At 63.0% G+C, this 56654-nt stretch carries 50 protein-coding genes (2 of these 50 running past the window's edge); 22 read left to right on the plus strand and 28 right to left on the minus strand.

Going from position 1 to position 56654, the window contains the following annotated elements:
• On the minus strand, positions 1-1759 hold the 5' portion of the coding sequence (locus ACIOJF_RS09920) for a CocE/NonD family hydrolase (protein ID WP_402741594.1). It extends 56 nt beyond the left edge of the window; the window shows 1759 of its 1815 coding nt (coding positions 1-1759); it begins with the start codon at positions 1757-1759; the stop codon falls past the left edge of the window.
• A gap of 201 nt (positions 1760-1960) precedes the next feature.
• Here ACIOJF_RS09920 and ACIOJF_RS09925 point away from each other — a divergent pair, with 201 nt between their 5' ends.
• Positions 1961-3049: a DUF5937 family protein gene (locus tag ACIOJF_RS09925; protein WP_402741595.1), complete on the plus strand. Its 1089-nt coding sequence runs from the start codon at positions 1961-1963 to the stop codon at positions 3047-3049.
• A gap of 169 nt (positions 3050-3218) precedes the next feature.
• Positions 3219-4769 carry an AbgT family transporter gene (locus ACIOJF_RS09930; protein WP_402741596.1) on the plus strand — a complete coding sequence of 517 codons (1551 nt, stop codon included), beginning with the start codon at positions 3219-3221 and terminating at the stop codon, positions 4767-4769.
• A 141-nt stretch (positions 4770-4910) separates the two neighbouring features.
• Here ACIOJF_RS09930 and purB read toward each other — a convergent pair whose 3' ends face one another.
• Positions 4911-6320 carry an adenylosuccinate lyase gene (gene purB / locus ACIOJF_RS09935; protein WP_402741597.1) on the minus strand — a complete coding sequence of 470 codons (1410 nt, stop codon included), beginning with the start codon at positions 6318-6320 and terminating at the stop codon, positions 4911-4913.
• On the opposite strand from purB, the gene ACIOJF_RS09940 reads away from it, so the two are divergent.
• Together ACIOJF_RS09940 and ACIOJF_RS09945 are read left to right on the plus strand one after the other, a co-directional pair.
• Positions 6301-6732, plus strand: coding sequence for a hypothetical protein (locus ACIOJF_RS09940; protein WP_133834095.1), 432 nt, complete (start codon positions 6301-6303; stop codon positions 6730-6732). The genes purB and ACIOJF_RS09940 overlap by 20 nt on opposite strands.
• Before the next feature lie 2 nt (positions 6733-6734).
• Positions 6735-8084, plus strand: a complete 1350-nt coding sequence (locus tag ACIOJF_RS09945; protein ID WP_332489308.1) for a hypothetical protein — start codon at positions 6735-6737, stop codon at positions 8082-8084.
• A gap of 182 nt (positions 8085-8266) precedes the next feature.
• Here the strand turns inward: ACIOJF_RS09945 and ACIOJF_RS09950 are convergent, their stop codons facing one another.
• On the minus strand, positions 8267-8653 hold the full coding sequence (locus ACIOJF_RS09950; RefSeq protein WP_105656214.1) for a phage holin family protein: 387 nt from the start codon (positions 8651-8653) through the stop codon (positions 8267-8269).
• A gap of 82 nt (positions 8654-8735) precedes the next feature.
• On the opposite strand from ACIOJF_RS09950, the gene ACIOJF_RS09955 reads away from it, so the two are divergent.
• The 8 genes from ACIOJF_RS09955 (at position 8736) to ACIOJF_RS09990 (ending at position 19174) form a co-directional block, all read left to right on the plus strand.
• Entirely contained in the window at positions 8736-9845 is a 1110-nt protein-coding gene (locus ACIOJF_RS09955; protein WP_332489307.1) for a histidinol-phosphate transaminase, read from the plus strand.
• Between the two features lie 127 nt (positions 9846-9972).
• A complete protein-coding gene (gene pdhA / locus ACIOJF_RS09960) occupies positions 9973-11115 on the plus strand; it encodes a pyruvate dehydrogenase (acetyl-transferring) E1 component subunit alpha (RefSeq protein ID WP_105656216.1) in 1143 nt (380 codons plus the stop codon).
• Entirely contained in the window at positions 11116-12093 is a 978-nt protein-coding gene (locus tag ACIOJF_RS09965) for an alpha-ketoacid dehydrogenase subunit beta (protein WP_133834092.1), read from the plus strand. It abuts the gene before it with no gap.
• Between the two features lie 20 nt (positions 12094-12113).
• Positions 12114-13529 (plus strand): dihydrolipoamide acetyltransferase family protein, encoded by a 1416-nt coding sequence (locus ACIOJF_RS09970; RefSeq protein ID WP_332731564.1) that lies wholly within the window; start codon positions 12114-12116, stop codon positions 13527-13529.
• Positions 13530-13663: 134 nt separating this feature from the next.
• Positions 13664-14101, plus strand: coding sequence for a carboxymuconolactone decarboxylase family protein (locus ACIOJF_RS09975; RefSeq protein ID WP_402741598.1), 438 nt, complete (start codon positions 13664-13666; stop codon positions 14099-14101).
• Between the two features lie 32 nt (positions 14102-14133).
• Positions 14134-15030 (plus strand): sigma-70 family RNA polymerase sigma factor, encoded by an 897-nt coding sequence (locus tag ACIOJF_RS09980; protein ID WP_402741599.1) that lies wholly within the window; start codon positions 14134-14136, stop codon positions 15028-15030.
• Positions 15031-15089: 59 nt separating this feature from the next.
• The gene (locus ACIOJF_RS09985) at positions 15090-16598 is read left to right on the plus strand and encodes a hypothetical protein (protein WP_402741600.1); all 1509 of its coding nucleotides are present in this window, start codon (positions 15090-15092) and stop codon (positions 16596-16598) included.
• A complete protein-coding gene (locus ACIOJF_RS09990; RefSeq protein ID WP_402741601.1) occupies positions 16598-19174 on the plus strand; it encodes a hypothetical protein in 2577 nt (858 codons plus the stop codon). Before ACIOJF_RS09985 ends, ACIOJF_RS09990 begins: the two co-directional genes overlap by 1 nt.
• Before the next feature lie 31 nt (positions 19175-19205).
• Here ACIOJF_RS09990 and ACIOJF_RS09995 read toward each other — a convergent pair whose 3' ends face one another.
• Positions 19206-21263, minus strand: coding sequence for a S9 family peptidase (locus tag ACIOJF_RS09995; RefSeq protein WP_402741602.1), 2058 nt, complete (start codon positions 21261-21263; stop codon positions 19206-19208).
• A 205-nt stretch (positions 21264-21468) separates the two neighbouring features.
• On the opposite strand from ACIOJF_RS09995, the gene ACIOJF_RS10000 reads away from it, so the two are divergent.
• A complete protein-coding gene (locus ACIOJF_RS10000) occupies positions 21469-22245 on the plus strand; it encodes a hypothetical protein (protein ID WP_402741603.1) in 777 nt (258 codons plus the stop codon).
• Positions 22246-22320: 75 nt separating this feature from the next.
• Here ACIOJF_RS10000 and ACIOJF_RS10005 read toward each other — a convergent pair whose 3' ends face one another.
• From ACIOJF_RS10005 to ACIOJF_RS10040, 8 genes are all read right to left on the minus strand, one after another.
• A complete protein-coding gene (locus tag ACIOJF_RS10005; RefSeq protein ID WP_105656223.1) occupies positions 22321-23799 on the minus strand; it encodes an amino acid permease in 1479 nt (492 codons plus the stop codon).
• A gap of 14 nt (positions 23800-23813) precedes the next feature.
• Entirely contained in the window at positions 23814-25229 is a 1416-nt protein-coding gene (locus ACIOJF_RS10010) for an aspartate ammonia-lyase (RefSeq protein WP_402741604.1), read from the minus strand.
• Positions 25230-25276: 47 nt separating this feature from the next.
• On the minus strand, positions 25277-26272 hold the full coding sequence (locus ACIOJF_RS10015; protein ID WP_286134627.1) for an asparaginase: 996 nt from the start codon (positions 26270-26272) through the stop codon (positions 25277-25279).
• A complete protein-coding gene (locus ACIOJF_RS10020) occupies positions 26269-26973 on the minus strand; it encodes a FadR/GntR family transcriptional regulator (protein WP_105656225.1) in 705 nt (234 codons plus the stop codon). Before ACIOJF_RS10020 ends, ACIOJF_RS10015 begins: the two co-directional genes overlap by 4 nt.
• Before the next feature lie 136 nt (positions 26974-27109).
• Complete coding sequence (locus ACIOJF_RS10025; protein ID WP_402473600.1) at positions 27110-27547, minus strand: SRPBCC family protein; 438 nt, start codon at positions 27545-27547, stop codon at positions 27110-27112.
• Between the two features lie 9 nt (positions 27548-27556).
• Positions 27557-28537 carry a TIGR03086 family metal-binding protein gene (locus ACIOJF_RS10030; protein WP_402473599.1) on the minus strand — a complete coding sequence of 327 codons (981 nt, stop codon included), beginning with the start codon at positions 28535-28537 and terminating at the stop codon, positions 27557-27559.
• On the minus strand, positions 28534-28872 hold the full coding sequence (locus ACIOJF_RS10035) for a helix-turn-helix transcriptional regulator (RefSeq protein ID WP_105656228.1): 339 nt from the start codon (positions 28870-28872) through the stop codon (positions 28534-28536). The genes ACIOJF_RS10030 and ACIOJF_RS10035 overlap by 4 nt, the downstream gene beginning before the upstream one ends.
• Before the next feature lie 137 nt (positions 28873-29009).
• Positions 29010-29960 (minus strand): beta-ketoacyl-ACP synthase III, encoded by a 951-nt coding sequence (locus ACIOJF_RS10040; RefSeq protein ID WP_105656229.1) that lies wholly within the window; start codon positions 29958-29960, stop codon positions 29010-29012.
• 248 nt (positions 29961-30208) lie between these two features.
• Here ACIOJF_RS10040 and ACIOJF_RS10045 point away from each other — a divergent pair, with 248 nt between their 5' ends.
• Together ACIOJF_RS10045 and ACIOJF_RS10050 are read left to right on the plus strand one after the other, a co-directional pair.
• Positions 30209-31039: a metallophosphoesterase family protein gene (locus tag ACIOJF_RS10045; RefSeq protein WP_402473598.1), complete on the plus strand. Its 831-nt coding sequence runs from the start codon at positions 30209-30211 to the stop codon at positions 31037-31039.
• A 64-nt stretch (positions 31040-31103) separates the two neighbouring features.
• Positions 31104-31664 (plus strand): histidine phosphatase family protein, encoded by a 561-nt coding sequence (locus tag ACIOJF_RS10050; RefSeq protein ID WP_402741605.1) that lies wholly within the window; start codon positions 31104-31106, stop codon positions 31662-31664.
• Between the two features lie 98 nt (positions 31665-31762).
• Here ACIOJF_RS10050 and ACIOJF_RS10055 read toward each other — a convergent pair whose 3' ends face one another.
• From ACIOJF_RS10055 to ACIOJF_RS10075, 5 genes are all read right to left on the minus strand, one after another.
• The gene (locus tag ACIOJF_RS10055) at positions 31763-34285 is read right to left on the minus strand and encodes a hypothetical protein (RefSeq protein ID WP_402741606.1); all 2523 of its coding nucleotides are present in this window, start codon (positions 34283-34285) and stop codon (positions 31763-31765) included.
• Between the two features lie 238 nt (positions 34286-34523).
• Positions 34524-35693: an acetyl-CoA C-acyltransferase gene (locus tag ACIOJF_RS10060; protein WP_332498838.1), complete on the minus strand. Its 1170-nt coding sequence runs from the start codon at positions 35691-35693 to the stop codon at positions 34524-34526.
• Complete coding sequence (locus ACIOJF_RS10065; protein WP_105656234.1) at positions 35690-36340, minus strand: CoA transferase subunit B; 651 nt, start codon at positions 36338-36340, stop codon at positions 35690-35692. The genes ACIOJF_RS10060 and ACIOJF_RS10065 overlap by 4 nt, the downstream gene beginning before the upstream one ends.
• A gap of 2 nt (positions 36341-36342) precedes the next feature.
• Positions 36343-37047 carry a CoA transferase subunit A gene (locus tag ACIOJF_RS10070; RefSeq protein ID WP_332498840.1) on the minus strand — a complete coding sequence of 235 codons (705 nt, stop codon included), beginning with the start codon at positions 37045-37047 and terminating at the stop codon, positions 36343-36345.
• 162 nt (positions 37048-37209) lie between these two features.
• Positions 37210-37665 (minus strand): VOC family protein, encoded by a 456-nt coding sequence (locus ACIOJF_RS10075; protein WP_402741607.1) that lies wholly within the window; start codon positions 37663-37665, stop codon positions 37210-37212.
• 102 nt (positions 37666-37767) lie between these two features.
• Here ACIOJF_RS10075 and ACIOJF_RS10080 point away from each other — a divergent pair, with 102 nt between their 5' ends.
• Together ACIOJF_RS10080 and ACIOJF_RS10085 are read left to right on the plus strand one after the other, a co-directional pair.
• Positions 37768-38556: an IclR family transcriptional regulator gene (locus ACIOJF_RS10080; protein ID WP_402741608.1), complete on the plus strand. Its 789-nt coding sequence runs from the start codon at positions 37768-37770 to the stop codon at positions 38554-38556.
• 107 nt (positions 38557-38663) lie between these two features.
• On the plus strand, positions 38664-39764 hold the full coding sequence (locus ACIOJF_RS10085; protein WP_332488865.1) for an alanine racemase: 1101 nt from the start codon (positions 38664-38666) through the stop codon (positions 39762-39764).
• A gap of 9 nt (positions 39765-39773) precedes the next feature.
• Here ACIOJF_RS10085 and ACIOJF_RS10090 read toward each other — a convergent pair whose 3' ends face one another.
• A complete protein-coding gene (locus ACIOJF_RS10090; RefSeq protein WP_133834069.1) occupies positions 39774-40772 on the minus strand; it encodes a DNA topoisomerase IB in 999 nt (332 codons plus the stop codon).
• 207 nt (positions 40773-40979) lie between these two features.
• Between ACIOJF_RS10090 and ACIOJF_RS10095 the strand changes: the two genes are divergently transcribed.
• Positions 40980-42668: a long-chain-fatty-acid--CoA ligase gene (locus ACIOJF_RS10095; protein WP_133834068.1), complete on the plus strand. Its 1689-nt coding sequence runs from the start codon at positions 40980-40982 to the stop codon at positions 42666-42668.
• On the opposite strand, the gene ACIOJF_RS10100 is transcribed toward ACIOJF_RS10095, so the two are convergent.
• The 5 genes from ACIOJF_RS10100 to ACIOJF_RS10120 all read right to left on the minus strand — a co-directional run bounded on the left by ACIOJF_RS10100 (position 42665) and on the right by ACIOJF_RS10120 (position 48393).
• Complete coding sequence (locus ACIOJF_RS10100; protein ID WP_402741609.1) at positions 42665-44260, minus strand: dipeptide ABC transporter ATP-binding protein; 1596 nt, start codon at positions 44258-44260, stop codon at positions 42665-42667. The genes ACIOJF_RS10095 and ACIOJF_RS10100 overlap by 4 nt on opposite strands.
• Positions 44257-45054, minus strand: coding sequence for an ABC transporter permease (locus ACIOJF_RS10105; protein WP_402741610.1), 798 nt, complete (start codon positions 45052-45054; stop codon positions 44257-44259). Before ACIOJF_RS10105 ends, ACIOJF_RS10100 begins: the two co-directional genes overlap by 4 nt.
• Positions 45051-45983 carry an ABC transporter permease gene (locus tag ACIOJF_RS10110; RefSeq protein ID WP_402741611.1) on the minus strand — a complete coding sequence of 311 codons (933 nt, stop codon included), beginning with the start codon at positions 45981-45983 and terminating at the stop codon, positions 45051-45053. The genes ACIOJF_RS10105 and ACIOJF_RS10110 overlap by 4 nt, the downstream gene beginning before the upstream one ends.
• 6 nt (positions 45984-45989) lie before the next feature.
• Entirely contained in the window at positions 45990-47654 is a 1665-nt protein-coding gene (locus ACIOJF_RS10115) for an ABC transporter substrate-binding protein (RefSeq protein WP_332488875.1), read from the minus strand.
• A 130-nt stretch (positions 47655-47784) separates the two neighbouring features.
• Entirely contained in the window at positions 47785-48393 is a 609-nt protein-coding gene (locus ACIOJF_RS10120) for an NAD(P)H-binding protein (RefSeq protein WP_332488877.1), read from the minus strand.
• An 83-nt stretch (positions 48394-48476) separates the two neighbouring features.
• On the opposite strand from ACIOJF_RS10120, the gene ACIOJF_RS10125 reads away from it, so the two are divergent.
• Entirely contained in the window at positions 48477-48845 is a 369-nt protein-coding gene (locus tag ACIOJF_RS10125; RefSeq protein ID WP_105656244.1) for a helix-turn-helix domain-containing protein, read from the plus strand.
• Here the strand turns inward: ACIOJF_RS10125 and ACIOJF_RS10130 are convergent.
• On the minus strand, positions 48842-49351 hold the full coding sequence (locus ACIOJF_RS10130; protein WP_332504326.1) for a GNAT family N-acetyltransferase: 510 nt from the start codon (positions 49349-49351) through the stop codon (positions 48842-48844). The two genes, ACIOJF_RS10125 and ACIOJF_RS10130, sit on opposite strands and share 4 nt — an antisense overlap.
• 118 nt (positions 49352-49469) lie before the next feature.
• Between ACIOJF_RS10130 and ACIOJF_RS10135 the strand changes: the two genes are divergently transcribed.
• Positions 49470-50606, plus strand: a complete 1137-nt coding sequence (locus tag ACIOJF_RS10135; RefSeq protein ID WP_332488881.1) for an acyl-CoA dehydrogenase family protein — start codon at positions 49470-49472, stop codon at positions 50604-50606.
• Between the two features lie 10 nt (positions 50607-50616).
• On the opposite strand, the gene ACIOJF_RS10140 is transcribed toward ACIOJF_RS10135, so the two are convergent.
• Positions 50617-51321, minus strand: coding sequence for an NUDIX domain-containing protein (locus ACIOJF_RS10140; RefSeq protein WP_332730912.1), 705 nt, complete (start codon positions 51319-51321; stop codon positions 50617-50619).
• 247 nt (positions 51322-51568) lie between these two features.
• On the opposite strand from ACIOJF_RS10140, the gene ACIOJF_RS10145 reads away from it, so the two are divergent.
• Positions 51569-52339 carry a 3-hydroxybutyrate dehydrogenase gene (locus ACIOJF_RS10145; RefSeq protein ID WP_332498844.1) on the plus strand — a complete coding sequence of 257 codons (771 nt, stop codon included), beginning with the start codon at positions 51569-51571 and terminating at the stop codon, positions 52337-52339.
• Positions 52340-52367: 28 nt separating this feature from the next.
• Here ACIOJF_RS10145 and ACIOJF_RS10150 read toward each other — a convergent pair whose 3' ends face one another.
• The gene (locus ACIOJF_RS10150; protein ID WP_332727528.1) at positions 52368-53426 is read right to left on the minus strand and encodes a putative sulfate exporter family transporter; all 1059 of its coding nucleotides are present in this window, start codon (positions 53424-53426) and stop codon (positions 52368-52370) included.
• A gap of 72 nt (positions 53427-53498) precedes the next feature.
• On the opposite strand from ACIOJF_RS10150, the gene ACIOJF_RS10155 reads away from it, so the two are divergent.
• Positions 53499-54431, plus strand: a complete 933-nt coding sequence (locus ACIOJF_RS10155; protein ID WP_332594975.1) for a LysR family transcriptional regulator — start codon at positions 53499-53501, stop codon at positions 54429-54431.
• 127 nt (positions 54432-54558) lie between these two features.
• Here the strand turns inward: ACIOJF_RS10155 and ACIOJF_RS10160 are convergent, their stop codons facing one another.
• A complete protein-coding gene (locus ACIOJF_RS10160; protein WP_402741612.1) occupies positions 54559-55794 on the minus strand; it encodes a PLP-dependent aminotransferase family protein in 1236 nt (411 codons plus the stop codon).
• Between the two features lie 130 nt (positions 55795-55924).
• Positions 55925-56654, minus strand: partial view of a hypothetical protein gene (locus ACIOJF_RS10165; protein WP_402741613.1) — the 3' portion only. 149 nt of this gene lie beyond the right edge of the window; 730 of the gene's 879 nt are visible here — the last part of the coding sequence; its start codon lies off the right edge, out of view; its stop codon occupies positions 55925-55927.

Genomic DNA, 56654 nt, shown 5'->3' on the forward strand with positions numbered 1-56654 from the left:
GAACAGTGTTTTCAGCGATGAGCTTTTCACTATCGATGGCTGCGGAACCTCCAGTATTCGGATTGATGTCGAACCGGGGGAAATTGCTTGAAGAGACGTCTAACCGAATACGGTGGCCGGCGGCGAACAGGTTTGCTGTCGACGGCGCAGCGACCGTTACCCGGTAGACCTGTCCTTGCTGCATCAACTCCGGATCTTTGTACGAATCCCGGTAACGCACCCGCATGATTCCCTCGGTAAGATTCATGGCGAATCCGTTCGGAAAATCTGCGCTAGGCGGGTACTCATCGATCAGCTTGATGGTCAAGTCGGTATCAGGTGCAGATGACGACAGGTATATTTCGGCAGTGACGTCGCCCGCGATACTCACGGCAGTGTCGAGCACAGCCGATCGGAATACTAAGACATCGGCACGATCGGCCAGGCTGACGGGGACAGAGTCGCGCGCTCCTGCCGGTGCCACCTGGTCGTATGCTCCGCCTCGCATGAGCGGTTCGCCGCTGGTTACTTGGCCGCCCACGGTCGGTGCAGGATCACGGGGATCGAAAATCAGCGTTGAATGGGCCTGGCCCGAGAACGGGTCCGCTCGCATGTCACCGCCCGGGTGCAAGTACATGGTTGTCCTCGCCGAAGTCTCTGGCGGCCAGGTCGCTGCGTGCTTCCACTGTCCACCGTGCAACAGGCGGCCTTCGTCAGTTGCCGTCCCAGGACCGCCTCCCATCATGAAGTACGTGACCTTGTGGCGCGGAGTTGCATTCCTAGCCCGGCCGAGCACCGCATCCATCCAGTCGGCCCGGAAGTGCAGGTAAGACGGTGCGAGGTTACCGTCGAAGTAGCCCCCGGTTCCGAAATCCACGTCTCCGGCATAATTCTGGCACCGCTTGCCATGCGTCCAAGGGCCCAGGAGCAGATACGCTGGACTGCTTTTCAGGGAAGATAGCTGCTGGAAGTTCTCAATGGCTGAGGAAATATATGGATCGTACCAGCTGGAGATATGGAAGGACGGCACGTCGGGAAAGCGATCATAATACCCGCGAGCATAGATTGCCGGGTGGCTCCAGTACTCCCCGAATGACTCGCGGGACCACTGGTCAAGCAGGTAGCTTTCGTAACTGGGAGCCAGGCTCAGGGGGGACTTGCCAGGGCTCCAAGGGGTCTGTTCAAACCATTCAGCCAAATCCACCTTGGCCAGGCCCGCGGCGATCTCGGGGCTGCTGGCGGCCTCTGGACTTCTGGCCGCGTGGCGGAACGCCCAGGTAGCCTGTTTCAGTTCGAAGGCACCGCCCATCCTCATGCCCACTTCGTAGGCTGAAGAGAAGCCGCCAGAGTCCATGAACATGCCTGCAAGCGATTCGGGAGACAACGCCGCTACTGCCGTCTGCGCGTGGGCAGAATAGGAAACGCCATTCATGAGCACACGCCCATCGCACCATGGCTGGTCGCGTATCCAAGCGATGGTATCGAAACCATCGCGTCCCTCATTGAAGTACTTTACGAATTCGCCGCCTGAACGACCTCTGCCACGGCAATCCTGTCGGACTACAACGTAGCCCCGGCTAATGAAGAATTCGGCAATCTCTTCCGGCATGGGAACGGGGTTATGGCGAACAGACTGGTCGGAATCCCTTCTGGCTCGCTTACCGTAGGGTGTGCGTTCCAGAATCACGGGGAGCGGCCCTTCATGTTGGCTGTTCCGGTAAACATCCGTGGCCAACTGGACGCCATCGGCTAGAGCAACCATGTACTCCTGGACTTCCACGGCAACTTCTGGAATTGGTGTCATATCACCAGTTCGGATCGACAAGGCTCACTCTTTTCGCGTTCTATGCTGATCAAAATTGCGTGCTTGACCGGCGACTATTTATCTACAATCGAAGATATCCGTGGTCGAGGTAGTCCATGAGACAATTGGCGCAAGTTAGCCAAATGTTTGTTGTTCACAGGACGTGGGGAGGGAAGAATGTCTATTGCCTTGCAGTTTTCGGGCTTCAACCCCAGTAACCTCAAAGTGGCGAGTTCACCGCTGGCAGAGCTGATGGCGCTGCTGCATGTATGGGCGGAGCCCGATCACCATCTTGAATTCTCCGATGCTGTCCAGGCTCTCGCCAGCGGCGTGGATGAACCCTTGATCAGCGAGTTCCAGGCGCTTTCACCGTTGTGGGCACGATTCAGGGCTCGATTCTTTTTCCCGCTGAGTTTGCAGCCCGGTTCCCTGTTCGATCGCGAGCTGGCCGCTCTGGCAGCAATGCCGGTGAATGCCTTCGCAGGAATGGCAGCTGAGGCGCTGAAGGGGTTTAGTCAAGTGCAAGCTATGGCTATCGATGTGCTTGGCGATAGCCAGGCCCAGCGAGAATTTCTGGATTCCTGTCGGTCACGCTCTGCGAGCCGCTTTGAACTGGCGGAACAACTGGTGAACGATCCGCAAAAATTCAGGAGCCGGATTATTCGATTCTGCATAGAGTGCTGGAACTCTTTCTTCGCGGCGGAGTGGGAAAGCCTATACCAGGAGGCAAGTGGTTCCGCCGCTCAACTGACAATGAAGTTTAAGCGCTCTGAGCCGACTTCCGTGATTGCAGAAGTAGGCGCCACAGCGAAAGCTTTCCCTGGCGTTGCTGAGGTGCGTTTCGATAAACTCCAGCAACGCAGCGTGCCCCTGGCACACAGGGAACTCCTGATGATCCCGTCGAAATGGATAGGGAATCATCTTACGGTCAAGGATCACCCCGGCTACCCGGTAGTTGTCCACTTCCCTATGCAACGGGACAGGGATCCTATTCTCAAGATCACGCAGGTCCGCGAGCGGCTCCGAGCGTTGAGCGCCGATTCCCGGATGGAATTGTTCCGCCATATTTCGGCTGAACCAATGACGACGTCGGAACTTGCATCGCGCATGGGACAACCCGCGGCGCAGATCTCCCGTTCCTTGCGAGTTCTGCGCGAGGCTGACCTGGTCGTTTCGGAGCGCAAAGGGAAGCTTGTGTATCACCGGATAGATACCAAGACGGTCCTCAGCCTTGGGCCGGATCTCTTGTCCACACTGACCCGGTGACCGGTGGCCGGGCGGATTGCCATGGCTAAAGGGCGGCTAACGATTGTCTGAAATTGGTTAATCATCCTCACATAGCTCAACATCTGTAATAGAAATCACTAGTGGGCGATCCGCCCCATCGTTACCGAGCGCAATGGGAGCTTGGCACGGACCCGCTACTGGAGGAACCATGACTATCACTGAGTCCATAACCCGAAAAGAGCCGCTGGGAATCAGATTCCTGGCGCGACTCGAACGCGCGGGCAACGCCTTGCCGCATCCGTTTTGGCTGTTTTGGATCTTGTTCGCGGTTCTGGCGGTAGCCAGCTGGATTCTTTCTCGTACAGGGGTCGAAGTTGTTGACCCAGCAACAGGCGACACGGTAGGGGTCAACAGTGCGTTGTCGGTTGGTGCCATAAGGGATCTGCTAACTGGCGCTGAGGAATCGTTCGTCACCTTCGGTCCGCTGGGCACAGTGCTGATCGTGATGCTGGGTGTTGCTGTCGCCGACAGATCCGGGCTCTTCGAAGTGATGGCACGACGTGCATTGAGCAACGTGTCGCCGCGGTACGTCGTCTTCGCCGTGGCTTTAGGCGGCGCCCTATCCAAGTTCCTCTCGGACTCCGCTTATGTAGTACTGATTCCCTTGGGTGCGGTGGCCTTCAAAGCGGTGGGCCGCTCGCCGATGCTTGGCATGATCGTCGCATTCGTATCGATTAACGCAGCCGGCGACGCCAATCCGTTGATTGCTCCCGGCGACGTCGTATTCGCCAAAGTGGCGACGGAAGCCGCACAAATCATCGACCCGGCAACCACGGTTCGTGCGACGGATAATATGTACTTCACGACGGTTTCGGCGTTGGTCCTGGCGGTCACGGTCACCGTGGTTACGGAGCTGATTCTGAAACGGCGGGAAGGAACGCTTGTCGTCGAAGCTACCGAGGTGCCGCCAGGCGACAGCCGGGCAGCGGGACTGCGCCTGACCGATGTGGCCGAGCGTCGTGGCCTTCGCACCACTGGTGTGGTGGCATTGGTTTTCGTGGCCGTGCTGGCTGTGGCAGTAGCGATTCCGGCGTCACCGCTGCGAGGCGAGAACGGCGAGTTCCTTGAGTCGCCATTCTTGAACGGAATAGCATTCTTCCTGTCCTTGTTCTTCCTGGCCATCGGGACAGCTTTTGCCAAGAGCTCTGGTCAGCTGGCGTCCAATGCGGACATTCCCCAGTTCATGGCCGACGGAGTACGTGCCATCGCGCCATTGATTGTCCTGTTCTTCGCGGTGTCGCAATTCCTGGCCCTGTTCAAGTACACGAAAATCAGCACCGTGGTCGCAGTAATGGGCTCCGATACGATCAAGGGGCTGGGGATCAACACGGTCGGGCTGTTCCTGATCGTCGTGTTGGGCGTTGCGACCTTGAACCTGCTGATTACTTCAGGGCAAGCGTTGTGGGCACTGGTGGCACCGGTAATCGTCCCCATGATGATGCTATTGGGCACCAATCCGGCGACGACCATGGCGCTTTATCGGATTGCGGATTCCTGCACCAATTCCATTACTCCGATGAGTACCAGTTTCGTGCTCTGCGTTGGGTATCTGCAGACCTTGAACAAGAAGGCCGGCATAGGAACATTGATCTCCTTTACCCTGCCTTGCGCCGTGATCATGTTCGTGGTTTGGCTGGCACTTTTCTTGGCATGGTGGGCGCTGGGCATCCCGTTGGGCCCGGGTGCCCCCGTTCGCTAATACAGGGGCATGGAATTGCAGCGCTGAGAAGCAAATTCGAATTGAAGCTGCTACGGATGCCCAGTATTAAAAAGTTCCGCCCCGGATCGCTCCGGGGCGGAACTCGTTTAAGCCGTCGTTCGGGAAGCTTGCGCCACCGGATTACTTCTTCAAGTGGTCAACCAGCTGCGAAGCGATGCCATTGTAGCTGCCCGGGGTCAGCGACTGCAGGCGGGTTTCGGCTTCAGCCGACAGGCCCAGTTCGCCAACGAATTCCTTCAGGCGGGCCGCATCCACGCGGTGGCCGCGGGTCAGGTCCTTCAGGCGCTCGTACGGGTTATCCATGCCTTCGACACCGGCGATAGCCTCGGCGCGCATGACCATCTGGATGGCCTCTGCAAGGACCTCCCAGTTGTGGTCCAAGTCGTCAGCCAGCACGGCTTCGGCGACAGACAGTCGATCCAAGCCCTTGGCAACGTTGGAGATCGCCAAAACCGAGTGGCCGATAGCGGTACCGATGTTGCGCTGCGAAGAGGAGTCGGTCAGGTCGCGCTGCCAGCGGCTGGTGACCAGGGTGGAACCCAGGGTGTTCAGCAGGCCGTTGGAGATCTCCAGGTTAGCTTCAGCGTTCTCGAAGCGGATCGGGTTGACCTTGTGCGGCATGGTCGAGGATCCGGTGGCGCCGGCCACTGGGATCTGCGCGAAGTAGCCGATGGAGATGTAGCTCCAGACATCGGTGCACAGGTTGTGCAGAATGCTGTTGAAGCGTGCAATGTCTGCGTAGACCTCTGCCTGCCAGTCGTGGGATTCGATCTGGGTGGTCAGCGGGTTCCAGGTCAGGCCCAGGTGCTCAACGAAACCCTTGGAGATCTGCTGCCAGTCAGCGGTAGGGACCGAAGCGTAGTGGGCAGCATAGGTGCCGGTAGCGCCGTTGATCTTGCCCAGGTACTCGGTCTTCTCGACGCGGTCCAGCTGGCGGGTCAGGCGCCACGCCAGAACTGCCAGTTCCTTGCCCAAGGTAGTTGGGGTGGCTGGCTGCCCGTGGGTGCGCGAGAGCATCGGCACGTCGCGGGAGTCCTCGGCCATCTTGGCCAGCTGTGCCACCAGGTCGCGGGATGCCGGCAGCCATACCTGCTGCACGCCACCCTGGACGCCCAGAGCGTAGGACAGATTGTTGATGTCTTCAGAGGTGCAACCGAAATGCACCAGCGGCTTGAGGTTGCCAATGCCGATCGCTTCCAGGCGGTTAGCGATGTAGTACTCGACAGCCTTCACATCGTGAACGGTGACAGCTTCGATCTCTGCCAGTTCCTTCACGGAATCAGCGTTGAAATCGGTGACGATCTTGCGCAGTGCTGCCTTCTGTTCCGCAGAAAGCGGGGAGGTGCCTGGAAGAACGGAGTTATCGGTCAGGTGGATCAGCCATTCAACTTCAACGTGAACGCGATCGCGGTTCAAAGCCGCTTCGGAAAGGTAGTCGACCAGCGGTGCCACGGCGCTGCGGTAGCGTCCGTCGAGGGCAGTCAAAGCCAGTGGTTCATTAGCAAGGGAAGTGCGCGCAATCTCAGCCATACTCATATTCTTCCATCCTCGGCGCTACATCACATCTTTTACTTCACTGCTGTTTCCACAACCGGTCGCCAAACGTGCTGGTGCCCCATTGTTGCTGTCCATGATGGTGGACAAATTCTCAAGGATGCGGAGCAAGGAAATGATGTTTCAAGCGACGCTGCTGACGGTGGCAAGTCAGCTCGATGACGCCCAGAAAACCACTAAGTTTGCCATCGCACAGTTGGGTTCAATCCGGGCATTGACTTGGAATTCAAAGGCTGGCAAGGCGTTTCTAGACAATGTTGAGGAGCTGAGCCAGCGACTGGAAATGCTCAATGGCGAGCTGAACAACGCTGAAGAGTACTTGGGGGTTGCCATGCGTGAGATCCAAAACCTCGAAGCGCAAATCATGAACCAGAGAATGGCTTCGTAGCCATGGGATATGAAGTCAATTACAACGAGCCGGATTACGCCCAGGCAGGGGAAATCTGCCAGCGGGTTGCTCGCGACATCAATGGCATATCCGACGCTTTACTCAGGGCCGCGCAGGCTGCGGACAGTTGCCAGGGGGACCTGAATCTGCAGTGCATGGCGGCAGGCATTGAAGCCAGGGGCTATGGCATCGGGCATCTAGGCGATTTGATCAGAGACAGCTATCAGCAGGCCAGGGAAGGCGAAATCACAGCGTTCGAACTTACCGGAAAGGTCTCTGCGGCCATGCGGAATTATGAGGTTGCCGAAGCCGCAGTTGAACGGATGATGCTCGTAAGCACCAGCGCAGTACTGGTCGGGGACTTCATATCCAAGACCCGCGATAACGGCTGGCGTCCGCCGAGGGAAAGCATGGAGACCTTTTTGCGCTTGCTGATGTCCTACATCCCGCACTGGCCCTTGGCGCCGAATATGACCTTGACCGAGCAAATCGAAGGTACCGCCAAGTCGCTGTCGCGGATTATGCGGCTGCTGGGGTCAAACCGGAATACCGAAATAGAGCTCGCAGGGCAAGATCCAGCTCAGACGGTTGAACTGGATGGCAAGATGAGAAGCTATTTCCAGCTGCACGAAAAGCTGGAGGGCGAAGGCACGGAGAACAACGGAAAGATCATGATCGTCGAAGCTGACGATGATACTTATATCGCGCTCTTTCCGGGGACGCAGGATGACGCCGAAGTTCCTTCGCCTTTTGGCCCGGAAGGCATCGCTGACGGCTTCGGGGTGGAATCCGAGAATTTTGTGGAACCGCTCGATGAAGCATTAAGGCTCAGCGGAGCGAAAGAGGGCGATGAAGTAATCCTCTCCGGCTACTCGCAAGGAGGCATTCACGTAGCCCAGCTGACGAAGAACAAGTTCTTGAAGCGCAAGTACAAGCTGAACAAGGTGCTGACCCTTGGTTCTCCCATCGGCACTATTGATCTGCCAGAGGATATCCGCAGCCTATCCGTAGAAGACCGAAAAGATATGGTGCCCGGCACCGATGGCGGACCCAATCCCCGCAAGGGCGAGCATTACACCACCACTTTCCCAGGTCCGCGCGAGCACATGCAGGACATCTTGCCCGAAGACGGGCTCTTTGGCCCGTCGCATCATCTCAAGAATTACGGTGACCACCTCCTGGAACTCGATGAGGACCCGAAACTGGAAATCAGAGAGCATCTGAAGCAGTTCTACCTTCCCGAATCCCCGCTGAAAATCCGCATGTTCAAGCTGGAGCGCAAGCAAAAAGAACGTCCGCCCTTGAAGGAAGAAGACAAGGAGCGGCTCAAGCACATGGCACCACGCCACTAAAGCGCTCAAGAACTGCAACCAGCCGGCCGGATCAGCATCACCGGGTATCACCGTGCTGATGAATGGTGCTGTGGATCAGGGCAGAAGATGGGACGCTGATCGGGGGCGGCGAATCGGATATTAACGAAAGAGGACGGCACCTGTCGGATGCCGTCCTCTTCTTGTACTGCGTCGAATACCGCTTACTCGTTCTCGCTCTTGACGAACAATCCGAGGACCGCAGAGACGATGGAGATGATAATCGTACCGGCGATGGCATCCCACCAGAACTGCTCGATGACCAGTTCAATCGGGGTGAAGGTCGTCAGCCATGAAGTCAGCAGGAGCATCAGGGCGTTAATCACGATAGTGAACAAGCCCAAGGTGAGGCAGGTGATTGGCAAGGAGAACAGCTTGACGATCGGACGGACCAAGGCGTTGACCAATCCGAAGATTGCGCCAACCGCCAAATAGGCGATGACCGTGCTTACTGCACCTTCGCCGGCCGCGACGATCTTGAGGCCGGGCACAATCCAGACGGCGGCGGCGAGGGCAAGCGCATTGACGATGACTCGAATCAGAAAGCTCATGCCTTAACTTTGGCATAGAAATCTGGGATTAGGATGAACCGGAGATATCGCTAAACCCTTAGTGAGGGCTAGGCTTTGAGGTATGACTGAGAACCCGGTGACCCAAGATCAGGTGCAGCCACGCTCTGTAGTTGCACGTTTGCCCAAATACGCTGCGGGCAAGCCGCCTGCCCCTATTGAAGGCGCGAGAGCTTACAAGCTGTCATCGAATGAAATTCCCTTCGGTCCCTTGGACGCTGTGCATCGGGCGGTCGTGGAGCAGTCCAGCCTGAATCGCTACCCTGATCCGCTATCGACCAAGCTGCGCGAAGCACTTTCCGAGTACTTGGACGTTCCTGCGGAAGACATCGTGACCGGGGCCGGTTCCCTTGGCGCGTTGGTGCAGATCCTGAACGCTTTCGCGGGCCAGAACGAAGACGGCATCCAGGATGAAGTCATCTATGCGTGGCGTTCCTTCGAGGCCTACCCAATCCTCGTGCAGACTGCCGGTGCGCTGCCCGTTGAAATCCCGTTGCTGGAAGACGGGCGCCACGATCTGGAATCCATGATCGCAGCGGTGAACGAGAATACTTCAGTCATCTTGCTGTGCACACCGAATAACCCCACCGGTCCGGTACTCAGCCAGGCCGAAGTCGATGACTTCCTGGCACGGGTTCCGAAGAACGTGCTGGTTGTCCTGGATGAGGCCTACACCGAGTTCGTCCGCGACGAGAAATCGGTGGATGGCATCCATACCTACAACGAGAACGAAAATGTGGTTCTCCTGCGCACTTTCTCGAAGGCTCACGGCCTGGCGAATCTCAGGGTGGGCTACTCGGTGGCTCACCCGGAGATCACCGATAACATCCGCGTAGTGGCCACCCCGTTTGCCGTCTCCAGCGTGGCCGAGGATGCCGCGGTCGCTTCGCTGGCCCACATCGACCAGGTGCTTGAGCGCGTTGAGGGCTTGGTCATGGAACGCGAACGAGTTGCCTCGGCCCTGTCCGGGCAGGGCTGGAAGATTCCTTCCACCCAGGCGAACTTCGTGTGGCTTCCGCTGGGCGAAAATACCGATGAGTTCGTCGAGCGGGCAAACGCCGTGGCGCTGTCGGTGCGCGGCTTCTCGAACGAAGGAGTGCGCGTCTCCATCGGCGAAGTTGAAGCAAACGATCGTTTTATTGAACTGTGCAAGGAATCACTAGACCTGGCATAGGGGCAACTGGTGCTGATTTCTCGCGTTTTAGCGGTCAGTGCCTATAGGCTTAGAAATTAGACAAGCCGTATATGTCCCATGCGGATTGTATTCCGTGTGGGGCATATTTATGACCGAAGGATGATAAATGACGCGTGCTGCGACCGAGGCGACGGAGCCGGATCTGATTCAGATCCTGACTCCGGACGGCCAGCGTCAGTCCCATGGAACGTACGATGCGTATCTGGGTGACGTTGATGATGACATGCTTCGCGGCTTCTACCGCGACATGGCATTGACCCGTCGATTCGACCAAGAGGCCACAGCATTGCAGCGCCAGGGCCAGTTGTGCCTCTGGGTTCCGCTGCGCGGGCAGGAAGCGGCGCAGATCGGTTCCGGCCGTGCCACCCGCCGAAGCGACTACATCTTCCCCACCTACCGCGAGCACGGTGTGGCACTGACCCGCGATGTCTCCTTCTCCGAAATGCTGCGCCTGTTCCGCGGCATCTCCGGAGGCGGCTGGGATCCCCGGGAAAACAACTTCCACATGTACACCATGGTGCTTGCCGCGCAGATGCCGCATGCCGCCGGTTATGCAATGGCTTTGAACATGGAACAGCGCGGCTGGGATGAAGCCCGTCGCGCCAAGGAGGGCAACGCCGTAGTCGCCTACTTCGGCGATGGCTCCTCCACCGAGGGCGAAACCCATGAGTCCATGGTCTTCGCCAGCTCCTTCAACGCACCGGTGGTCTACTTCTGCCAGAACAACCAGTGGGCGATCTCCGTTCCTTTCGAGGTCCAGTCCAAGGTGCCGCTGGTCAACCGCGCCGCAGGCTACGGCATGCCGGGAGTGCGCGTGGATGGCAACGACGTGCTGGCCGTTCTGGCAGTCACCCGCTGGGCGCTGGAACACGCACGCAGCGGCAAGGGCCCGGTCCTCATCGAGGCCGTCACCTACCGCCTCGGCGCGCATACCACCGCCGATGATCCAACCAAATACCGCATGAGCGAAGAAGAGGCCCAGTGGGCCCCGAAGGACCCGCTGATCCGCCTGGAAACCTACCTGCGCGAGAACAACCTGGTTGACGACGCCTACTTCGAGCAGCTGGCCGCCGACGCTGATGCGATGGCTGCCAAGGTCCGCGAAGACGCCATGGCCTTCCCTGTCCCGCCGCTGGCCAAGTCCTTCGAGCAGGTCTACGCCGAAGCGCATCCACTGATCCAGGAAGAACTGGCCTGGCATCTGGAATACGAAGCAGGATTCGCCGATGCGGCTGAGGGAGAGCACTAAATGACCACCACAATGACCCTGGCCAAGGCCATTACCAGCGGCCTGGACAAGGTGCTGGAGTCCAATGGCAAGTCCCTGCTGATGGGCGAGGACATCGGGCGCCTCGGTGGCGTCTACCGCATCACCGACGGGCTGATCGACAAGTATGGCGAGCACCGCGTCATCGACTCGCCGCTGGGCGAGGCCGGCATCGTCGGCACCGCCGTGGGCATGGCCCTGCGCGGCTTCAGCCCGCTGGTGGAAATCCAGTTCGACGGCTTCGTCTTCCCGGCTTTCAGCCAGATCACCACCCAGCTGGCCAAGATGCACGCCCGCTCCGAGGGGCGTCTGACCACGCCTGTAGTCATCCGCATCCCTTACGGCGGCGGCATCGGCTCCATCGAGCACCACTCCGAATCCCCTGAGGCGCTGTTCGCCCACACCGCGGGCCTGCGCATCATCACCCCGTCCAACGCGCATGACGCCTACTGGATGATCCAGCAGGCAGCCAGCTGCCAGGACCCGGTGATCTTCTTCGAGCCCAAGCGCCGCTACTGGCTCAAGGGCGAGGTCGATACCGAAACCCCGGCGCTGGATGCCTTCAAGGCGCAGGTGGTCCGCCCGGGCACCGACGCGACCATCGTCGCCTACGGCCCGCTGGTGCCGATCGCCCTGGCTGCCGCCGATGCCGCGCTGGAAGATGGCCGGTCCATCGAGGTCATCGACCTGCGCTCGCTGTCGCCGATCGATTTCGACACCATTACCGAATCGGTGCAGAAGACCGGCCGGCTGATTGTCACCCACGAAGCGCCGACCTTCGGCGGCCTGGGCGGCGAAATCGCGGCCCGCATCACCGAGCGCGCCTTCCTCTCGCTGGAAGCCCCAGTGCTGCGCGTGGGCGGATTCCACATGCCTTACCCGATTTCCAAGGTGGAGTCCCAGTACCTGCCGGACATCGACAAGTTGCTTGAAGCCCTCGACCGGTCCTTCGCTTACTAAGCGGAATCCAAGGAGTAGTAATGACAGTCTTTAATCTCCCCGATGTGGGCGAAGGCCTGACCGAAGCGGATATCGCCTCCTGGAAAGTCAAGGTGGGCGACACCGTCGAGGTCAACCAGATTTTCGTGGAAATCGAAACCGCGAAGTCGCTGGTCGAGCTGCCCTGCCCCTTCGCCGGGGTGGTCACCGCATTGCACGCGGCCGAGGGCGATACCGTACTCGTGGACAACCCGCTGATCACCATCGATGAAGAAGGCAACGCGGCACCTCCAACCGGCGTGCCCGAAGCAGCCGAAGCCCTGAGCACCGCCGCACCGCAGGCCTCGGAGGAACCCGGCCCGCTGGTCGGATCGGGCCCCACCGCTGATGCCTCGGTGCGCCGGGCACGCACCACCCGCCCCGCTCCTTCGACGGCCGGTGCGCGAACCGCAGCGGTGCGCGCCTCCGGCTCCGCCTTGGCCGAGACCATCTCGCGCCGCGCGCAGTCCCTGGGTACCGCGGTGACCCGCGAAGTCGACCGCCGCAAGCCTGCGGTGGCGAGCTTCGTGGACCGCGTGCTGGCCAAGCCGCCGGTACGCCGGCTGGCCAAGGAGCTGGGCATCGACATCAACGACGTGGTGGGCACCGGCAACCAGGGCGAGATCACCCGCGAAGACGTCAATAGCTACCAGGCCCAGCGCGAAGCCGAGCATGCAGCGGCGCCAACCTATTGGGCCCACGGCCAGCTGGCCGATGCCCGCGTGGAACGCACCCCGGTGCGCGGCGTGCGCAAAGCCACCGCCAAGGCCATGGTCGACTCGGCCTTCACCGCACCGCATGTCTCGATCTTCGTGGATGTGGATGCCAGCCGAACCATGGAATACGTGCAGCGCCTGAAGAAGTCCCGCGACTTCGAGGGCATCAAAGTCTCGCCGCTGCTGGTGCTGGCCCGTGCCGTGATCTGGGCGGCGGCCCGCAACCCTTCGGTGAACGCCAGCTGGGTGGAAACCGCAAACGGCGCCGAGATCCACCAGAAGCGCTTCATGAACCTGGGCATCGCCGCAGCCACCCCGCGCGGCCTGCTGGTGCCGAATATCAAGGACGCCCAGAACCTGAACATGAAGGAACTGGCCATCGCCCTGAACGATCTGGCCACCACCGCGCGTGCCGGCAAGACCCGTCCCGAGGACATGCGCGATGGCTCGCTGAGCATCACCAACATCGGCGCGCTGGGCATCGACACCGGCACCCCGATCATCAACCCGGGCGAAGTAGCCATCGTTGCCTTCGGCACGATCCGCCAGAAGCCATGGGTCATCGACGGCGAAGTGGTCCCGCGCTGGATCACCACCCTGGGCGGCTCCTTCGACCACCGCGTGGTGGATGGCGACCTCTCGGCCCGCTTCATGGCCGACGTGGCGTCGATCCTTCAGGAACCGGCAATGCTGCTGGACTAAGCAGCGGCGGACGGCACCCCGGAGAAGACTTCTGAAAAAGTTTTCTCCGGGGTGTCACAGTTTAACCCCCGGTTTCGACGTACTTTTGACGGGCAGGAACCTGCCTGGAAAACCAAAAGGACAGGAGCCGGGAGATGCGAATGAATTTGGGCAAAACCCACAAGAAGGGGTACGCGGCCGTACTGGGATTGGAAGCCTACGCCAGCCAATCGCTGCCCAAGGAACTCTACGAACTGGTCAAGCTGCGCGCTTCGATCCTCAATGGCTGCTCCTTCTGCACCGACATGCACTCCCACGATGCGATGGAGATGGGGATATCTGCCGCGAAGCTCTTTGCCGTGGCGGCCTACAATGATTCGCCGCTGTTCAGCGATGCCGAACGTGCCGCACTGCGGTTGACCGACGCGGTCACCCGGCTGGACCCGCAGCACGGGGTGAGTGACGAGGTGTGGAACAGCGCCGCTGAAGAATTCAGCGAAGAAGAGGTGGGCAACCTGATCCTGGCCATCGCCACGATCAATGTCTGGAACCGCATCGCTATCACCACCCAGCTCGAACCCCCGGTGCGCTGATAGTGCCAGGACCCGCAGGTAGAATCAGGCGCGTGGAAGAACCAAGGGAATCTGCCGCACTCGGGCAGTGGAACTCGCAGCGGCGCCGGCTGACGGTCCTGGCCTACAACATGCTCGGAGCCTGGGCGCAGGCCGAAGACGTCGTCAGCGAAGTGGGCGAGAATCTGCTCAAGCTCGATCCAGCGGCCGCGCAGCAGGTGCGCAATTGGCCGGCGTACCTCACCACGCTGACCACGCGCCGGGCCATTGACGTCCTCCGCTCGGCGCAGCACCAGAGGACAGAGTATGTCGGATCTTGGCTGCCCGAGCCGGTAGGCCACCTGGCACTTCCAGAGGATGCGGCCATTAGCGGTTCCATGCTGCGGCTCGGCGTACTCTTCCTCCTCGAAGAACTCTCGCCCCAGTCGCGGGCAGCCTATGTCTTGCACCATGCCCTGGGCTACACCGCGGCAAGCATTGCCGAGGTTCTGGAAACCTCGCCTGCGGCGGTCAGGCAGCTGCTGAGCCGGGCCAGCAGGAAACTTGGGCAAGCCGAGGCACCAAGTAGGGAAGCAGGCGAAATATCACCGTTGCTGTCGAAAGTTGTTGCTGCCATACGCCACGGTAAGGCCGAGGAACTGGTCAGGCTGCTGGCCAAGGATGCAGTTCTCTTCTCCGACGGCGGCGGAAAGGTCAGGGCCGCCTTGAACCCGGTGATTGGCGCGCAGCGCATAGCACGCTTCCTGGTTGGCGTCGAGCGGAAAAACCCCGGGCGAAGCTTCTTCCTGGGCCATGTCAATGGAGAGCCCGCGCTGCTGTTCAAACTGGCGGGCCGGCAGGATATTGTCGCGATCGAAGTGGCCGCAGGATCCATTCAAACCATCCTGCAGGTTTCCAATCCGGATAAGCTCTCCCGTGCAAGCGCGAGGTGGACTGAGCTGCGCGGGTAGCGGCGTGCTGTTCCACGTGAAGCGAAGGTGGCCAAACCCCTGTTGATACAGTAGTTTCCATGAATCGCACCCGCAGCTTCGGACCTCCGGTACCTGGCAGGATCCTATGCGCATGCCTGCTGGCCAGTGCGGTCGTGCTCGGCCTCGGAGTAGCCAACGTTCCAGCCCAGGCGGCCCCAGCAGCCACGGAGTCCGAAGCACCGGCTCCGGTCTACCCGTCGGCGACGCCCAATGAGAACTCCGCAGATGACGGCACTGTCCTGATCCCGTCGGTGACCTCCCAGGAAGGCAACTTCTACCTGGCGGTCACCGACGCGGCACTCGATGAGGTGGATTCGGAAAGCATCATGGACCAGGTCCGGCAGGCCGTGGGCGAACAAGATGCGAAGATCCTGCTCGGGGTGGACCAAGAACCCAACAACCTCAAGGGAGCCGGGCAACTGGTGCGCGGGATGCTGATGTTCGGCGACAGCGACGCGCTGAGCGATGACTGGCTGGAGAACGGAAAGACCCTGGGCTATGTCGGGGAAGGCTGGATCGCCATCGGGGTGATGCTTCCCCAGAAGGCCGGGGATCCGGTGGAAATCGCCGTGGATCCCGGGCGCGACGTGCACGAAAGCGCACCGGGAAGCCGGGAGCTGATTCTGGAGGCAGGACACAGCGAGTTCGCCGCCGGGGATTACACTGGGGGGATCACCGCCGTCGCGCTGGCCACCACGCAGCAGCTGCAGGCGCCGCCTGACCGGACGCTGTCCAAGGTAATCGCCTTGGGCGCGCTCGCCGCGGCCATTGCCTTCCTGCTCGCCTGGGCCTGGCGTGCCAAGCGCCGCAAGGCCGGGCAGGCAGCCGCCGCCGACCGCATAAGGCAGGCCGAGCTGCTTGAATCACGGATCCAGCAAGCAAGCAATTACCTGGGCCGCAAGCCCGTGCCTGACCTCGGCCTGCCGGGGGAGAGCCGCTTGGCACAGGTGATGGCAGAACTGGAAAGGCAGCGGGCCGGCTCCCAGCTAGGCGCCCGGCGCGCAATGGACACGGACCCGGGTTCCCAGCAGCAGGTACAGGTCTCCGAAGCCCAGTTGGACCAGCTGCGCAACCGCGAGCACGAGCTCTCGCTGCTGCGCGGCGCGGTTCAGCTGGCCCACGCCTTCGCGGCTCGGCCGCGGGATGCGCGCGAGGCCTGGGACCGGATTTTCGAGTACCACCGTGCACGGCTGGAGGACCTGGCGCTGTTCCTCGATCTTCCCGGTGCCGGGCAACTGGCTTGCGCGCAGGCCGCGCGCACCGTGATCATCACGCATACCGATGAGCTGCAGCTGCTGCACACCCGACTGAGCCGCAGGAGTAGCGGCGCGGATACGGCCCCGGGGATCCTGGACAGGCTGTGGGAACTGCGCGACGAACTCGATGGCGTCTTGCACGATGCACTGGCCCAAGCCGGCCAGGCGAGGCTGAAGATTCCCCACGGCCTGGGCGAGTCGATGGAAAGCGCGCAGCGGAAAACCGATCCGATGGAGGACGATCCCATCGCGGTGCTCCGGAATTTCGCGCCAGGAAGCGGGACCCGCTGATGCCGGCCCGCTTGATGCACGATTCCACCGGGCGGCGGTTGCACCGCCCCTTCCATTGGACTGCCATCGCCGCCATCATCATGGCGCTGGTGACCACCGCGCTGGGCGTGCGCGCGGTGCTGGCCGTGCAGGCAGCCAACGTCCCGGACCCCTACGAGGTCCAGGTGGTGGTCCGCGGCGATAACGGCTTCAACATCACCCAGCAGGCGGTGGACGCCGAGCTGGCCCGGCACCCGGTGCGTGCCACGGCCCCGCTGGAGCTGGTCATCACCGACCGCTGGCTCACGGGTGATGAACTGCTGCGCGGGCAGGTGCCGGAAAACCAGATCATCGTCTCGACCAGGATGGAGAACAGGGATCCCGGGCTAAGCGACGCTGAACAGCGCTTCGCCGGGGTGGGCCTGGACCGCAGCCTTGCAGCATCCGACGACGCGCATACCGACCTGCGCTTCGACATCGAGCACGCCTTCACCAAGAACGTTTCGGTAGGCCATGGGCCCAAGGCGGCGGTGGCCGCCGCGCATACTGCCGCCGTGCTGCTGGACGATTCGCCCAGCAGCTCGGCGATCTTCTGGTTCGCGGCCGTGGGTGCGAGCGCCATGCTCACCGCCGCGTTCCTGGCCAGCGCCCTTCGCTTCCGCTCCCGGTGGGCATCCCGGCACCGGCGGCTGGCCGCGGCGCAGCGCAAGCTGGCCCGCGTGGTCCTGGATCTCGAAGCGCTGGAAGCCACCTACCAAGCCACCGACCCATCGCGCCGCCCAGCCGGATTCACCAAGGCGTGGCGGCAGCTCGAATCCCTGTCCCTGGAGGCCGCCCGCCGAGAAGAGCCCTTGGTGCACTCGCTGTTCACGCGCGCAGAGTGCCTGGAAAAGAGCACCGGGCAGCAACTGGCCGCTTTCGAGGCCGACGCGCGCAAGCTGACGGAACTGGCCGACTCGCTGATGGGTGCCGGCTCGGTGCATGCGCGCCTGGCCGGCACCGGGTCCGCCTTCGACAAGCTCAGCTCTCCGATCAACGATGCTGCCACGGCGCTGCTGATCCGGCTGGAAACGGCTCCCGGCACCATGGTGGCCGGCGGGGATCTGGAGAACTTCCGCAGCGCCCTGGGCGAACTGCTCAACACCGCCCATGGCGACACCGGCCAGCGCACGGCCATCGAGCGCTGGTCCGAGGCCGAAAAGCGGCTGGCCAAGCTTGCCGGGAAAATCGCCACCCGGCTGCGCCGCTATCCGCGGGGCCTGAAGCAGGACGTGCCACAGATCGGCAGCCAGCACAATGAGCTGCGCGCCAGCCTGGGGCTCCCGCCGGCAACCAAGCAGGGTGCGCTGCAGCAGATCGCCATGGCGAATGCGCTGGCCCGCGGGGTGCTCGGTGACACGATGCAGACCGACCAGGTCGCCGGAGGGACGCTGGGCAAACGAGCAGCCTGGCAGCGCATGCTGGCCCGCTTCGCCGGCACCCGCAAGGCAGCTGGCGATGAACCGTCCAAGCGGCGCCGGGTCTTGACCGCCGGACTGCTCGCGGCCCTGCTGGTGGCCAGCCTGATCGCCTCGGGGCTCATCGTCTCCTCTATATCCAACGAGCCCGAACGCACCTATGAGGGGTCCGGCCGGGGGATGGAACTTGAAATCGATGACCAGGGGCAGCTGGTAGATGAGGCAGAGATCCGCCGGTACATGGAAGAGGACTTCGACACCCCGCAGCAGATCCTGGTCGCGGTGCGCGATGCGGAGGCCTACTTGGATATCAAGGAGGTCGAAGGCTATGACTTCCGCGAGTCGACACCTGAGAGCGTGCGCTCGGCGATCTTGCGGATCAAGGACGAATACTCTGATCGCGCGGATCCTTCCAACGGCGAGCTGGCCGAGGACCTGACGATCATCCCGCTGCTGATCACGGATGCCGGCAAGGGCATCATGCCCGGGTTGATTTCCGGAGCGGTCATCAGCGGAACCGCCTCCTGGGGAACGACCGGCGGGTGGGATCATGGAAGCATCTACGAGTCGAGCTATCCTGCCATGGAAGTTGCCGGCACGGCCGAGGACTTCGCCGTGGTGCTCAAGCGGGCCGGCTATGAGCAGCCGGACTACAACACCACGTTGCTGTACTGGATGCTCGTGTTCATGCTGTTCTTCACGGTGATCAATGTGGTCCAGGTGATCCAGTACCTGCTCGGGGCGAGCACGCAGCTGACCAGGTTCTCCCGCGGCTCGCGATCGGTCCAGCAATCGCGCCGGCAGCTGGAGGAGCTGGCCATGGGCTTGGAGGATTCGCAGATCAATGCGGTGGCCGTGCTCGGCGCGACCGCGGACGGGACCGCCGACGAGGCCGGGCAGCGATTGTTCGAGCGTGCCCTGATGATGGCGTGGCGCGAGGCCCAGGAATTGTCCTCGATGACCCTGGGCCAGCGGCTTGCCGCCGGCTATGCCCAGCGCGCTGCGCATCTGGCCCGGCTGGTAGCGCTGCTGGGCGAACGCGATGCCGACGTGGCGCGACGGGCCAAAGCCCTGGTGCTGGCCAGCCGCGGTGCCGGGGGAGATGCTCCAGCGCCAGTGGAACTGCCGGGGCAGAAATGACTCCGCCCCGGCAGTCCGGCACTGCGCGGTTCTAGCCCAGCAGCTCGGGCAGTTCCTGCGGCGCGTTGCCCAGCACCTTCTGGGAGAGGAACTCGGTGACTACCTGGTACCAGATCTTGGCGTGCTGCGGGGACAGCACCCAGTGGTTCTCATCCGGGAAGTACAGGAACTGGTGCTCGGTGCTGCCGTCTTCCTTCTGGGGCAGCCCCGAATCGGCCAGCAGCTCGTACCACAGGCGCAGGCCCTCGCCGATGGGCACCCGGTAGTCCTTGTCGCCATGGATGACCAGCATCGGGGTGACGATGCTGCCCACCGAATGATGCGGCGAGTTCTGCTCGCGCATTTCGGGGCTCATCTCGCGGGTCCAGTAGAACGCGGCGTCGGTGGTCTTGCCGAAGCCTTCCAGCGCCCACAGGCTGGCATGGGTGACGATGGCCTTGAAGCGGTCGGTGTGCCCAGCCACCCAGTTGGCCATGTAGCCGCCGAAGGAGCCGCCCATGGCGGCGGTGCGGGTTTCATCGATGTCCGGCAGCGCCTCGGCGGCATCGGTGATGGCCAGCAGGTCCGTGTACGGTTCCTGGCCCCAGCGGCCCCAGCCGCGCTGGATGAACTCCTGGCCGTAGCCGGTGGACAGGGCCGGATCCGGCAGTAGCACGGCATAGCCCTGGGCCACCAGCAGCCATGGGCTCCAGCGCCAGCTCCAGGCATTCCACGAGCCCAGCGGCCCGCCATGGATCCACAGCAGCAGCGGCGCCTTGTCGGCGGCAGAAGCGGTGGCGGGCAGGGCCAGCCAGGCGCGGATGCTCGACCCGTCATCGGCGGTGGCTGACACCTCGGTGAGCGTTCCGGGCAGGGCCGGGCGGGAGACCGGGGAACGCAGCTCGGTCAAGGCAGCGAATTCGCCCGGCTCCAGGTCGCCGGTGTGCGCCAGGTCGATGGCTACCGGTTCGGCCGGGTGCAGGTAGCTGGAGCGCAGCGCGTAGGCGGTACGCGAGTCGCTGCTGATGGCCAGATCGGTGTACGCGCCGTCATCGGTGAGCCGGGTGATCTTGTCGTTGTACAGGCTCAGATGGAAGACCGGTGCGTGGCCGTTGTCATCGGCGGTCAGCAGCAGCGAGCGCCCGTTGGGAACCCACTGCAGGTCATTGACCCAGCGGTCCCAGCCGGCGGCGATCCGGTGGGTGGCGCCGTCGGCCAGATCCATCAGCCACAACTCGAAGACCGGGGCGGTATCGGCGGTGGAACGCTCCCAGCGGGCGTAGGCCAGCTGGGTTGAATCCGGGCTGATCTTGCCCAGCGTATATTCGTACGTGTCGTCGGGGGCCAGCAGCATTTCGTGGGCGCCGGTGTGCAGGTCGATGCGCATCACTCCCGGGGCTGAGGAAGCCCGGCCTTCGGGAACCTGCCATTCGGTGACCAGGAAACTGCCATTGGAAGCAACGTCGTAGGAGGTATCCTCCAGATTCGCGCCGATGCCCGGGGTGAGGTCGGTGAGCTGGGTACTGGTGGCGTCCTGCAGGCCCGGCAGGGACCCGGTGTAGTAGTGCGGGGTGGATGGGCCCAGATCTTCGTCCCAGTAGCGGACCGGGTAGCCCGTGTGCAGGATCGCCGAGACCTTCTTGTCCTTGCGGCCGGTGCGCAGTGCCGCTTCGGCGTCCAGGTCCTTGGCGCGGGAGAAGGCCGAGGCGCGCAGCACGATGGTCTGCGGGGACTGCTGGCAGATCCGCAAGGACTGCACCCCGGCAGGGTGGGAAATCACCGAGCGGGCTTCGCCTCCTGCTACCGGCAGGATCCAGCCTTCGGCGTTGGCGTCTTCCTTCGACGAGCGCTTGGCCACGAAGAGCAGGTCGCCGTTGGCGGTGAACTGCGGTTGCGATTCGCCGTGCTCGCCGAACGTCAGCCTGCGTGCTGGTTCTTCGCCTTTGGGATCCAGCGACCAAAGGGCGCTTTCGTATTTCGTCCCGTCCTCGGAAAGCTCACTGAGGGTGGTGACGAGCTTGGTGCCGTCGGGGGAGAGCGCCAGGCCGCCGAGGCGGCCCAGGCCGATAAATGAATCTAAATTATGAAATGAATGCTTAGAGTGTTCCACTTCACATATCTTGCCACTGTTCGCGGCTGGGCACTACCGGAAATCGAAAATTACCTGGCCTCGGGAGCACGACCGGGACAACTTGCAACTAAGGCGTGATGCCGCCGCTATTGGAAAAACCTGCAATTGAGTGGAGGATGAATTCAATGGGGGAGCTCGCGATGTCAGCTGCATGACCGGATCATGGATCAAGGAGTTGGAAAAGATGAACCGTGCCAGAACCCGTCTCGGCGCGCTCCCGATGATGTGCGCAGCAGCCCTGATGCTGGCTGCCTGCCAGGGAGCCCAGCCGGACTCGACACCCAGTCAGGAACCTGCGCCAAGCGGCACATCGCCATCGGCAAGTGCCAGCGCGCCGGAGGCTTCGAGCCCCGAATCCAGCCCATCGCCAAGCGCCGAAAGCCCGGATGCGCCAAGCACGGCGGCGCCCGAGCTGAGCCAAGAGCATGAAGTGCATGGCATCCAGTTCATGATCCCGGAGCAGTGGACCGCCATCGGGGATGACTGCGAGGGTGAATGCACCGAATGGGATGAATGGGAGATCAAGGACGCGCAGGGCAAGCATGTGCTCACGCTGATCCCCACCACGGCAACCTCGCCGGATGGGGACAGGTCGCTGTACGAGCGGGAGCTACTGGACCGCGAAGAGCTGCCGGACCCCGGAGCTGGCACCGGCTTCCATCCCGCCAGCCTCATTGCCGAGTTCTGGGAATCGACCAGCCAGGAAGATGGCGAGAAGGATTCCGGGTTCGATATTGCCCTGGTCGATGACCAAGTGCTCGCCCAGCGCAATGAGAACCCGGATCTGAACTTCTTCAAGGTCGGCGAGCAGTCGCCGATGATGTGGGTCGAAGAGGACTATCTGGAAGACCACGGCGTCCCGGATGACCCGGTGAAGCAGCAGGCGCAGCAGTTCCTGGATACCCAGGAATACGCATTGGTGCGCGAAATCCTGCTCAGCGTGCAGCCGGTCAAGGGCTAGGCCAAGCCCGGAACGCAAGAAAAGACCGGCCCGGAAGCAGCGCGGGGCTGCTTCCGGGCCGGTCCCGGGATCCTGCTACCGCTGGTTGGCCGGCTGCTCGTTGTGCAGCCGCGCCTTGGCGATCTCGTTGATCCGTCCGCGGCACAAGTACCAGCCGCCGATGATCAACGGGATGATGACCACCAGCGAGGCAATGGTCCAGGTGCCGATGGGATTATCGAAGGCCATCATCACCAGCACCAGGGCCAGGAAGCCCAGGGTGACCCAGCCGGAGACCGGAGCCAGCGGCATCCGGAAGCCGGGGCGCTGCTGCTCGCCGCGCTTGGCGGACTTCACCAGCGCCATCTGGCACAGCACGATCATCCCCCAGGAGGCAATGATGCCGATGGCCGCGAAGTTCAGCACGATCTCGAAGGCCTTGGCCGGGACCACGGCGTTGAGCACCACGCCGAACACGGCCACCACAGCGGTGATCACGATGCCGCCGTAGGGAACCCCGGCCTTGTTCATCCGCCCGGCGAATTTCGGCGCCGAGCCGTTCAATGACATGGAGCGCATGATGCGCCCGGTGGAGTAGAGCCCGGCGTTCAGCGAGGACAGCGCCGCGGTGAGCACCACCAGGTTCATCACCACGTCCATGCCCTGCACGCCGATGGATCCGAAGAAGGTCACGAACGGCGATTCCCCGGCGCTGTACGCGGTGTAGGGCAGCAGCAGCGAGAGCAGCACCAGCGAGCCGACGTAGAATACGGCGATGCGGATGATCACGGTGTTGATCGCCTTGGGCATGACCTTTTCCGGATTCTCCGTTTCGCCCGCGGCGGTGCCGATCAGCTCGATGGAAGCATAGGAGAAGACCACGCCCTGCATCAGCACCAGCACCGGCAGCAGGCCATTGGGCAGCAGCCCGCCATTGGAGCTGAGCAGCGAGAAGCCGACCTCATGTCCTGCCAGCGGCGTGCCGAAGATGACGAAGTAGCAGCCAATGATCAGGAAGGCCACCAGGGCCACGACCTTGACCAGTGCGAACCAGAATTCCATCTCGCCGAAGGCCTTGACCGAGATCAGGTTCATGGCCAGCACCACGGCCAGCGCCAGCAGCGCCCAGAGCCACTGGGGCACCGAGCTGATCCACCCCACGTACTTGCCGAAGAAGCCCATGTACAGGGCCACCGCGGTGATGTCGACGATGGCGGTCATTACCCAGTTCAGCCAGTACAGCCAGCCGGTGGCGAAGGCCGCCTTCTCGCCGTAGAACTCGCGGGCGTAGGACACGAAGGAACCGGTGGACGGGCGGTGCATGACCAGTTCGCCCAGCGCCCGCAGGATCAGGAAGGCGAAGAAGCCGCAGACTGCGTAGCTGATGACAATGCCCGGTCCGGCTTCGGCCAACCGGCCGCCGGCACCCATGAACAGCCCGGTGCCGATGGCGCCGCCAATGGCGATCATCTGCATCTGCCGGGAGGACAGGCCCTTGTGGTAATCGTTGTCGCCGGCCGTCAGCGCGGCATCGGGGACGTGCGCCGCGGTGGCGTGCGGAGTGGAATTATCCATATGATTCCTCGGATCTAGTCGGTGAGGTTGGCGAGGCGCTCGGGGGAGAGCAACTCATTGAGGTCTTCGGCCGAGAGCAGGCCGCGTTCGAGCACCAGCTCGGCCACGCCGCGTCCGGTGTGCAGCGCTTCGAGGGCCACCGAGGTGGATGCCGCGTAGCCCAGCCTCGGGTTCAGCGCGGTGACCAGGCCGATGGAGTTCTCCACCTCGCGGCGCAGCGCCTGCTCGTCCACGGTGATCCCGTCGATGCACTTGTGCGCCAGGGTCAGGCAGCCGTTGGCCAGGTGCTTCAGGGAGAGCCCGATGGAGTGCACGATCACCGGCTCGAAGGCGTTCAGCTGCAGCTGCCCGCCCTCGGCGGCCATGGTCACGGTCAAGTCGTGGCCCACCACCTGGTAGGCGATCTGGCTGACCACTTCCGGGATCACCGGGTTGACCTTGCCGGGCATGATCGAGGAGCCGGACTGCACGGCCGGCAGCTGCAGGTCGTTCAGGCCCGCGCGCGGACCGGAGGAGAGCAGGCGCAGGTCGTTACAGATCTTGGAGATCTTCAGCGCCACGCGCTTGAGCACGCCCGAGAGGTGCACGAAGGCGCCCACATCCGAAGTGGCTTCGATCAGGTCCGGGCTGGTGGTCAGCGGGAGGCCGGTCAGCTCGCGCAGGTGGCGGCAGGCGGCCTCGGCATAGCCGGCCGGGGCGTTCAGCCCGGTGCCGATGGCGGTGGCGCCGAGGTTGATCTCGGTGACCAGGCACAGCGATTCCTCCAGCCGCGCCCGGTCCTCGCCCAGGGTCACGGCCCAGCCGCGGAACTCCTGGCCCACGGTCATCGGCACGGCGTCCTGCAGCTGGGTGCGGCCCATCTTCACCACGGTGCGGAACTCGGCGGCCTTGGCGATGCACGAATCCTGCAGCAGCTCGATGGCTGCCAGCAGCGGCTGGGTGGCGAAGTGCGTGGCGATGTTCACCGCGGTCGGGTAGGCGTCGTTGGTGGACTGCGAGAGGTTCACATGGTCGTTGGGGTGCAAGAAGGAGTACTCGCCCTTGGCATGGCCCATGATTTCCAGCGCCAGGTTGGCGATGACCTCGTTGGCGTTCATGTTCGTGCTGGTGCCGGCCCCGCCCTGGATCGGGTCGATGATGAATTGCTCATGCAGCGCCCCGCCGGCGATGGCCTCGCAGGCCTGGTCGATGGCGTTCGCGCGCTGGGCGTCCAGCAGCCCCAGCTCGCGGTTGGCACGCGCCGCGGCCTGCTTCACGCGCGCCAATGCGCGGATCAGGTGCGGGTTGCCGGACAGCTCGGTGCCGGTGATGTCGAAGTTCTCCTTGGCGCGCAGCGTGTGCACGCCCCAGTAGGCATCCGCCGGGATATCGCGGTCGCCGATCAGGTCATGCTCGCTGCGGGTCTGGCCGCTGAGCAAGGTTTCAGGCATGGTGGATTCTTCTCCAGGATTCGTTGAAATGGTTGGAACGGAAAAAACTACAGTGCGGCCAGCAGGCCCACGGGCGCACCGCCGCCGAAGGCCGGGCTGGTAGCCAGCGGTTCAAGGGCGATCGCGGCCTCGGAGCCCAGGTGCTCGGCGAGCAGCTTGGCGGTGATCGGCATCCGGGCGCGGTCCGAGCCGTCGGCGATCTTCACGGCCAGCGCGCTGCCATCGGGCAGGCCCACGGCCTGGATGCCCTCGAAACCGTCCTTGGCCACGGAGCCGGGCACCGCGCGCATCAGGGCGGTGACATCGCGGCCAACGCCGGCTACCAGTTCCGGGTAGCCGGCCATTGCCGCGGCCACGCGTGCCTCGGCGGTGCCTTGCGCGGCGCTGGCCAGCTTGCCGAAGGCGCGGGCCAATCCGGCCAGGGTCATCCGGTAGACCGGGGTGCCGCAGCCGTCGGTGCTCACCCCGGAGATCTGTTCGCCCGAAAGATCCTCCACGGTGTCCTGCAGCAGCTGCAGGAGGCGCTCGTCGTGCAGGTAGTTGGCGGTGTCCCAGCCCTTGAGCTCGCACAGGGCCGCCAGTGCGGCGTGCTTGCCCGAGCAGTTCTGCGCGAGCGCGGTGGCCTTGCCGCCAGCGGCCAGGTAGTCCTGGCGCTCGGCAACGCCGTAGGGCAGGTCGGTGGAATTGCGCAGCGCTGTGTGGTCCAGGCCGGCGGCGGCCAGCGTGGATTCGGCGACCTGCAGGTGGCGCGGGCTCCCGGAGTGGCTGGCCGAGGCCAAGGCCAGCTGCTGGTCGTCGAGCTGCAGTCCGGCGCGCAGCATGCCCACGGCGAACAGCGGCTTGAGCGCCGAGCGCGGGTAGAACGCGGCCTGGGCATCGCCGCGGCTGGCGGCGATGGAGCCGGCGGGATCCAGCAGCACGGCCGAGCCGTAGTGGATGGACTCCACGGCCTCGCCGCGGGTGGCGATGACCAGCGGTTCGTGCTGCGGCAGTGCCTCAACGACCAGCGAAGCGCGCAGGGTCTGGGGATCGGCGGGGGTCACTTCTTGCTCCTGACTATGGTGGATACTGCTTGCTGCACCGCATTGAGGTGCTTGGCCATCGCATTGTTGGCCGCTTGCGGGTCCTGGGCGGCGATGGCCTGGTAGATTTCCTGGTGCTCCGAGTTCGACGGCGACCGGCGGCCGGCAACCAGGTTCACGGTCTCGGACTGGCGGGCCATGGCCTCGCGGATGTCCGCGACGACCTTGGAGAACACCGAGTTGCCGCTGGCCTGGGCGATCGCGGCATGGAAGGCGGCGTCCAGCTCGACCCAGGCTGCCGGGTCGTCTTCCTGCTCCATCGCCTCGATCAGCCCGCTGATCCGCTCCAGGTCCTCGGCGGTGCGCCGGGTGGCGGCGAGGGTGGCAGCCGGGATCTCGATATGCGGACGGGCTTCGTGCAGGTCGTCGGAGGAGAACGTGCCCAGTTTCAGCTCGCGGGTGGGCCGGTGGGAGACCACGAAGGTGCCGCGCCCGGTTTCGGTGCGGGTCAGGCCCAGGGCCGCGCAGGAGCGCAGCGCTTCGCGGATGACCGAGCGGCTCACGCCGTAGTCGGCCGCGAGGGCAGCTTCGGATCCCAGTTTCGCGCCGATGGCGATTTCCTGGGCTTCAATGGCTAGGCGGAGTGCATGGAAGACGCCTTCGGCAGCGGATCGTCGTTCGATCGGTTGCTGTCCGGGTGTCCAGCTGTCAGACAGGTTCACGTGTACCAGTCTGGGGTGTGATCCACTTAACGTCAAGTCGGGAACTGGAGCAATCGGGAATGCTCAGGTCAGTGACGCGCGAACACCGCGGACGCGATGCCGGAGGCAAGGTATCCGCGGTGTTCGCCGCTGGTCCTCAGTCTTTCTCCAGGATGCTTTTCAGCGCCCGGAGATCAGCCATATTGGCTCGCCGCATCATCATTTCCCTCAGCGGGCCGGCCAGTTTGCCGAAGCCAGTTGGCTCGCCGTCATTGCGCAGGTGGACCCGGGTCGCCGTTGGCCCTATCGCTTCGAAGCGATAGGTGGTGCGCATGGGAAACGGGCCCTGCGCGGTGGCCATGACCAGTTCCTCGTTCTCCGCGAACCTGGTGACTTCGTAGGTGTAGGAAAGCTTCCGTCCAAGGAACCTAGCTTCGAAGGCGGTGCATGATCCGAGGCCGAAGCCATGGGGATCCAGCCGGCGCACCGAGTGGATATTCCGGTACCACGCGGGAGCGTTCAGCGGGTTCATCGCGTAGCCGGCCACCACCGAACGTGGCCGGTCGATAGCGATGCTCGTGGAGACATCAACCATGGGAGGTCCTCAGGCTCCTGCGGGAACGCGGCCGGTGAACGCAATCAGGCGATCCAGGCTGCTGGCGGATTCGGCGACCATGGTTTCTTCCGCGAAGGAACCGGAGATGCGCTGAGCCGGTCCCACAGTCTTGCGTGCCAAGCCCAGTACGTATTCCGCGTGGCCAGGATGGATCGCGAACTCCTGGCCGGTCGCCTGGGCGAAGTCCCACCCGTGAACCATCAGTTCCAGATTCAGGATCCCGGCAACCACTGAAGCCGGCATGACAGCGAATCCGAGATCAATCTCGCCGGCAACGCCGCGAGCGGCAAAAGCCTCCAGGGTCGGCTGCACCAGGTTGGCGATGCGTGCTTCCGGCGCCAGGGCCGGGTCATCGGATACCGCAGCGCCCAGGGCACCGCCGATCATCGAGACCGAACCCGCAAGGTGATCCAGCAGCTCGCCCACGGAGAACTCGGAGCAGGGAGTGGCTTTGGCCAGGTCCGCTGCGCAGATGTTGTTCAGGATGAACTGCAGGGCTGCCACGGAGCCCTCGGCGGAAACGATCGGGTTCTGCGGCTCGGGAACGGCGTTCCACTCGTCGATGGCTGCTTCGCCGGTTTCAGCAAACTCCTTCAGGCGGTCCAGGAAGTGGTTCCATCCCTCGGCGTGGCCCGAGGACTGCTCGGCGTCCAGCCCCTCATGGCGCAAGGTCAGGGCCGTGCCCTGATCCAGCGGTTCCAAGGTGATGAAAACCGTCGAATCGCCGGGCGGAACGGCATCCGAACCTTCCCAGCCCATGGTGAAGACCAGGCGCCTGCCGGGCTCGATTTCGGTGAAAGTGCCCGAAGCCTGGTGGCCCGGACCCATGGTGAAGCGGTAGCTGCCGCCGGTCTGCAGGTCGACGCGGTTGGCAACGGTTTGCCAGCGGCGAAGGCGCTCCGGGTTGGTGACCAGTGCAAAGGCGGTGTCGGCGTCAACGGGGAGGATGACTGTTCGTTCATAGCTCATGGCTTTTCTCCTGGTGGCTGGTGCGGTGGCCCATTGAACGACGCCAATTCGGCGGCCTCGGCAACGAGCAGGTCGAGTTCGGTATTCCAGAACGAGTCAAGGAGGGCCTTGAGCTTCGTGATGCCTGCAGGGTCCAGCGAGTAGTAGCGGCTGCGGCCATCCTTGCGGGCTTGCAGCAGTCCTACGTCAATCAACAGCAGCAGGTGTTGCGAGATGGCGGAGCGGCTGACGGCGAAGTTCGCGGCCAGTTCCGTCACCGTGCGTTCCCCGGAACCCAGCAACTGAATCAAGCGCCTGCGCGTTGGCTCGGAAGCGACTTCCAGTAGATCAAGCATGAAAAATACGTTAGCAGTCACTAACGCGTTGTTGCAAGGGATTCGGAGCAGCTTTTTAGGCTGATGCGGAAGGCGCCGTTAAAGCACTAGTGGGCGCCACGGCAAAATGCCGTAGCGCCCACTCATGGCGAAAATACTTAAGGGATCGTGATGATCTGGCCGGCGTAAGCCAGGCCGCCACCGAAGGCGAAGAGCAACGCCTTGGAACCCGAAGGCAATGGCTCATCCGAAGCCATCAACTTGGAAAGAGCCAGCGGAACCGAAGCGGCCGAAGTGTTGCCCGAGTACACCACATCGGTGGCCACGCGCGCGTTCGGTGCGCCGATCTTCTCTGCCAATGGCTCGATGATGCGCAGGTTGGCCTGGTGCAGGACAATGGCGTCCAGCTCCTCAGGCTTCATGCCGGCACGGTCGATGATTTTCGAAGCGATCTTCGGCAGCTGCGTGACGGTCCAGCGGTAAACGCTCTGGCCGTTCTGCGCAAACTTCATGTTGTTTTCTTCTTCGATGCGCACTGCATCGGACAGGGACGGAACCGAACCCCAGACCACCGGCGAGATGCCGTTGTCCTCCGATGCGGTGATCACGAAGGCGCCAGCGCCGTCCGCGGTCAGCACGCAGGTGGTGCGATCGGTGAAGTCGGTGTAGTCGGTGAGCATCTCCGAGCCGATAACCAGGGCATTCGTCGCCGAGCCAGCGGCAATGGCGCCCTGGGCCAGGCCAACTGCGTGGGCAAAGCCTGCGCAAGCCACGTTCACGTCCACCGCTGCCGGTCCTTGGTCCATGCCCAGGGCGTTAGCTACGCGTGCGGCCATGTTCGGCGAACGGTCCGTAGCGGTGCAGGTGGCGACGATGATCATGTCGATATCGGCTGCCTTGATGCCAGCGGCGTTGCCCAGCGCCATCTCTGCGGCCTTGATGGCCATGGAGTCTACGGTTTCAACACCGGTTCCCCAGCGGCGTTCTTCGATGCCGACACGTCGGGTGATCCATTCATCGCTGGTTTCCACCAACTTTTCCAGCTCGGTGTTAGGGACGATGCGCTCTGGCTGGAAGTGGCCAAAGGCGACGACTTTGCTGCCGGTCATGGATATAGCTCCTCGGTGGATTCAAATCTTCTCTTCTAAGATTAGTCGTTTTGGATGATACTCGCCGTTCATATGCGCCAGAAAGCATGTGTCAGCCAGTTTTACCTGCCTTCATTGGCCGATTTGTCCGATTATCGGCAAAACCCCGATTCTTCAGGACTTCATATGGCGTCGACACCCTGTTCACCTGCTGGCCAGAACCCCGGCGTTCAATGGGATGAAATGCAGCAGCCGTGAAGGAGGAAAAAATGGAACCTCTGACGATAATCCAATTGAGCGACACCCACCTGCGTCCCGAAGGGCAGCTGCTTCACGGATCCATTGATTCGTGGCAACGAACAGAACAGGCGCTGGAAGCAGCCGCTTGCCTGGATCCGGATGCCATTGTGGTGACCGGCGATATCGCAGACCGCGGTTCGGACATCCATGAGCGGGCCGCAGGGATCTTCAACCAGGCCCAGCGTGAACTGGATTGCCCGGTCATCACCGTTCCGGGCAACCATGATCCGTTGGGCGCGATTGGAGAATCCTTCAACACCAGGCGCCTGTCCACCGGTCCGCATCCAGCCGACACGGTGCACGAGATCCTGGGACTACGGATTATCGGATTGGACAGCGGGGGATTCCAGTTGGCCCGGGGACGCCTGGAACAGCGGCAGCTCGATTGGCTTGCCTCGCTGCTGGCGGTTCCGGCGCCGCGCGGATCCCTGCTGCTGCTGCACCATCCTCCGGTGGAAGCCGCCAATGAAGCCCGCGCCGGCCGCGGGCTGGAGAACCCGATGGAGCTGGCGGCCATCGCCGCCGGAAGCGATATCCGTGCAATCCTTAGCGGCCACTACCATCAAGCGTCCACCAGCCAGCTGTTGAGCACCCCGGTGTTCATGGCTCCCGCAGTGTCCTACAACATGAATCCATTTGCCCCGACGCAGATCGTTGACGAACCCGCAGCGGGATTCAACGTCATCAAGGTCGGAGCCAAATCGGTCGACGCGTTCGCTGCAACCAGCGGCCAGTACGCCGCGCTGCACGCCAGCACCCCGCTGCCAGCGCCGGTCAAGAGTTCGCAGACCGGCAACTGACTCCAAGAACGCTACTTCGCACCGGGCACCAGTTGCTTCGGTGCATGCCAGAAAGAAGAAGACGATGAGCGCAAAGAAACTGATCCTGATCCGCCACGGACAGACCGAATGGAACAAGGCAGGACGCCTGCATGGACGCAGCGACCTGCCACTGAACGATACCGGCATCCGCCAAGCCCAGCAGCTGGCCACCGAGCTGGCACCCGAAGGCACTTGGGACGCAGTGTATTCCTCCCCGTTGTTCCGTGCCCGCCAAACAGCGCAGATCCTCGCCAATAGCCTGGGCATCCGTGCCCTGCACGAAAACCAGGAACTGATGGAGCAGGACTTCGGCGATCTCGAAGGCACCCTGGTGGCCGATGGCGCCGACGAACAACGCCAACTGCTGGTTGGCACCGGAGAAACCGAAGAACATCTGGTGGGGCGTGCAGTGAACGCATTGTTCAAGATCTGCCATCAGCATCCCGGGCAGAACGTGATGGTCGTGAGCCACAGCGCCTTGATCTGCTCGGTAATCGCCGTGCTCACCGGCGAAAGCAATCCGCGCATGGCCAATGGAACCTATGTCGAGCTGGATGCGCAGCTACTGGTCAACCACGTCTCGCGCGAACCGCTGTGGCATTAGGAAGCAAAGAGCAAAGCCGCGTGCCGGCCATGGATCATGGCCGGCACGCGGCTTTGCGTTCTAGTCAGCGGCGGGCTAGCAACAGCTGAAGCAGCGGCTTACCACCAGGATGCGCCTTCGACGGTGACCTGGGGCTTCTCGCCGTACCAATCCACGCTGCCCGTGAAGCTGCGGGTGAGCTCTTCTTCGTCGTAATCAATGAACTCCGTGTCATTGAGCTTGTACTTGAAGACGATCTCGGAGCTTGAGAAACTGCCCGATTCCTCGATGGCCACGCTTTCAGCATGCGACTTCACAGAGAACGATGCGATGTCCTTGGACTGCAAGGTGCTCGGGCAACCGTCATCGAGGTTGGTTGGAACGGTCACGCAGGCAGTAGCGAACTTCTTGACCTCATCCAGAACCAGCTCGTCGAGCTTCTCGGTGGTGGTCGTAACCAGCGCCGCCTGTGCCGGCTGCGAATCAGGATGGTTGACGCGCAATTCCTGCGCTTCGCTCGTCAGGTATTCATTGCCAGGCGCTGAGACATCATAGATGCCCGGGTAGGCGGAGAAGCTGCCGGTGAAGGAACTTCCCTCGCCGTAGTAGTCCTCGCTTTCAAGCAGCTTGACCTTGGCCTTGCCGACAGTGACTTCCGAGCTCTTATCGGAGGTGATCTCCACCGGAACAATCAATGCTTCATTGAGCACCCAGGTATCGAGCAGGCCGAAGTCCTTGTCGCCCGCGTCGACATTGAAGGAGCGTTCGTGGCGCTCGCCGTTGATGGAGTAGATCGCTCGCACACGGGCCGAGTCCTTGCCCTTGGATTCCTCGATGACATCAACGAGTTCCAAGCGCTGCTTGGCGTTGCCCAGGATATCGTCGCTGAGCAGGACGCGCGAGGCGTTGTCGATCCCCGGGTCGACCATCTCGGTCGCCTTGCCGGCCTGGCCCTCGGCAAGCAGCGCGAGGTATTTCTCAACTTCAGCTTCGGGCTTGCGCTGCCCGTTCAGGTAGGCGATGGCACCGAAGCCCAGACCGGCAATGACTGCCAGCGCAAGAACCGAGAAGCCAACGGCCTTGGCCTTCTTCTTGGACTCTTCCGAGGCCGGGGCCAGCGCCGGAGCCGGTTCACCAGCCATCGGCTGGCCGTTGGCGGCCGCGGCAGGGGTGGATTGGGCTGCGGCGGCAACTGGAGCAGCCTGGCTGGGTGCGGCTGCAACCGGCGAAGCCGGAGCAACGGCGGGTGCCTGGCCGGAAATCCATCGCGCTGCGGCGTCCTTGCCGGCAATCACTGCCAGCAGGGATGGGGCGAAGCGGTAGACCTGCAAGGGCAGGACTTCTGCCAGCAGCGAGACAACTGCGGCCCCGAGTGCCAGGAAGATCACCGAGTACCAGGTGATGCCATAGGACATGCTGCCGCTCATGTTGCCCATCTCGTTGGCGGTGATGGCGCCACCCAGGGAGATGTTGGTCAGCCCGGCAAGAATCATCCACAGGACCAAAGCCGCCACTGGCAGCTGCCAAGCGCGCTGCAGGTTGAAACCAGTGGCCAGTCGACCACGGTGCACGCCAATACGGATAGCCGCCAGGAGTACCAGGAGGGCGCTCAGGACCAGGAGCCAAGCACCCTTGCCGTCGGCGATATCCCAGATGTGCAGGACGGATTCGGGCATGGCATCGGCGGTGTATTCGCCCAGGAAGCTGGCCATGCCGGAGACATTCGGAGCCAGCGCCCCGAGGAAGCCCAACGCTGCCACATATGAACCGATGGTTCCCAGCAGCGGGAGCAGGATCAGGCCCAAGCTCCAGGGCATGTCATCTGGACGCTGGGTGAATGCGGCAATGATGCCGACCAAGGCGAAAGCCGCCAAGGTCGAAACGGCCAGGGCCACGGCCTCGCGGACGCCGGTAATCAATGGGGATCCGGCGTTGGCGCGCTGGGGTGCGGTGGCAAGGAACTGCGAGAAGAAAACGGCCAAGGCAATCGTGAAGAAGACACCTGCATATCGCGGGGACACCGCGGCGGAGAAGAATTCGCCACCCTGGATGCTGAGCTTCCCGAAGAGCGCAATGACCAGGAAGACCAATGCCAGGACCAGCGCGTGCAGTCCGGAGGCCAATGCAGCGCTCTTCCAACCGCCGTTGCGTGCGCCACGACGCAGCTTGCGCACGATCAGGTAGTTCGCGGCGCAGATTGCCACGATGGAGGTGACCGAAACGAGGGCGAATGCGAGGCTGAGCTCGCCGAACATGCCGAATCCGCCTCCGGATCCGGTGATCTTCAGCCCGCCGCCCAGGACGGCACCGAAGACTATGATGAAGGCCTTGAAGGAATTGAGCTGGGACGCCACGTTGAATTCAGCGGAGCTGCCGCCACCGATCTCCTTGGCCATCGAGGTCAGGGGGATCAGGTAGCAAAGAGCCAGGACGATGCCAATGGCCGCAATGGCGCCGGCTTGGAATCCAAGAAGCTGCAGGCTGGCACGGGACTTCAGTTCCAGGACCGCGTTGGTGAATTTCCTGACCTGCCGGTTCTGCCCGGCATTCTGGAACGGGTTCGCCGGTGCCGCCGGCGCTGGCAATGGATCCGAAGGTGCCGGTGGCACCTTCGGATCATCAGGCAATTGCGTATTTTCCAAGGTGAGTCCTCACATGGTGCGATGATGGCGTCACATCCGTGCGTTCTTGGAAACTTAAAGTCGAACAATTGGAATATGACCTTCCAATTACATAACAAGTAAGTGGAAGAACAAAGTCCAGTTAAGAAACATGCGGCGGGTTAAGGAGCGAGTTCCGCCTTTCACTTCACCGGTAAAAGGAAAAGCCGGTGCGGTTGGATCCCGACAGACCCAACCGCACCGGCTAATCGGGCAGCGGCTACAGCGAACGCAGCACCATTGCGGTGCCCTGGCCGCCGCCACCGCAGATGCCGATGGCGCCCAGCGAGCCGGCCGGCATCTCGTGGAGCTGGCGGGCCAACGTGCCAATGATGCGTGCACCGGAAGCGCCGATCGGGTGGCCCAGGGCAATCGCGCCACCATGCGGATTCACGATGGAGGCATCGAGACCCAGTGCCTTGGTGGACTGCACCGAAACAGCGGCGAACGCCTCATTGATTTCGACGGCCTTCAGATCCTGGGCTTTGGCGCCGGCCTTCTCCAGGGCTGCGCTGATGGCATTGGATGGCTGCTCGTGCAGGGTGCGGTCCGGGCCGGCAACGAAAGCGTGCGAGAGAATTTCAGCCAGCGGCTCCAGGCCCAGGCGCTCAATGGCCGCATCGCTGGCCAGCACCACGGCTGCTGCGCCGTCAGTGATCTGCGAGGAGTTGCCTGCGGTAATGGTGCCTTCCTTGGCAAAGGCCGGACGCAGCTTGCCCAAGGATTCCACGGTGGTTGCTTCGCGGATGCCATCATCTTCGCTGATCGTGGTGTCGCCGCGACGGCTGGAAATGGTAAATGGCGCAATCTCGCCGGCTGCGAAATCTCGGGCCGCGGCAGCGCGCTGGTGGGATGCGGCCGAGACCGTATCCTGGGCCTCGCGGGTCATCGACAACTTGGCATTGTGCTCCTCGGTGGAAGCGCCCATCGAACGCTTCTCGGCAGCATCGGTCAGGCCGTCGTATTCCAGGGTGTCAATCAGTTCAATGGCACCGTATTTGGTTCCGGCACGGGCGCGCTGCACGTGCGGAGCCAGCGACATGGATTCCTGGCCGATAGCCAGGACAACGTCTGCCTCGCCGCTATTGATCAGGCGGGCTCCTGCCACAACGGCCTCGGCACCTGAGAGGCATACGGCATTCACGGCGATGGCCGGAACGTCCAGCGCAATACCGGCACCCACAGCGGATTGACGGGCCGGGTTCTGGCCGGCGCCACCTTGCAGCACCTGGCCGGCGATGACTTGCTGGACTTCGCTGGGATCAACTCCGGCACGTTCCAGCGCGGCCTTGCCGGCATGGGCGCCGAGCTCGGTGGCTGGAACAGCGGCGAAGGCGCCGTTGAATTTCACGAATGGGGTACGGGCGTAGCCCACAATCTTTGCGGTCATGCTTTCAGATCCTCCACAATATCCACGGCAAATTCTGCTGCCGTGATTTCCTTGATGGTTTCCACGCTTTCACCCGGGGCTACTGCACGCAGGGTCAAGGTCGAGTTTTCTATATCAAACACTGCTCGGTCGGTGATGATGCGGTTGACCACGCCGACTCCCGTAAGCGGCAGGTCGCATTTCTCCACAATCTTGGATGTCCCGTCCTTGGCCACGTGATCGGTCAGAACGATCACGCGCGGGGTGCCGGCGACCAGGTCCATGGCGCCGCCCATGCCCTTGACCAGCTTGCCCGGGATGGTCCAATTGGCCAGATCGCCATTGGCGGCCACTTGCAGGGCGCCGAGGATCGCGGTCTGGACGTGGCCGCCGCGGATCATGCCGAAGGAGGTCGCCGAATCGAAGAAGCTGCCGCCGGGCAGGATGGTCACGGTCTGCTTGCCTGCATTGATCAGATCCGCATCTTCTTCACCTTCATAGGGGAAGGGACCCATGCCCAGCAGGCCGTTTTCGCTTTGCAGCTTGACCGAAACGCCTTCCGGCAGGTTATTGGCCACCATCGTGGGGATTCCAATACCGAGATTCACATACTGGCCGTCGGTTAATTCGCTAGCGGCAATGGCCGCCATTTCATCGCGTGTCCACATGCTCAGGCCTCCTTTCGGCTGCGCACGGTGCGCTGTTCAATGTCCTTGACCGCATCGGCCTGCACCAGGGTCTGCACGAAGATGCCGGGGGTCTCCACCAGCGACGGATCCAGATAGCCCTCGACAATTTCCTCGGCTTCGGCGAAGGTATGGCGGCCGGACATGGCGGCCAGCGGGTTGAAGTTCTTCGAGGTCATCCGGTAGCGCAGGTTGCCTTCGGCGTCGGCCTGGTGCGCCTTGACCAGTGCGATATCGGCAAAGATGCCACGCTCGAGGATCGCTGGCTTGCCGTTGAATTCCATGACTTCCTTGCCTTCGGCGATCGGAGTTCCCACGCCGGTGGGGGTGAAGAAGGCGGGAATGCCCACCCCGCCAGCGCGCAAGCGCTCGGCCAAGGTGCCCTGCGGGCAGAATTCAACTTCCAGGTCCCCATCGAGGAACTGCTGTGCGAACAGCTTGTTCTCCCCGACGTAGGAGGCCAGGACCTTGGAGACCTGCTTATTTTCCAGCAGGATGCCCAGCCCCTTGCCGTCTACGCCCATGTTGTTTGACACGATGGTCAGGTTGGTTGCCTTCGAATCCCGCAGTGCGGTGATCAGGCGGTTGGGGATGCCGGAGAGGCCGAAACCGCCTACTGCGATGGTCATGCCATCCTTGACGACGGCAGCCAAGGCGGCGGCTGCGTCATCCCGAAACTTCGTTGTCATCGATTCCTCCATGTGTCCACTATGTGGAGCGCGGATGTGCTTATCCTCTAACGTACGTAGTCGCAGGTGAGCATGCAATAGACCCGGTGCATTGCCGGGTAACTGGTCGGATGGTGAGGAGGAATGGCCAAGCGGTCCATATTATGGACACATCTGAGAGGGCTAGACGATGTCGAACTCGTTACCTTCGATATCGAGCATGCAGATAGCGAAATGGCCCATCTCCGGCATGTCGTGAACGGTGCGGACTTTGGCCCCCAGGGCCACCAGGCGCTCTGCCTCGTCGGTGATGATTTTCCTGCGTTCCTCGAAGCGAACGCCGCGGCCGCCGCTGACCAGCAAGTCCAGATGCAGGCGATTCTTGATGCTCTTGGCCTCCGGTACCTGCTGGAACCAAATCCTTGGCCCACCACCTTGCGGATCGACCAGCGACTCCGGTTCATCACCGGTTCCGGGCGGCAATTCATCATCCGGCACGCCCATGGACTGCCAGTAGGCGCGCCACGTGGGATGCCCGTCCGGGGCGGGCTCGGGAACGTAGCGCAAGGCTTCGGCCCAGAACCGGACCATTGCTTGCGGGCGGGCGCAGTCGATGACGATTTGCCATGTATTTTCCATGTGCTGAATTATCCGCCGACCAGCTCGATAGCAACAGGGGTACGGCGACAAAGTATGAAGCGGGAATTATCCGGCCCGTAACCGATCGTCCATAATGTGGTCATGAGCAATTCCCCGGCTGGAACCCAAGTCGTAGGGCGGCTGGCTGCCGTGCTTCGCACCGTGAGCACAGCAATGCCCGAGGGCATCACCACGACGCAAACTGCCCGGAGCACCGGTTTGGCCCGGCCCACCGTGCATCGGCTGCTCAGCGCGTTGGCCACCGAAGGATTCTGCGACCACGATCATCGCACCGGCCGCTGGCTGCTTGGCCCCGAGCTCTACCTCATGGGCGCGGTGGCAGCCGAGCGCTACGACATCAGCGAACTGGCCCGCGAGCATGTCGCCGCGCTGGCCGAGGCGACCGGGGAAAGTGCGTTCCTCTCGGCGCGGCGAGGGGACGAAACCGTGTGCTTGCTGCGCCAGGATGGAGCCTTTCCCATCCGCTCGTTCGTGCTGTATGAAGGACGGCGCTTCCCGCTGGGAGTCGCTTCGGCCGGAATCGCGATCCTTGCTTTCCTGCCTGAACAGGGCATTGAGCGCTACCTGCGCGATGCCGATCTAGAGCCAGGATATGGGCCGGCGCATTCGCGCGAAGAGCTGCGCAAAAAGGTCGCCGAAACCCGCCAGCTGGGCTATTCGGTCAACCCCGGCTTGATCGTCGAGGGCAGCTGGGGCATGGGCGCTACGGTTTTCGACAACTCGGGACAGCCTGCCTGGGCACTGAGCCTGACCGGGATCCACACGCGCTTTGAAGCGGACCGCCGCGAAGAGCTGGGCAACCTGCTGCTGCACCACGCGCATGAGTTGTCCACCAAGCTGTCGGCCCGGTCAAGCACGCTGCCACGCTAGTTTTTCCTTCCCCTGTACAAAGCTTCCTGCGGTAATCTTTCAGATCGGCGGGAATGCCTATTTCCAGGATTCCCCGTGACGCAGCCAAGTGCAGAAGGACGGAAAATTTGGGCACTATCCCGGCCGGAATCAACACCCCGCAGGTCATCGTTGACGTAGCGAAGCTCCAGCAGAACATTGACCGGGTGGCCCACCGGGTGGCGAGCCAGGGCCTGAAACTGCGCCCGCATGCCAAGACGCACAAGATGCATGAAATCGCCGAACGCCAGATGGACGCCGGTGCCGCCGGACTCACCGTGGCAACCGTCGGCGAAGCCCTCGCGTTTGCGCTGCACGGGGTCGCGAAGATCTTCATCGCCTACCCTTTGTGGGTCAATGGATCCCAGGCGGCACGCATCCTGGAGCTGATGCGCCGTGCCAAGCTGAGCATCGGCACGGACTCTGTCCAGGCCGTGCAGCAGATGGCCAGGATGCTGGGGGAGAAGGCCTCCAAGATCAAGCTCGTCATCGAGATCGACAGTGGCCATCATCGGAGCGGCACCAGCCCGCAAGGCGCGGTGGAAATAGCCGATGCCGCCCGTGCGGCAGGCATGCGCGTGCATGGGATCTTCACCTTCCCCGGCCACAGCTACTCGCCGGACGGCATCGACGCGGCACTCAACGATGAGCACAAGGCCCTGGCCGAAGCGGCGTGCCTGCTGCGCGAGGCCGGGCATGCCATCAAGCGCATCAGCGGGGGCTCCACCCCGACCGCCGAACTGAGCGACAACTCGGTGCTGACCGAGGTGCGTCCAGGGGTATACGTCTTCGGCGATGCGCAGCAGTTCGAGCTGGGGCGCGTGCGCTGGGAGGATATTTCCCTGACCGTCGCCTCCACCGTGATCAGCCGCCATGAAGGCGATGGGCAGATTCCCCGGCGCATCGTGCTGGACGCCGGCAGCAAGGTGCTCGGAAGCGACCGCCCGGCCTGGGCCACCGGATACGGGCGCATCGCCCAGTGCCCTGAAGCCCGCATCAGCGCACTATCGGAGCATCACGCCACCGTGCTGTGGCCCGAGCACTTGGACCTGCCGGCCCACGGCGAGCAGCTCCACGTCATCCCGAACCATGTCTGCGTCGCGGTGAACCTGGTCGACAACGTGCTGGCAGTGCATGAGGACGGCACCAGCGAGGTATGGGATGTAGCGGCCAGAGGACTGAACTTCTAGATTCTGAACCTAGCTGGCCCTTTCAAGGAACCGCAGCAGGCAGCGCGAAGCCGGATCCAAATGGTTCTTGGTCCCCAGCTGCCGTTTGGAACGGCGCAGCGCCGCCAATTTTTCCGGATCGTCCGCCAGCTCCAGCACACGGGGATCGATATAGGAGCCGGCCGCGATTTCGGGAGTATTGCCCAGTTTTCCGGCGGCCTGCTCGATGGCCAGCTTGCGCAGATTCCTGGCATCATCGGCAGCCATAGCCGAGGCGGGAGCCTCGATCAGTGCCCTGAAAGCCGCTAAGCTGCCGCCCCAGGTCCTGAAGTCCTTGGCGGTGAATCCGCTACCCAGGTGCTCCTCGAGGTACCGGTTGATTTGCGCAGGCTGGAGCAGGTGCGAGTGCCCATCGTCATCCAGGTAGCGGAAAAGCTCGTAGCCCGGCTGATCGCGCAATTGGATCAGCACTCGTGCCAGTCGCCGGCTCCTGATTTTCACATGCTGCTGCTGGCCGCTCTTGCCGGGAAACTCGAGGGTGGCGCAATGCCCTTGGACCTCCAGATGCTTGGCTCGCAGCGAAGCGGCCCCGAAGGATTGGTTGGAACGCGAGTAGGCGTGCGTGCCGATGCGCAGCAGGTGCAGATCCAGCAGCAGGACCACGGCCGCAGTGACCCTGTCCTTGTCGTTTCTTCCCCGGCGCAGATCCCGCAGCAGCTGGCGGCGGAGATTGGGCAGTGCGCGGCCGAACGCCGGCAACCGGTCGAATTTGGCGGCATCCTGCCGCTCGCGGAAATCAGGGTGGTAGATCATTTGGGTGCGCCCTGCCGCATCGATTCCGCGAGCTTGGACCTTGGCCCGCGCACTGGCCGCGATCTGGACCTGTTTCCATGCCGGCGGGATCGACAATTGCCTGATCCGATCCAGCAGGTGCTGGTCCTTCACCGTGCGTGCCCCTTCCAGATAGAAGAAGCCGGTTCCCGCGCGCCGGCGCGTGATGGGAAGCCGTTTGCTTCGGCGTGCTGCCATGGACGCCTCCCGGTAGTTGCGTAGCCGTGCAATCACGCACACGCTATCGCCGATCGCTGCCCTGCTCCGGGTGTTCGCAGGAAAATCCCAGCTGTGCGGTGCCGGGGTATTTCTGCCAGCGGGCGGATCCGCCACCTGCAGCGCGTCGTTTGCGCCTGGGAAGCCCTGGAATCGCGCCGCGCTTCGTTACAGGGCATGATTGGAGGTATGGAAAATAGTGCTGCGCCCGCATGGGTGGCAAATTACCAGCCGGGAGTCCCGGCCGAAATCGAGCTGCCCACCGAACCGCTCAGCCGCATGTTCGAGCGCTCCGTGCGTGAAGCCGGCCAGAACCCTGCGACCGAGTTCTTCGGCCGCCGCACCAGCTACGCCGATCTGGGCGCGCAGGTAGCCAAGGCCGCCGAGGGCCTGCGCAAGCTCGGCGTGCGCGCCGGCGACCGCGTTGCGCTGATCCTGCCCAACTGCCCGCAGCACGTGATCGCCTTCTACGCGATCCTGCGCCTTGGCGCCGTCGTGGTGGAGCACAACCCGCTGTACACTTCGCGGGAACTGCGCCACCAGTTCGAGGACCACCAGGCGCGCATCGCGATTGCCTGGGACAAGGTCGTGGCCAACGTCCAGGAATTCCCCAAGGACGTGCAGCTGGACTCGATCGTCTCGGTCAACCTGCTGGAAGCCTTCCCCGCGGTCAAGCGCCTGGCGCTGAACCTGCCGGTCAAGAAGCTGCGCGAGACCAAGGCGTCGCTCACGGCCCGCACCTCGGGCACCGTGGCATGGAAGGACCTGCTCTCCGGTGCGCAATTGGATGCGAACCACCCGCATCCGGATGTCGATGACCTGGCGGTCATCCAGTACACCTCGGGGACCACCGGCCATCCCAAGGGCGCCATGCTCACCCACTTCAACCTCTATTCCAACGCCTTGCAGGGCGAGGCCTGGATGCTCGGGGCGCAGGAGCGCGAGGAAATCCTCTACGCGATCCTGCCGATGTTCCATGCCTTCGGCATGACCCTGTACCTGACCTTCGGCGTGAAGAAGCAGGGCCTGCTGGTGCTCTTCCCGAAGTTCGATCCGCAGATGATCCTGGATGCCTGGAAGAAGTCCCCGGCCACCGTGTACTGCGCGGTGCCGCCGATCTACGAGCGCACCGCCCTGGCGGCCAAGGAGCGCGGTGTCTCGCTGAAGAGCGCCAAGTACTGCATCTCCGGGGCGATGAACCTGCCCGACCATGTGGTGGAGCTGTGGGAATCGATGTCCGGCGGCCTGCTGGTAGAAGGCTACGGCATGACCGAGTCCTCGCCGGTGGCCTTGGGCAACCCGTTCCACCCCAGCCGCCGCACCGGCACCATCGGCGTGCCCTTCCCCTCGACACTGATGAAGGTCGTCGACGTGGAGGACCCGAGCCGGGAAGTGGCCCAGGGAGAACCGGGCGAATTGCTGATCAAGGGCCCGCAGGTGTTCCAGGGCTACTGGAACAACCCGGAGGAAACGGCCAAGGCCAAGACCGGGGACGGCTGGCTGCGTTCGGGCGATGTGGTCACCGTTGACGAGGACGGCTTCGCCCAGGTGGTGGACCGCGCCAAGGAGCTGATCATCACCGGCGGCTTCAACGTTTCACCGACCGAGGTCGAGATCGCCCTGCGCCAGCACGCTGACGTGGCCGATGCCGCGGTCTTCGGAAAGCCGTTGGCCCGCGGCGGCGAAATGGTAGTTGCCGCGGTGCAGCTCGAAGAGGGGTGCGGGCTGAACGAGGACGCGCTGCGCGCCCACTGCCGCGAGCTGCTGGCCGCCTACAAGGTGCCTAAGCGCATTGTGCAGATCGATGAGATGCCGCGCTCGCTGCTGGGCAAGATCCTGCGCAAGCAGGTCAAGGACCAGATGGTCGATCTGGTCTAGCGCAACCGCGGCATCGCCGAGAGCAGCAGTTTCGTGTAGTCATGCTGCGGGGCGCCGAAGACTTGGTCAGTAGAGCCCTGCTCGATGATTTTGCCTTCATGCATCACCGCAACGGAGTCGCTCATGTGCTCGATCACCGACAGGTCATGGCTGATGAACAGGTAGCTGGTTCCGGTGTCCAGCTGGATCCGATCCAGCAGGTCCAGCACCGTGGCTTGGATTGATACATCCAAGGCCGAGACCGGCTCGTCAAGGACCAGCACCTGCGGCTTGGGCGCTAGCGCGCGTGCAATCGCCAGGCGCTGGCGCTGCCCGCCGGAAAGCTCGCGCGGGTTGCGGCCCAGCAATTCGGTGGACAGCTCGACTTGTTCGAGCAGTTCAGCCGCCGGCTTGCGGTACTCGGCTGCGCGCTTGGACTTGCCGCGGCTCAGCGCATCGGCCAGCAGCTGCCCCACCGAATAGCGCGGATCGAAAGACCCCAACGGGTTCTGGTAGATCGCACCCATTTGTTCGCGCAGCTTTCGGCGCTGGGATTCGAGGGCCGGGGCAAAGTGCTCGCCGAGCAGCTTGACGTTGCCTGCATCAGGCTTCTGCAAGCCCAGCACCATGCGCGCGGTGGTGGTCTTCCCGGACCCGGATTCGCCGACAACGCCCAGGGTCTTGCCCCGGGGCAGTTCGAAACTGATCGCATCCACGGCCTGGTGCTTGCCGAACGTTTTGGACAGCTGCGTGACTGATAACGCGGGGGCAGTAGTGGCGGGTGCTTCTGGCGGTGGTGCCGTCAACGGCTTGCTGGCTGCCGACAACGGGGCGAAGCGCGGTATCCCCGAAGGCACGGCCCGCAGCAATTGGCGGGTGTACTCGTGCTGCGGGTCGCCCAGGATCTGCCCGGTGCTGCCGGCCTCAACGATTGCACCGTTGCGCATCACCGCAATGTCGTCGGCCAAATGCGCTACCTGGGCCAGATCGTGGCTGATCATCAGCACGCCGCGGCCCTGCTCCTTGAGCTCGCGCAGCTGCGAAAGGACCAGTGCTGTCAGCGCCGAGTCCAAGGCGGTGGTTGCCTCATCGGCGATGACTACCTGCGGGTTGCCGGCCAGGGCCTGGGCAATCAGGGCACGCTGGCGCATGCCGCCAGAGAGCTCGGTGGAACGCTGCTTGGCACGGCGCCCGGGCTCGGGCATGCGCACGGATTCCAGCACCTGGAGCACTCGCTGCTGGCGCTCGGATTTGGACATCTTGCCGTGCGCCTTGAGCGCATCACCGATTTCCCGGCCCACCGGGCGCAGCGGATCGAGCGCCATCAGCGCATCCTGCAAGATCATGGACACCGAATTCCCGCGGATCTGCTGCCAGCCGCGGTCGGAAAGCTCCAAGGCGTCCTGCCCGCAGACAGTCAGCTCGTCGGCTTTCGCGATGCCTCCGGACAGTCCCAGCAGGCTGCGGGCAGTCACGGATTTGCCCGACCCTGATTCGCCGACCAATGCGAGGCAACGTCCGGCCTTTACGGTGAAGGAAATGTTCTTCACCGCCACGGCGGAACCGAAACGGACCGAAAGGTCCTTGACCGTAATCAGTGCTTGCTCGTTCATGCTGTCCTTGCCCTTCCGCCCAGCGCGCGGCCAATCAGCGTGGCGCCTGCGGCCACGACAACTATCGCCAAGCCGGGGAACAAGCTCATCCACCACGCGAAGTGCAGGTAGGTGCGCCCGGCCGAAAGCATGGCACCCCATTCGGGAGCTGGCGGGGGAGTGCCCAAGCCCAGGAAGGACAGGGCAGCAGCCCAGATCACGGCTTGGCCGATCCCCAAGGTCACCAGAGCCAGCAGGGGCTTGAGGGCGTTGGGAACCAAATGGTTGCGGACCAACAGCCACGAGCCGCGGCCCAGCACGGTGGCTGCCTCCAGCATTTCCGAACTCTTCAGCGTGCGGATCTGGCTGCGCACCAGCCGGGCATATCCCGGTGCGGTGGACAGGCCCACCGCGACGATGGCCGGACCGACACCGGGGCCGGTGAAGGCAATGATCAGCAGTGCCATGAGCAAGGATGGAATCGCGTAGAGCGCTTCGAGCACGCGCAGGATGATCTCGTCGAGCCAGCGCGGGGACAATGCCGCAACTGTGCCCAAGACGATGGCCAATCCCATGCCCAATCCCGTGGCCGCCAGGCCGATAGCCAGCGAGTCGCGGGCACCATGGATGACACGGGTATAGATGTCGCGGCCCGATTCGTCGGTGCCGAAGAAATGCGCGGCCCCGGGTTTGCTGAATGCCTCGGCCGGGTTGATGGCCAATGGGTCGCCCGGGGCCAGCACCGAGGGAGCCAGCGCGATGAGCACCCACAGGGCGACGAATGCGGCGGCGAAGATTCTTGCGGTGCGGCTCATGAGCTCGCCCCTGCCGGATTGATGGCTCGCTCGATGCCTTCGGTGATCGCCATGACCACGATGTAGACCAGTGCGGAGAAGAGCGCGATGCCGGTGACCATCGGGATGTCGCGGGCCAGCACCGCAGAAAGCAGCGAGCGCCCCAGACCCGGACGGGCGAAGATCGCCTCGACCACCACCGCGCCGGAAAGCAGCGAGGAGAAAGCCCAGCCGGTCAGGCCCAGGGCAGGCAAGGCGGCATGGCGCAAGCCATGGCGCCAGAAGACCGCCAGCCGGCTTTCGCCACGGGCACGCGCGGCCAGCGCGAACTGGCTGCCCAGGGCTGCACTCAGCGAATCGCGCATCAGCTGTGTGAGGAACCCGGCCAGCGGCAATGCCAAGGTCAGCACGGGAAGTACCAAACCCTGGGCGGTGCCGTTATCCACGGCCGGCAGCCAGCCGAGCATCGAGGAGAAGAGCATGATCAGCACCGCGCCGAGCCAGAAGTGCGGCACGGCGGCGGCAATGATCTCCACGATATTTCCCAGCCATGCGCCAAAGCGGTTGGCCCGCATGGCCGATGCCGCGAAGCCCATGGCCAGCACCCAGGCGGCCGCCAGGGCCAGCAGCGCAAGCCAGAGGGTATTGGGCAGGAGATCGCCCATGATGCCGGCGACCGGCTGCTTGAGCGAATAGGAGGTGCCGAAGTCCAAGGTGGCCAGCTTGCCCAGGTACATCAGGTACTGGGAGATGAGCGGCAGGTCCAGTCCGTACTCGGCGCGGGCCGCGGCCAGCGCTTCGGCCGAGGCCTGGGAACCGGGGCCGCCCATGATTGCTTCGGCCGGGTCGCCGGGGATCAGCCGGATGGCGATGAAGATGGCGGTGGCCACCAGCCACAGCACCACCAGCGCGCCGCCGATCTTGCGCCCGGCCCAAGCAATCGTGCCCATGGGGTGCTACTTGGTGATGAAGGTGTCGTAGTAGACCGGCGAGGACACCGCGGTGGTGGCGCCGATGCCGTGCACGTTCTTGCCGTAGAGGAAGTGGTTCTGCTGGTCGTAGAGCGGCAGCACGTAGTAGCCCTCCAGGACCAGCTTCTGGGCCTGCTCGTACAGCGCAGCGCGCTGGGCTTCATCGTTGGCCTCTTCGGCCTGGGCCAGGATCCCATCGAGCTTCTCGTTCTTCACCTGCGCGTTGTTGGCGAAGTAGCCCGATGGCGCCGGGACGGTCGAGTCGGAGTGGTACAGGATGCGCAGCACCGACGGGCCGACCTTGGTGTAGGGAGCCGAGACCAGATTGTAATCGTGCTTGGCCAGGGCGCCGTACCAGCTGGACAGGTCCAGCAGCTGGATCTTCACCTCGAAGCCCACGGCCTTGGCCTGGGCCTGGAACTGCTCGAACAGGGACTGCTCGGCAGGAACCGACTGGTTGGTGGAGACCGGGAAGTCCAGCGACAGGCGCTTGCCGTCCTTCACGCGGTAGCCTTCGGCGTCGCGTTCGCTCCAGCCTGCTTCATCGAGCAGCGCGTTGGCCTTGGCCGCATCGGTGCCGAACAGCGATTCATCGGAGTAGCCCAGCGGCTCGGCTGACGACAGCAGCGAGTAGCTGCGCTCGGTGGTGCCGAAATAGAGGGCCTTGACGCCGGCGCTGGCATCCACGGAACGGATGAAGGCCTCGCGCACGCGCTGGTCATCGAATGGCGCCTTGGAGCTGTTCAGCTCCAGGCGGTTGGAAGCACCCGGGCGCGGGGCGTCCAGATGGCCCAGCGAGCCGTCCTGCTTTGCCGTGGCGATGGTGTCCGGCTGCGCGTTGTCGATGACATCGACTTCGCCCGAGACCAGGGCTGCGTAGCGGGTGGCGGCCTCAGGGATGAAGCGCCAGGTGATGGCCTCCAGATAGGCCTTGGAATCGGAGCGCTCCGTGTTCTTGACCGGCGGCACGTAGTCTTCGTTGCGGACCAGGTTCACGGCCTTCTGGTGCTCCCAGGATTCGACCTTGAACGGGCCGGTGCCTACCGGTGAGGCGCAGTTGGTCGCCTGGTCGCGTTCCAGCGCCTTGGGGGATTCGATGGCGGTCCATGGCATGGACAGCGATTCCAGCAGCGCGTTATCCGGGGCGGAGAGCGTCAGCTTGGCGGTGAGCTCATCGGCGATCTCGATATCCACGACCTTGCCCACGGCCAGGTAGCCGGTGGAGGACGCGGTATTCGGATCCTTCAGGTGCTCGATGTTGGCTTCGATGGCTTTGGCGGTGAGCTTCGTGCCGTCGGTGAAGGAAATCCCATCGCGCAGGGTGATGGTGCGAGTCAGGCCGTCCTCGGAAACTTCGGTGCTTTCGGCCAGCCACGGGATGATCTTCCCGTCCGCATCCTTGGTGAACAGGGATTCGAGGTACTGGCTTGCTACCAGGGCTTGCGGGTAGTTGCCGCCCACATGCGGATCCAGGCAGGCCGGCTCGGCGTCGCCCGAAGCATAGACCAGGGTGCCGCCGGCAACCGGCTTCGCCTCCTCTGCGGGGGAATCGGGTCCTGCACCTGCCGAGCAGCTGGCTAGAAGGGATCCAAGGAGCGGGAGCGCGATAGCGCAGCCAAGGATCCTGGACGCGCGCGAGTTTCGTTGCATGGGGAAGGGCTTACCTCGATGAACTAGTGGTGATGACCAAACCAACTCTAGCCATCTGGAACGCATTCGTCAGATCGGAGCGAATCGCTCCGATCCGACGAAACCTGGCTAGCGGCACTGCGCGAGGGATCTACTTTTCGCTGGCCACGGTCATGCGGCGGTTCTGGTGGACCGGGGTTTCGATTTCATCGAGGATGGCCACGGCGAAGTCCTGGGAGGAAACGAAGTCGCCTGCTGGCGAATCGGTGCCCAGGGTGTAGCTGCCGGTGCGGCGTGCAGGCATGATCACCGGGGCTGGAGCCGCGACGGTCCAGGTGATGCCGGAAACCGAGGTGAACATGTCGTAGACCTCGGCGCAGGTGGTGGCTTCGGCCTTGTATTCCTCCGGGAAGCCCGGGGTGTCGACCAGGCGGACGCCGTCTACCTCGGTAGCGCCGGCGCCGCCGACAACCAGCAGGCGGGCTGGGACCAGGGTTTCGGTGATCTGCTCGAAGGCATCCAGGTATTCCTGGTGGTCGCCACCGGTGCGCGATGGCGGTACGGCAATGACGAGCACGTCGTTGTTCTTTCCCAGGTCGCGGTAGGTTGCCCCGTCGCCCAGCTCGGCGGCCACGGTGGTGCTTCCGTCGATTCCCTTGCCCGAACGGGAGACCGAGGTGACCTCATGGCCGCGTGAAATGGCTTCGGCAACGACTTCCGAGCCGACCATGCCGGTAGCTCCGTAAACTGCAATCTTCATGGTGTTCTCTTTCCTTGGGAAATTGGGTCCGGCACAATGGTATCTTTTAGATACCGCCCACTACAACGAAACTAGGTTTCCTCATGGATAGCCATGGCTCTTTTGACGTGTTCGTGCAGCAATGCCCTTCACGTGAAATCATGCAGCGCCTAGGCGATAAATGGACTCCGCTGGTCCTCCTGTCCCTGGCTGGCGGCCCGCAACGTTTCTCTGCATTACGCCAGCGCATCGGCGCGGTCACCCCGAAGGTGCTCACCAATACCCTGCGCAACCTGGAGCGTGACGGGTTGGTGCAGCGCACCGTATATGCCCAGGTGCCGGTGCGGGTCGACTACGAGCTGACTGATTTGGGACGCGGGATCCTGGAACCCATGGAAATCCTGCGCCTGTGGTCCGAGGAGCATGTGCCCAAAGTGCTCGCTGCCCGTGAGCGGTTCGACGCGCGCGGCTAATGGCCAGGTGGAGCAGCAGGACGCAGCGGCAGGAACATGAAGTGCTGGCCCACCAGCCCCTTGGTCGGATGGTTGAAGGCGCCCGGAATGGTGCCCAGGATCTTGAAGCCCAGCGATTGCCATAGACGCACTGCAGCCTCATTGGTCTCGACGACCGCATTGAACTGGATGCCGTGATAATTTTCCTGCCGGGCCCAGTCGATCACGTATTCGCCCAGTGCTCGTCCCACGCCGCGATTGCGGCATTCCGGATCGACCAGGAAGGACGCGGTGGCGATGTGGGCTCCCCGTCCGGGCTTGTTTGGCCCCATCTTGGCCGAGCCGATGATCCTGCCATCTGCCACGGCAACGACCGTTTGCCCCGGTAGCGTCTCCATCCACCAGGGGCGGGCTTCTTCAAGGGTTTGGCCTTGGGGGAAGGCGTAGGTCTGTCCCTCATCCATGATTTTGCGGTAGAAGCCGAAGATCCCAGGCCAATCCCCGGCGGTGCTTGTCCGGATTTGCATGCGCTTAGCCCAACTCTTTCGAAATGAATGCTTCGGAACTCATCCTATTGGCCCTCATTGTATCTTGCGTCACATAGACTGAGGTCAAAGACGCAAGGTGCAGGCAAAGGAGCCGGTGTTGTTTGAAGTAAGCGAAGACCAGAAGTCGTTGATCGAGATGGTCCATGATTTCGCCGAGACCAGGATTGCTCCCAATGCCCTGAAGTGGGACCAGGAACAGCACTTCCCGGTGGATGTGCTGGCCGAAGCCGGACAGCTGGGCATGGGCGGAATCTATGTTTCTGAAGATCATGGCGGATCCGGTCTGAGCCGCAGCGATGCGGTGCTGGTCTTCGAGGAACTCGCCAAGGCCGACCCGACCTTGGCCGCCTACATTTCCATCCACAACATGGTCGTGTGGATGGTCGACACCTTCGGCAACGACGCGCAGCGCGCCAAATGGCTGCCATCGATGACCGCCATGGACGACCTGGGCTCCTACTGCCTGACCGAGCCCGGAGTCGGCTCCGATGCGGCGGCCCTGTCAACCCGTGCCCGCAAGGACGGTGACGAGTATGTGCTCAGCGGCGTCAAGCAATTCATCTCGGGAGCTGGAAGCTCGGCGCTCTACATCGTCATGGCCCGTACCGCTGATACCGGTTCGCGCGGCATCAGCGCCTTCCTTGTTCCCGGGGATGCCGAGGGCCTGAGCTTCGGGCCGAACGAAAAGAAGATGGGCTGGAAGGCGCAGCCCACTCGCCAGGTGATCATGGAAGGCGTGCGCATTCCCGCCGCCAACCTGCTGGGCGAGGAAGGCCAGGGATTCTCCATGGCCATGCAGGCACTCAATGGCGGCCGCCTGAACATCGGGGCCTGCTCGCTGGGTGGCGGGCAGAGCGCGCTGGAGAAGTCGGCGCTGTATTTGAAGGAGCGCCAGGCCTTCGGCGGACCGCTGACCAGACAGGAAGCGCTGGTCTTCAAGCTGGCCGAAATGGACATGGAGCTGGAAGCCGCCCGCTCCTTGCTGCGCCGTGCCGCCGCCGCACTGGACGCGAAGAGCCCGGACCGCGTCCGCCTCTGCGCGATGGCCAAGAAGATGGCCACGGACGCCGGGTTCAACGCCGCCAACAGCGCTATCCAGCTGCACGGCGGCTACGGCTACCTCGCGGACTACGGGATGGAGAAGATCACGCGGGATCTGCGCGTGCACCAGATCCTGGAAGGCACCAACGAGATCATGTCGCTCATCGTTGGACGCACGCTGCTGGAATCCTGACCGGCGGCAATCAGGCGTTGAACTGCTTTTCCGAATTCCGCACAGCGTTTCCCGAGAGGGAATCGCGGGGATCCGGATGAACCGATGAGATGGCCGGCTCGCTGGAAATGATCTGCTCGATGCCGCCCTGCTCCATCGCATCCCGCAAGGTGCGCTGGGTGGGGCGCATCATTTTAATCTCGCCGCGTTCCAGGGAAGCGAAGAGCTCCTGGGGGCTGATCCATGTGGAGATCACCGCTTCGGTGGTCTGGTGGACTGGTTCCTGGCCGGGGCGCAAGGCCGCGACAAAGAAGTACGTATCGAACCGCCGCGGGAAACCGGCTGGGGTGACCCAATTGGCCCAGGGGCGCAGTTGGCCAGGATCCAGCAGCAGCCCTGTCTCCTCGAAGACTTCACGACGTGCTGCGGCCAGGATCTCCCCGGCCAGATGCTCCGCGCGATCTGGTCCTTCCCCAAGGATCGAGGTGCGCGCCCATTGCCGGGCGTGCTCGCTGAGCAAGGCGGGATCCAGCTCTCCTGCCGCCACCGCTTGGCCGTCTTGGGCATCAACGCGGCCGCCGGGATAAACCACCATGCCGGCTGCGAAGTCCATGGTGTTCACGCGATGCTGGACGAAAACCTCAAACCCGCCAGCTGCCTCGCGCAGCAGCAAAACACTGGCCGCTTTGCGGATCGGGACCTCGGCGGGAGTCGCAGGTATCGGGGAAGTCGTCATTGCCTACCATGTCCTTGGCTCTTGGAAGTGAAAATAGCCTTCGAGAGCCAGCTTAGCTTCCAGCGCACAGCAAACGGGCAACCGGCAGAAGCCGCTGTGCATGCTTGCACATTGACCTGCGGAATCTGCACAGCAAATGCCGTTGACCGGATTCCTGACGGAGCCTAGTTTGAATCACAGAGACCTGCGCGAAGCTGCGGGCATCGCAACTGGAAGCCGCAGGGGAGCCGAGCAGAGGATGAGCGCAATGGCGGAACAAATTGGCCCATGGCCCCAGGGGTTAAAGGGGCGCCGCGCCTTGGTTACCGGTGGCGCCTCCGGCATAGGCCTGGCCAGTGCCCGGGCATTGGCCGACGCCGGTGCCACCGTGACGATTGCCGACCTCAATGAACAGGCCGCTGAAGAAGCGGCCCGCGAGCTCGGCGGAAAAGCATGGGCTGTGGATCTTTCGGATACCGCGTCGCTGGAAGATCTCAGCGTGGATACCGACATCCTGATTAACAACGCCGGCGTGCAAAGGGTGGCTCCAATCCATGAGTACGACCCCGAAGCCTGGAGGCTGATCCATCGGCTCATGCTGGAGTCGCCGTTCCTGCTGATCCGGGCAGCACTGCCCGGCATGCGCGAGCGCGGCTTCGGCCGCATCATCAATATTTCTTCGATCCACGGACTCCGGGCCAGCGCATTCAAGAGCGCCTACGTTGCGGCCAAGCACGGGTTGGAGGGACTGTCGAAGGTCACTGCATTGGAAGGTGCCGACTATGGGATCACCAGCAACTGCATCAACCCGGGCTATGTGCGTACCCCATTGGTGGAGCGGCAGATTGCCGATCAAGCGAATTCGCATGGCATTGACGAGTCGGATGTCATCCAGAAGATCATGCTTGCCGAATCGGCCATCAAGCGCCTGGTTGAACCAGAGGAAGTCGCTTCGCTGGCGGCCTGGCTCAGTGCGGATGCCGCGGGCATGGTGACCGGAGCGTCCTACACCATGGATGGCGGCTGGAGCGCGAAATAGGTGCGGCGGGCCCGCATGGCTGCCATGCCTAGGCCGGCGGGAACAGCAGGGTTCCGCCGATCGACACGGCGATGATCACCAAGGTGGACAGCAACCCCAGCAGCAATGAACGTCCGCCGGTTTTTACGATGCTGCGCAGGTGGACCCCGAGCCCCAAGGCGAACATGGCCGCGGCAAGCAGGAGCGTCTGCGCGCTGGCCGCAGCTGCAAGCCACGCCTCGGGAACCAGCCCGGTGGTGCGCAGCAGCATTGCCACCAGGAACCCGAGCACGAACAGCGGCACCAGTGGCGGGTTCTTGCCGCCTTGCACCGATTGGCGCCGCCGCATGAAGACGCCGACGCCGGCAATGATTGGAGCCAGCAGGACCACCCGGGCCAGCTTGACGGTCACCGCCACGGCCAAGGCGCCGGCACCTACCGAACCGCCGGCGGCGACGACTTGTGCGACCTCATGGGTGGACGCGCCGATGAGCATGCCGATGCTGCGTTCATCCAGCCCGAGCAGCAAGCCCACCGCGGGCATGAGCGGAATCATCAATGTCCCGAAGAGCACTACCAGCCCGATCGCGGTGGCGACCTGATCCTGCTTGGCCTTGACGACATTCTCGGCACCTGCGACCGCGGCGGCACCGCAGATGGAGAAGCCGGTGGCGATGAGCAGGCGCTGCGGCAGATCCATGCCGAGCTTCTTGCCGATCCACAAGGTGGCCAAGAACGTGATGCCAACCGAGAGAGCCACCACCAGCAGTACCCCGGGGCCCAGGCCGAGGATGGTGCCCAGCGAGAGCTGCAAGCCCAGCAGCACAATGCCCAGGCGCAGCAGCTTCTTGCCGGCAATTGCCGTGCCGGGGGCAAAAGCCTGCGGGACCGGGGCAAGATTGCGCCACAGCGCACCGAGCAGGATAGCTAGCAGCAGGGCGCTCAGGCCATGGATGTAGCGGCTGGCGAACATGCACAAGATGCCGGCGGCAAGGCAGAGGAGCAGTCCCGGAAGAGCCGGAGCGAAACGCGAAGCAGGTTTTCGATGTCCGGACTGGTCACGTTTGGAGGTGGCAGATTCTTTGACGGGACTTGTGGAGTCGTGCATGGAAATAATTGTTCTCCGGTTTGGAGAATTGCGGTATGCCACTTCTTGCTATCGCGGACATATGATCATGATATGGAAAGCAGCTCGTCATCTCTCGAAGACATTGCCCGCTGGATTCAACCCTCCTCATTGGAGTTGCTGGTCGGCATCGCCGATCACGGGAGCCTGAGCGCCGGTGCCCGTGCGGCCGGGATGGCGCAGCCAAATGCCACCCGCGCATTGAAAACGTTGGAGCGCCGGCTGGGATACCAGCTTGTGGCACGCAAGACCACCGGATCGCGCTTGACCGCAGAGGGAGTGCTGACCGTCCAATGGGCTCGTGAAGTCCTGGACAGCCTGGAAACCTTCGCCGCTGGCGCGCGCTCGCTGGCTGAAACCGGAGAGGGAGAGCTGGAATTCGGAGCCAGCATGACGGTGGCTGAATTCTTGGCGCCAAATTGGATCGGACTACTGCATCGTGCCCTGCCACGAGTCATCCCTCGAATGAAGATCATGAATTCCCAAGATGTTATTCGTGCAGTGCAGCAGGAGGAATTGGGACTAGGATTCGTGGAAACCCCGCACATTCCTCTGGGCCTGAAAAGCCGGCAGGTACTTCACGATGAAATGCTCGTGGTCACGTCGCCTTCACATGCTTGGGCACAACGGAAGGAACCGCTGAGCCTGCACGAATTGCAAAGCACGGCGCTGATAGAACGCGAGGAAGGCTCCGGCACCCGGGCATTCTTGGATTACATTGCCCATGCCGAACGCCCGAATCCGGTCGCTGTCTTCAACTCGAACGCAACGATTTGCCAGTGCGTGGCGCGCGGAATGGGGCCCGCTGTGCTCAGCCATTTGGCGGTAGAGAGCCAGTTGGAGCAGGGGCTGCTCGTCGAGATCCCGTTTGATGGGCCGGCGCTGTTGCGCGAGCTGCGGGCGATATGGCCTGCGCACCGTGTCTTGAAAGCGACCGAGCAGAAGCTGCTTGAGATTTCCGTGGAATCACGGATTGCGCAGGGCTAGCCGGAGATCCAGGCCCCGGCTTGGAACTGTGCGGACTTGGCCAGGAGGCGGACAGCAAGCTTCCCATCAAGGATGCAAGGGCGGCCATTTGTACCGGGCCGTGAGCTCCCGGTACAAGCCTCCGGACTTAGAGTTTGAAGATCTCGTTGCTGAGCAGGCCCGACAGTCGCTGGACGCCTTCGTCGATGGTCTTCTCGTCAACGGAGCAGAAAGCCAATCGCAGCTTGTTGTCGGCTTGGCCGCTCGGGCTGAATGCCGCGCCTGGGATGAAGATGACCCCGGCCTTCACGCCCTGCTGCAGCAACGCGTAGGTGTCAATGCCTTCAGGCAAGGTCAACCAAACGAAGAAGCCGCCTTCGGGACGAGTATGGGTGACGCCTGCCGGCAGGTACTTGGCCAATGCTTCGAGCATCGCGTCGCGGCGGGAACGGTACAGGTCGTTGTACTTGGTGATCTGCCCCTTCCAATCATGCTCGTTGAGGTAGGCGCTGATGATCATCTGGTTCAAGGTCGGTGGGCACAGGGCTACCGCCTCGCCGGCCAGGTAGAAGCGGCGGAAAAGGTGGGTCGGGACCGCTGCCCAGCCGATGCGCAGGCCGGGCGCGAAGATCTTGGAGAAGGAACCCATGTAGATGACGTTTTCCGGGTCCAGGCTCCGCAGGGTAGGCGCAGGGGTTCCCTCGTAGCGCAGCATTCCGTACGGGTTGTCTTCCAGGATCAGGATGCCGGCTTCGCGGCAGATGTCCACGATTTCCTGGCGGCGTTCGGCCGCCAGAGTGATCCCTGATGGGTTGTTGAAGTTCGGGATGGTGTAGAGGAATTTGATGCGCTCGCCGGCGGCGCGCAATTCGGCGATGCGCGCACGCAAGGCGTCAGGAATCAAGCCATTTGCATCGGTGCCCACGGGGCGGGCGGACACCTGGTAGGCCTCGAAGGTATTCAGGGCCCCGACATAGGTCGGATCTTCGCAGAGCACAGTGTCTCCGGGATTGCAGAAGACCTTGCAGGCCATGTCCTGTGCTGACTGGGAGCCGTTGGTGACCACGACATCTTCGACCCCCACGTTCGTGATGCCTTCAGCTGCCATGACATCGATAATTTGTGCACGCAGTTCAGGAGTGCCAAGTCCGGAGCCGTATTGCAATGCTTCGGGACCCTGCTCGACGATGATGCGCCGGGCCATTTCACCGACCTTTTCCAGCGGGAGCAGCTGCAGGTAGGGGTTGCCTCCGGCCAGGGATACCAGGGAAGGGTCCAAGGAGAGCTCGAATACGTCGCGCACCGCGGACTGCTTGATTCCGGCCGCGCGCTCGGATAGCAAGGATTCGTGCGAAGTGGTCAGCGATTCTGATGCGGTGGTCATGGTTCTCCTCGGCAAGGCTCCCGGGGCGGGGGAGCGGGGTTCCTGCGCTGGGTGCGGCACAAGAATTGTTTTCAAATAGAATACTTTGGTATTCCAGCAGGAAATTCAAGGCTTGGCAAGACCTGCGCTTTCAGCAACGTGATTCTCTGCTCCAGCGCGAGGCGTTGCGTTCCTCGATACTCAGCTGGCCCAGTGCCGCATTGACGCGGCTATGAAGTGTCTCGGCTAGAATTCGGGGCTTGCTGCCGGGCAGCCAGCACTGCCCGGCCAGGAGGACCAGCAAATCGACGCAGTCCGCCGAGGCCCGGAATTTTCCGGACCGGAACTGGGCAATGGCAGCATCGATGATCATCAGGGACGAATCCAGCGCACTGTCGGCAGCTTGCGTGCTGCGTTGCCCGCTGGAAACCTGGCGCTCCCGCACCACCAGGTTGCGAACCTCGGCGATCTTCCTGGGAATAGAAACCACTGCTCGGTACGCCCGGTTCTGGACGCCCATGAGTTGCAACGGACGCAGGGCAACCACAAGCAAGCCGATAACGACGAACGTCGACAGGCCGGCAAGGCCAAGCTTCGCCAGCAAGATTCCCGCAGTGATGGCTATCCCGGCGATCCCGAGGATCATTGCGAAAAGTGCAAGGCCGCCGAAACGTGGCTTCTTCGGTTCCGGGCCATGAGCCCGGATGCTGATAATCCGGTCGAGCTTCGCGCGGATTTCGGCCACGTTGGGAACACCCAAACTGCCTTGGGAGATCCGCTGGGCGTTTCGCCATAACTGGATGCGCCGGCGGCTGCGCAGGACCTGGAAGATCTGCCAACCGGCCAGCAAGGGAAGGGCGAGGGCGAAAAAGAGCAGCGCT

Origin of the sequence: Glutamicibacter sp. NPDC087831 (genome assembly GCF_044742845.1) — a bacterium.
Classification (GTDB): domain Bacteria; phylum Actinomycetota; class Actinomycetes; order Actinomycetales; family Micrococcaceae; genus Glutamicibacter.

Coding starts and splice junctions, on each gene's coding strand:
- ACIOJF_RS10095 (WP_133834068.1), top strand. CDS start 40,980: ATGGAAAATAGTGCTGCGCCCGCATGGGTGGCAAATTACCAGCCGGGA.
- ACIOJF_RS09985 (WP_402741600.1), top strand. CDS start 15,090: ATGAATCGCACCCGCAGCTTCGGACCTCCGGTACCTGGCAGGATCCTA.
- ACIOJF_RS10145 (WP_332498844.1), top strand. CDS start 51,569: ATGGCGGAACAAATTGGCCCATGGCCCCAGGGGTTAAAGGGGCGCCGC.
- ACIOJF_RS10140 (WP_332730912.1), bottom strand. CDS start 51,321: ATGACGACTTCCCCGATACCTGCGACTCCCGCCGAGGTCCCGATCCGC.
- ACIOJF_RS10075 (WP_402741607.1), bottom strand. CDS start 37,665: ATGGAAAATACATGGCAAATCGTCATCGACTGCGCCCGCCCGCAAGCA.
- ACIOJF_RS09955 (WP_332489307.1), top strand. CDS start 8,736: ATGACTGAGAACCCGGTGACCCAAGATCAGGTGCAGCCACGCTCTGTA.
- ACIOJF_RS10105 (WP_402741610.1), bottom strand. CDS start 45,054: ATGAGCCGCACCGCAAGAATCTTCGCCGCCGCATTCGTCGCCCTGTGG.
- ACIOJF_RS10115 (WP_332488875.1), bottom strand. CDS start 47,654: ATGCAACGAAACTCGCGCGCGTCCAGGATCCTTGGCTGCGCTATCGCG.
- ACIOJF_RS10125 (WP_105656244.1), top strand. CDS start 48,477: ATGGATAGCCATGGCTCTTTTGACGTGTTCGTGCAGCAATGCCCTTCA.
- ACIOJF_RS09975 (WP_402741598.1), top strand. CDS start 13,664: ATGCGAATGAATTTGGGCAAAACCCACAAGAAGGGGTACGCGGCCGTA.
- ACIOJF_RS09990 (WP_402741601.1), top strand. CDS start 16,598: ATGCCGGCCCGCTTGATGCACGATTCCACCGGGCGGCGGTTGCACCGC.
- ACIOJF_RS10025 (WP_402473600.1), bottom strand. CDS start 27,547: ATGGTTGATGTCTCCACGAGCATCGCTATCGACCGGCCACGTTCGGTG.
- ACIOJF_RS09925 (WP_402741595.1), top strand. CDS start 1,961: ATGTCTATTGCCTTGCAGTTTTCGGGCTTCAACCCCAGTAACCTCAAA.
- ACIOJF_RS10090 (WP_133834069.1), bottom strand. CDS start 40,772: ATGGCAGCACGCCGAAGCAAACGGCTTCCCATCACGCGCCGGCGCGCG.
- purB (WP_402741597.1), bottom strand. CDS start 6,320: ATGGCTGAGATTGCGCGCACTTCCCTTGCTAATGAACCACTGGCTTTG.
- ACIOJF_RS10080 (WP_402741608.1), top strand. CDS start 37,768: ATGAGCAATTCCCCGGCTGGAACCCAAGTCGTAGGGCGGCTGGCTGCC.
- ACIOJF_RS10035 (WP_105656228.1), bottom strand. CDS start 28,872: ATGCTTGATCTACTGGAAGTCGCTTCCGAGCCAACGCGCAGGCGCTTG.
- ACIOJF_RS10005 (WP_105656223.1), bottom strand. CDS start 23,799: ATGGATAATTCCACTCCGCACGCCACCGCGGCGCACGTCCCCGATGCC.
- ACIOJF_RS09965 (WP_133834092.1), top strand. CDS start 11,116: ATGACCACCACAATGACCCTGGCCAAGGCCATTACCAGCGGCCTGGAC.
- ACIOJF_RS10040 (WP_105656229.1), bottom strand. CDS start 29,960: ATGACCGGCAGCAAAGTCGTCGCCTTTGGCCACTTCCAGCCAGAGCGC.
- ACIOJF_RS09970 (WP_332731564.1), top strand. CDS start 12,114: ATGACAGTCTTTAATCTCCCCGATGTGGGCGAAGGCCTGACCGAAGCG.
- ACIOJF_RS10155 (WP_332594975.1), top strand. CDS start 53,499: ATGGAAAGCAGCTCGTCATCTCTCGAAGACATTGCCCGCTGGATTCAA.
- ACIOJF_RS09930 (WP_402741596.1), top strand. CDS start 3,219: ATGACTATCACTGAGTCCATAACCCGAAAAGAGCCGCTGGGAATCAGA.
- ACIOJF_RS10070 (WP_332498840.1), bottom strand. CDS start 37,047: ATGACAACGAAGTTTCGGGATGACGCAGCCGCCGCCTTGGCTGCCGTC.
- ACIOJF_RS10010 (WP_402741604.1), bottom strand. CDS start 25,229: ATGCCTGAAACCTTGCTCAGCGGCCAGACCCGCAGCGAGCATGACCTG.
- ACIOJF_RS09950 (WP_105656214.1), bottom strand. CDS start 8,653: ATGAGCTTTCTGATTCGAGTCATCGTCAATGCGCTTGCCCTCGCCGCC.
- ACIOJF_RS10000 (WP_402741603.1), top strand. CDS start 21,469: ATGAACCGTGCCAGAACCCGTCTCGGCGCGCTCCCGATGATGTGCGCA.
- ACIOJF_RS10045 (WP_402473598.1), top strand. CDS start 30,209: ATGGAACCTCTGACGATAATCCAATTGAGCGACACCCACCTGCGTCCC.
- ACIOJF_RS10065 (WP_105656234.1), bottom strand. CDS start 36,340: ATGTGGACACGCGATGAAATGGCGGCCATTGCCGCTAGCGAATTAACC.
- pdhA (WP_105656216.1), top strand. CDS start 9,973: ATGACGCGTGCTGCGACCGAGGCGACGGAGCCGGATCTGATTCAGATC.
- ACIOJF_RS10160 (WP_402741612.1), bottom strand. CDS start 55,794: ATGACCACCGCATCAGAATCGCTGACCACTTCGCACGAATCCTTGCTA.
- ACIOJF_RS10060 (WP_332498838.1), bottom strand. CDS start 35,693: ATGACCGCAAAGATTGTGGGCTACGCCCGTACCCCATTCGTGAAATTC.
- ACIOJF_RS10120 (WP_332488877.1), bottom strand. CDS start 48,393: ATGAAGATTGCAGTTTACGGAGCTACCGGCATGGTCGGCTCGGAAGTC.
- ACIOJF_RS10030 (WP_402473599.1), bottom strand. CDS start 28,537: ATGAGCTATGAACGAACAGTCATCCTCCCCGTTGACGCCGACACCGCC.
- ACIOJF_RS10050 (WP_402741605.1), top strand. CDS start 31,104: ATGAGCGCAAAGAAACTGATCCTGATCCGCCACGGACAGACCGAATGG.
- ACIOJF_RS10130 (WP_332504326.1), bottom strand. CDS start 49,351: ATGCAAATCCGGACAAGCACCGCCGGGGATTGGCCTGGGATCTTCGGC.
- ACIOJF_RS10150 (WP_332727528.1), bottom strand. CDS start 53,426: ATGCACGACTCCACAAGTCCCGTCAAAGAATCTGCCACCTCCAAACGT.
- ACIOJF_RS09945 (WP_332489308.1), top strand. CDS start 6,735: ATGGGATATGAAGTCAATTACAACGAGCCGGATTACGCCCAGGCAGGG.
- ACIOJF_RS10110 (WP_402741611.1), bottom strand. CDS start 45,983: ATGGGCACGATTGCTTGGGCCGGGCGCAAGATCGGCGGCGCGCTGGTG.
- ACIOJF_RS10100 (WP_402741609.1), bottom strand. CDS start 44,260: ATGAACGAGCAAGCACTGATTACGGTCAAGGACCTTTCGGTCCGTTTC.